This is a genomic window from Halomonas eurihalina (assembly GCF_008274785.1).
GTDB classification, from domain to species: domain Bacteria; phylum Pseudomonadota; class Gammaproteobacteria; order Pseudomonadales; family Halomonadaceae; genus Halomonas; species Halomonas eurihalina.
Genome location: NZ_VTPU01000006.1, coordinates 1 through 55,630 on the forward strand (window position 1 = coordinate 1; position 55,630 = coordinate 55,630).

Genomic DNA, 55,630 nt, shown 5'->3' on the forward strand with positions numbered 1-55,630 from the left:
GAGCGCCTGGTGGCCCAGGGCATCGCCGAGCCGGGCGACCATGTGATCCTGACCCGCGGCGATCACATGAATGCCCATGGTGGCACCAATACCCTGAAGATCCTCGATGTGGGCGATGGCCACGGTGCCGGCTGAATGACGGAAAACTGTATACAAAGTTGGGGGCGACTGTGGTCAGCAGGCGTGAAACATGCGAAGGTCTCGGCAGGCAATCCCGGGGAGACAATCCATGAATAACGCCTGGCACAAGGAGATGCTGGCCGAGGTCAAGGCCGGCGGTCGTATCAGCGACCAGGATATCGTCGAGAAGGTCAGACGCGCGGTGTTGATGCAGCGTCTGCCGCCGGATACCAAGTTGCCGGAGGTGACGCTGGGTGAGGTGTTCGGTGTCAGTCGCTCGGTCGTGCGCAAGGCATTGACGCGCCTGGCTTCCGAGCATGTCGTCGATCAACGGCCCAACCAGGTGGCTCGGGTGCGTGCGCCGAGCATCGAGGAAACCCGCGAGACCTTCGAAGCGCGCCGCCTGGTCGAAGGGGAAGTGGCCGCGCAACTGGCCGGGCAACTCGATGACGAGATCATGGCGACCCTGGAAACCCAGGCGCGACTGGAAACCGAGGCCTATGAACGCGGCGACGAGCCGGCGCGGATCGAGCACTCCCTGACGATCCATCACCTGCTGGCCGAACACTCGCCCAACCGGGTGCTGGGCGCGATGCTCACCGACCTGGTGCTGCGCACTTCCATCGTCATCGCACTCTACAAGCGTCCGAGCCTGGCATCCTGCTATCTGGAAAACGATCACCCACGCCTGCTCGACCGGCTCGGCAAGGGCGACGGCGAAGCCTCGCGCACCTGCATCCACGAGCATCTGCACAGCCTCGAGGCCTTGCTCGACCTGCGCCCCCGCGAGAACAGCATCGATTTGATGTCGATCCTGGGGCGTACTGCCGAACAGACTTGAGTATTGTCTAACCTTCGTTCGCCGACTTTTCAGAAGTATCTGGATCGTCTCTCCAGTCTCCAGTCGATATCCAAGCCGGCCTGATGTCTCTCAGGCCGGTTCTTCTTGCTCCGCGGTGTGCAAGGCCGGCGCGAGGTGAGCGATCAGTGCGTCCACATCGCGCTCCGCCGCGTCGATGGAGTCTGCCAGCAATTCTCCGCCTGTTTCCTGATGCTCGACGGCAATGCGGTGGATTCGGGTGATGCCGATGAATTCCAGTACCGTGGCCAGGTTGGGTTCCAGGTGATTCATGTGGGCCAGAGGCCCGCCTGGACCAAGACCGCTTTCCCCTCGGGACGATAGAATGATGGCGTGGCGAGGGCGTTCGGCCAGCAGCGGGATGAACGGATCTTCCGGCTGACTCGGGTCATAATCCACCGTACGGCCCAGGCGCACGACCTGATCCACCCAGGCCTTCAGTGTTGCCGGCATGCCGAAGTTATAGAGCGGCGCCCCGATGACCAGGATGTCGGCCGCGATCAATTCGTCCACCATCTGGTCGCTTTCGGCCAGCACCTCCGCCATCCAGGGTGAGCGGTGCGCCGCTGGGGTAAAGGCGGCTTGAATCCATGGCTGGTCGATGAAGGAGGGCGGGGCGGCGCCGATATCTCGGTAAGTGACGGTGTCGTGCGCGTGCCGGCTTTTCCAGCCGGTGACGAATCGGTGCGTCAGTCGGCGGCTGATGGAGCCGTGTTCGTCGGTGCCGGCACGGCCGGGGCGAGCGCTGGCGTCGAGGTGCAGAATATGAGTCATGGTTGTTGCCCCTTAGTGTGAGTTTGGTTCAGGTATCTTTCAGTGGCCAAGTCAGCCTAGAATCATGGCATGTGGGCAACAAACGATCTTTTCTTGCATGTTGAGATGAGCTGAGTTCAGTCATGAGTCCTCGTCGATTACCCTCGCTGTCCTCCTTGAGGGCATTTGAAGCGGCTGCCCGGCACGAGAGCGCCAAGCAGGCAGCACAGGAACTGTCCGTGACCGCCACGGCCATCAGCCACCATATCCGAGGGCTGGAAGAATCACTCGGCGTGACACTGTTCGTTCGCAAGCCCCGGCAACTGGTGCTTACCCGGCAAGGGGATGAGCTGTTCCGGGTTCTGGAGTCCGCTTTCGACGGTATCGGCGAGGTCGTCGAACGGCTGAAGACGGTGCCGGCTCGTCAGGCAGCGACGCTCTCCACGACGCCTGCGGTCGCGGCGCGCTGGCTGTTGCCTTGGGTATGCATGCTGCGCGATACGTATCCGGACATTGATCTGCGTATCCACGCCTCCCACGAGCCCGTCGCGCTGGACGGCGTGACGGCCGACCTGGCCATCCGCTACGGCGATGGCCACTGGCCGGGGCTGGTGGCGGAGAAACTCTTCGATAACATCTTCATTCCGGCCTGCAGTCCGCATCTAGCTCTGAACGATGTGGCGGAACTGCCGGCACAACCGCTGATCCATTTTCGCCCTCAGGGTGTCTCGATAGCGCCGCTGGACTGGGCCGGCTGGCAAAGGCAGGCCGGTGTGCCGGATCTCGATGTCGGCGCTGGCCTGGTATTTTCCGACGAAACCCACGCCATCTCCGCTGCGGTGGGGGGCGAGGGCGTCGCGCTGATGAGCCGTCCACTGATCGCCGACGAACTGGCGGAAGGGCGATTGGTGCAGCCCTTCGGGCCGGAACTGGAAGGCAAGCCGTTCTATCTGGTCTACCCCGAGAGCCGCCGTAATGACCCCATTATCCTTGCCATTCGCGACTGGGTGATGCAGGTGCCGGGTGGCCTGTGTTCAACGGGCGGGTAAGGAGCCCGGCGGGCCCGGCCGCCGTCCGGAGATAGCGTATCTTCCAGATAGCCGTACCGTCGGCTACAGTGATTCCTTCTGGAGCATTGCGTTACTTGATCCAATCGGAGCTGGTGGGCAAGGCATCGTGTCCTGCTCGAGCGTTCGTATTTCAGCCATCGTCAGTCATTGAGAGGACCGCCATGAACCCGACCCGTCGCCGACTGCTGCAGGGAATGGCGCTCTTGCCGCTGCTGGGCCTGTGGCAACCCGGTATCCAAGCCTCGGCGTTGCCCGCTACGACGTTGCCCACCACGACGCTGACGATTCACAGCGCACAGGGGCCGCACCGGTTGACGGTGGAACTGGCGCGCAATGCTGCCGACCGCAACCAGGGCTTGATGGAGCGCGATATGCTGGCAGAAGACGCCGGCATGCTGTTCCTCTATGACGATATCCAGCCTGCAGCGAACGGTTTCTGGATGTATCGCACGCGTATTGCCCTGGATATCGCCTTTCTCGATGCCGAGGGGCGTATCAACGACATCCATCACATGCAGCCCTGTCGCTCCACCTCGCCGAGTGCCTGCCCGGTGACGCGCCCCTCGCGGCCCTATCACGCTGCCCTGGAGGTCAATGCTGGTTACTTCGAGGCCAAGGGAATCGACGTCGGTGATTGCCTGAGTTGGCCTGAGCGCAACGGCGGAACCTGTCGTCAAGATTGAGCCGCTCCACGCCTGGCCAGCACCGGGGCGGCCAGGCATCCGGAATGGTCGAGCGACCTTTACATGGAGCCTGCATGATCATTCCGGGCATGGCGCCGCCATAGTGCGATCGCCACGGCGAGCACCAGCCAGGCATACAGGGCGGCCACGACATCATCCAGCATGATCCCCAGCCCGCCGCCGATGGCTTCGATGTGGCCGATGGGGGGGAGCTTGGTGATATCGAACAGTCGATACAGCGCGAATGCCGCCCCGATCATCCAGGGACGGCGTGCCCCTGCAAGGCCCAGCAGCACGATCGGAAAGGCCAGAATCTCATCGGCGACGATCGCCGAGGCATCGCCCCCGCCAAGCGATATCGAGGCCCAGTGGCAGAGCGGTACGCCAATGGCCAGCAGCAGGACGAGAGTGATGAACTGCAGGGGAAGTGGGCGGCCAAGCAGCCACCAGGCCAGGGGAATGCCGAGCAGCGAGCCAAACGTTCCCGGTGCCCAGGGCAGCCAACCCAGTCCGAGCCCGGTGGCGAGCAATAGCATCGTGCCTTCTATCATTAGTTCTTTGTCCTCGCTTTATCGGCCTGCAACATTTTCTTGATATCAATCATCTGCGTTTCTGTCGTCTGTGGAGTATCCCGTTGGGGATGCCATGGAGGCGGATGAACCGGTATTGCGGGATATGTTTTCTCCGATGATACGAAGATCCGCTATCGATTTTCGTGAACGATCATGGGCATGTTGACGGCCAGGGGCAGCGATCTGCCGTCGAGGCCGAGAGGCCTATCCGCGCCATGAACAGACACAGGAGCCCTTTCGATGTCGGATGCCTCACGTTCTGTCGAGCGTACCAAGGAAGTTTTCCTCGCCTTTCTGTTGCTGGGCCTGACGTCTTTCGGCGGCCCCATTGCCCATCTTGGCTATTTTCGCTCCGAATTCGTGGAACGTCGCCGCTGGCTCACCGAGCAGACCTATGCCGACCTGGTGGCGCTGTGCCAGTTTCTGCCGGGGCCGGCCAGCAGTCAGGTTGGCTTTACCCTTGGCCTGATGCGGGCCGGACCATGGGGAGCTGCGGCGGCCTGGACGGCTTTTACGCTGCCCTCGGCCATCGTACTTGTGTTGTTCGCCATGGGCGCCGCCAAGCTTGATGGGCCCGTCAGCCAGGGCATCATTCACGGTCTCAAGGTGACGGCCGTGGCCATCGTTGCCCACGCCGTTTGGGGCATGGCGCGTAGCCTGTGCCCCGACCGCCGGCGCGCTGGCATCGCCCTGGCCGCCGTGTTCACCGTGATGCTGGTCAACGGGCCGTTGGGGCAGGTCACGGCCATCGTGATCGGCGCTCTGGCAGGGATGGTGTTGTGTCGATCTCACGCCGAGACCGACGTGCGCGAACTGGTGTTACCCGTCTCGGCCCGTGCCGGGTATCTGGCGGGGGGCGTCTTCGTCATTTTGCTGCTCGGCTTGCCGCTGCTGGCCTGGGCCAGTCCCTCCGCGGCCCTGGCGGTCATGGATGCCTTCTATCGTGCCGGCGCCCTGGTATTCGGCGGCGGGCATGTGGTGTTGCCGCTGCTGGAGGCCGAAGTGGTGCAATCCGGCTGGGTCAGTGCGGACGAATTCCTGACAGGCTATGGCGCCGCCCAGGCCGTGCCGGGACCGCTGTTCACCTTTTCCTCCTATCTGGGAGCGGTGATGACGCCGCTCGGCGGCAGCCTGTTCGGTGCGGCCCTGGCGCTGGTGATGCTCTTCCTGCCCGGGATGCTGCTGTTGGTGGCGGTGCTGCCGCATTGGAATCGATTCCGTCGCTGGGACAGTGCTCAGGCGCTGATGCGCGGCGCCAATGCCGCCGTGGTGGGCGTCCTGGGGGCCGCCCTCTATCAACCGGTCTGGACCAGCGCCATTCTCGGCCCCCACGAGTTCGCCCTGGCGCTGAGCGGCTTTCTCCTGCTCGGCGTATGGAAACTGCCCGCCTGGGTGGTGGTGGTCATCCTCGCGGGTGGCGGTGTTCTCATTACCTTGTAGTGCTAATTTGAACGTCCAATGAAAATAAAATATGATCGTCTGGCCTTTTTTCGATAACAAAGCGTGATCGAGCTGCCCGGAGATTCAGGCAGCGTTGTTCGAGATCACCCAAGCAGGAGATGTTCATGATGCTGTTCGGCCGCAATACACTGCTCGCCGCTGCCCTGTTCGCCGGTGCGGCGCCAGTCGCCAGTGCCGCCTCCGACGAGGCAACCGATGGCGATGCCATCTGTGCCCAGGCTGCCTATTCCATGGGGCTTCGCTATCAGCAGCGTTCCGCCGAGGTTGCTGCCTTGCAGCGTCAGGGCTTTGCACTGGCCACTCTGCGTCTCGAGCGGGCCATCGCCGATCATGAAGAAGGCGCAAACCTGGCGATCATCACCGATCTGGACGAGACGGTGCTCGATAACAGCGTCCTGCTGGCTCGCGACATGCAGGCATGCCATGACTACACCACCTGGGATACCTGGAAGCATTGGGAACGTGAGGGCGAGCCGCGCCTGATTCCCGGTGCTGCGGACTTCCTCGAGTTCGCCGACGAGCAGGGCGTGGATATCTTCTATGTCTCCGACCGCTATCAGGAGAACGAGGCCGATACCATCGCGAGCCTCGAAGCCCTGGAGCTGCCCCAGGTATCGAAAGACAGCGTCATGCTGCTCGGACCGCCCAAGGCGGAGCGTCGGGCCAAGGTCGTCGAGAACCACACCCTGGTGATGCAGCTCGGCGACTCGTTGCATGATTTCTCCGGCGAATTCGCCGATGCGGATCTCGAAGGGCAGCGTCGCCTGGTCGAGGAAAACGCCGAGCGATTCGGCGACGACTGGATCGTCTTCCCCAACGCCGGCTATGGCGACTGGAGCGAAGCCGAGCTCGACGCCTGGGATGCGCCACTCGAAACTGAGTGATCACAGACCCGCCGGCTCGTAAGGCTGGTGTCTAGGGAAGCTGTTTCCCAAGATGCGCCTCATGTCTTGTCGTCATGAGGCGCATCGTCGTTTTCGGCTCTCGGGTCCGGTGTCTCTTCGTCCAGCCAGGTGCCGCAGTGCAGGCAGTAGCTGGCGCGCTTCTCGTGTCGATCGTGCCCGCAGCCGGGGCAGGCCTCGTCGGAGTAGCGGTCGGCGCGGATCGAGCGGATCACCTCGGCGGAGAATACCCCGGTGGGCACGGCGATGATCGAGTAGCCGATCAGCATCATCATCACCGAGATGGCTTGGCCGAGCGGCGTCACTGGCGAGATGTCGCCGTAGCCGACGGTGGTCAGGGTGACCGCCGCCCAGTAGATCGAGGTGGGTATGCTGGTGAAGCCGGCCTCGGCGGGTTCGATCAGGTAGACCAGCGAGGCGAAGATGGTGATCAGCATGCAGACGGTGAACAGGAACAGGAATATCTGCCGGGCGCTGCGCTTCATGGCGTCGAGCAGCAGACGCCCCTCGCCGACGAATTCCATCAAGCGCAGCACACGGAATATCCGCAGGGCGCGTAGCAAGCGGACCACCACCAGCGACTGAGCGCCCGGCAGCACCAGCGCCAGCCAGGTCGGCAGAATGGCCAGCAGGTCGATGATGCCGTAGAAGCTGCGCAGATATTGCCAGGGCCGCTCCAGGCAGTAGAGACGTACCGCCAGCTCGAAGGTGAAGAGTAGGGTAAAGCTCCACTCCAGCCAGTAGAACAAGCTGCCATGGCGTTCGCGCAGCGGCACGACGCTTTCCAGCATCACCACCAGCACGCTGCACAGAATCACCGCGATCAAGGCGATATCGAAGGCTTTGGCCGAGGGCGTGTCGGATTCGAAGATGATCTGGAAAATTCGTGTACGCAGACCTTCCGAGGCAGGCTTGAGGTGGCTCACGGCGGGCGTCGTCCTTGTCGTTGAGGTCAGCTGAGAGCGGCGTCCCCGGGTAGTTTGCGTGACAGGGACAGTGCATGGACGCCGAAGGCTTCGTTCAGCCAGGTATCGTCGTCCAGGGCCTTGGCCAGCCAGAGGGCGTCGCTCGCAGTATCATCGCCCAGTTCCGCCAGACATTGGAAGGCGGCTTGCGCTTCGCGGCGCCAGGCCGGGTCGCCAGTATCGCTCAGGGCATCCAGGGCGACGCTGGCGCGATGCAGCCAGGCAGCGGGGCTGCCGCCCTCGGGCAGCTGCCACTGCCCGAGGAGCAGGGCGCCGCCCCGGGCCGCCTTGCTGGTGTCTGAAGGGCGCAGGGGGACATGCTCGGCAAGGGTGGCGGCGAGTGCATGCAGGGCGTTCTCCGCTCCTTGCTTGAGCTCGAGTTCCAGCTCGCGGATCCAGGCCGTGCGTTCGCCGGCCTGGATCTCGCCGGTATCCAGCGCCACTTCGATGACGGCATCGTCGTCTTCCACCAACCAGGTCTCGCGGGTGAAGTCGGTGACAAAACGCGGCTCGAGTCGTGCCAGGACATCCTGACCGAATGCGGCCATGGGGGGAATCTCGGCGAGTCCTTCATGATCCAGTCCGGGGCCTTCCACCGGCCATTCCCATTCGCCCCGGTTCGAGAGGCCGCCTCCGCCCTGACCCCGGGTCTTCACGGTCTGCAGCAGCCGCTCGCCATCGCGGCGCAGGCGCAGGGCGCATCGTGTGGCTTCCAGATCGCCCTCGGGGGTGTCGAAGTAGGTGTTGCCCAATCGGCTGACCCGTGAGGGCAGGACCGTGAGCCGTGGATGGCGGCGCAGGGCATCCGGCCCCGACGCGCCGAGGGCCAGCTTGAGTTCGATTTCGCTTGCCATGACCTGCTTGCCTCGTATTGGAAAGGTGAAATGTAGATGAATTTTTCATGACTCATGGGTGGTCAGTCACTATACTAACGCCGCCATTTTCCAAGTGTTCAGATGCCCATGGTGACAACCAATCCTTTTTCCGCGATGTTTGGCCGTTCGCCATTCCAGCCGTTGCTGGCTCATATCGTCAAGGTCAACGATTGCGCGGAACAGTTGCTGCCGTTCTTCGAAGCCACGCTCCAGGGCGACTGGCAGGAAGCCGGCGTTCATCGCGAGACCATCACGCGTCTCGAGCACGAGGCCGATGAGCTCAAGACTGAGCTACGTCTCAACCTTCCCAATACCATGTTTCTGCCGGTATCGCGCTCCGATCTGCTGGACCTGATCAGCGTTCAGGACAAGATCGCCAACAAGGTTCGCGACATCACCGGCATCATGCTGGGTCGCAGCATGCAGATGCCGGAAGAACTCGCCGAGCCCATGCGCGGTTACATGCGGACCTCAGTGGCCTGCGTGGGCCAGGCGCGCCAAGCGCTGGAAGAGCTCAAGGACCTGCTCGAATCCGGCTTCGGTCGCAATGTCTCCGATGTCATGCAGAACCTGATTCGCGAGCTCCACACCCTGGAGCAGCAGGCCGACAGTCAGCAGATTGCCATCCGGCGCCAGTTGTTCACGCTGGAAGACAGCTTGCCGCCGGTGGACGTGATGTTCCTCTACAAGATCATCGACTGGGTCGGTGAGCTGTCCGATCGCGCCGAGCGCGTTGGCAGTCGCCTTCAGATCATGACGGCCAACTGATCGGGATTTCCCCGATCATCATCCGCCACTCTACTGACCGCAGAAGGGACCTCGTCCTATGTCGATCATCGCGCAACATAGCGACATCTTCATCATTCTTGCCTGTCTATTCGGCCTCTTCATGGCCTGGGGCGTCGGGGCCAACGACGTGGCCAACGCCATGGGGACCTCGGTGGGTTCCAAGGCGATCACCATCAAGCAGGCGATCATCATCGCCGTGATTTTCGAGTTCCTCGGCGCCTGGCTGGCCGGCGGCGAGGTCACCGATACGATCCGCAAGGGCATCATCGACCCGGCCATGCTGCAGGACGATCCCCAGTTGCTGGTCTACGGCATGCTGGCCGCCTTGCTGGCGGCGGCGACCTGGTTGATGATCGCTTCGATGCGTGGCTGGCCGGTTTCCACCACTCATTCCATCGTCGGTGCCATCGTCGGTTTTGCCATGGCCGGCTTGGGGCTGGACGCCATCGGCTGGGCCAAGGTCGGCCAGATCGCCGCCAGTTGGGTGGTCTCGCCGCTGATGTCCGGCTCCATTGCCTTCATGCTGTTCAGGTCCGTCCAGTACCTGATCTTCGAGAATAGCGACCCCTTCGCTGCCGCCAAGCGTTATGTGCCGATGTATGTCTTCCTGGTCGGCTTCATCGTCGCCATGGTGACCTTCACCAAGGGGCTCAAGCATATCGGCCTCGAGCTTGGCTTCGGTGCCAGCTTCCTGTACTCCGTGCTGATCGGTCTGGCCCTGACGGGGCTTGGGATCATGCGGGAACGCCGCGTGGGTGCCGGCAAGCGCCAGGATGATGCCTTCGGCTTCGGGGGCGTGGAGCGTGTCTTCGGCGTTTTGATGCTGTTCACTGCCTGCGCCATGGCGTTCGCCCACGGCTCCAATGATGTGGCCAACGCCGTCGGCCCCTTGGCCGCAGTGATCAGTGTCGTGGAGAGCGGCGGCAATGTCGGCGGCGAAGCCCTGGTGCCCTGGTGGGTCCTGATGCTCGGTGGCGGTGGTATCGTCGTTGGCCTGGTGACCTATGGCCACAAGGTCATTGCCACCGTCGGCACCGGCATCACCGAGCTGACACCGAGCCGCGGGTTCGCCGCGACCCTGGCCGCTGCCACCACCGTGGTGCTGGCCTCCGGTACTGGCCTGCCGATCTCCACCACTCACACCCTGGTCGGCGCGGTGCTCGGCGTGGGCCTGGCGCGCGGTATGGCAGCGCTCAACCTGCGAGTGATCGGCACCATTGTGATGTCCTGGTTGATCACGCTGCCGGCGGGCGCGGCGCTAGCGATCATGTTCTTCTTCATGTTCAAGGGGATGTTTGGTTAACCTCCGGTTTTGCCAGAGAGCGAAGAACGTCGCTTCGCGACTGGAAGAGGGAAGAAGAGCCTTGGCGTCCCAAGCCCCGGGGGCGCACCATTTCTTCCTTCTTCCTTCTTCCTTCTTCCTTCTTCCTTCTTAAAGGCGCGTAGCGCCGTTCTTATCTCTTCCCGCTCGCGTGTTTGATATAGTCAAGGTTCGCATTTTCTTTCACCTGCTGCCGGAGCGCGGCCTTGGATACTCGTTTCCCCTTCGTTGATTGGTTTCGCAATTCCTCGCCTTACATCAATGCGCATCGAGGACGAACCTTCGTCATCCTGATCGAGGGCGAGGCGGTGTCCGAGGGGCGTGGCGAACAGCTCATCCAGGATCTGGCGCTGTTGCACACTCTGGGAGTTCGCCTGGTGGTGGTGCTGGGGATTCGCCCTCAGGTCAATGCCGCCCTGGAGGCGGCATCGATCACGCCGCGCCGCCATCATGGGCGTTGGGTGGCGGATGAGGCGATCATGGAACGGGTCGAGCGGGTTGCCGCCGAGCAGCGGTTGTGGCTGGAGGCGCGGCTTTCCTTGGGGCTGCCCAATTCGCCGTTGCATGGCGTCGAGATGACCGCCGTTTCCGGCAACCTGGTGATGGCCAAGCCGCTGGGCGTGCGCGATGGGGTCGATTTCGTGCGTAGCGGCGAGGTGCGCCGGGTTCGCGAGACAGCGATCACCAGCTTGCTGGAGCACGGCTCGCTGGTGCTGTTGCCTCCGCTGGGTTACTCCAGTACCGGGGAGGTCTTCGATCTGGACGCCGCCGAAGTGGCTCAGAAAGTGGCCACGGCGTTGGCGGCCGACAAGCTGATTCTGCTCGGCGAGGCTACCGGTCTGTTCGATACCCAGGGACAGTTGCAGCGCCAGTTGACGCCGAATGAGGCGAGTGCGTGGTTCGATGAGGCTTCGCCCGGCGATGAAGCCCACCGCCACCTGGGCGCGGCCTGTGCCGCCGCCCGCCACGGTGTGGCGCGTACCCACCTGTTGTCGTGGCGCGATCACGATGCCCTGCTTGGGGAGCTGTTCACTCGTGACGGCGTGGGTACCATGATCTCCCGGCACCGCTACGAGCAGTTGCGCGCCGCCCAGATCGCGGACATTGGTGGCCTGCTGGAGCTGCTCGAGCCGCTGGAGCGGCGCGGTATGCTGGTGCCGCGCTCCCGGGAGCGGCTGGAATACGAGATCGACGATTATACCGTCATCGAGCGCGACGGCATGATCATCGGCTGCGCCGCCCTGCATCCCTTTCGCGAGGCCAGCATGGGCGAGCTCGCCTGCGTGGCAGTGCATGTCGATTATCGCGGTGGCTCGCGGGGAGATCTATTGCTGGGCGAGGTGGAGCGTCGTGCCCGTCGGCTGGGGCTGGACTCGCTGTTTGCCCTGACCACCCATACGGCGCACTGGTTCTTCGAGCACGGCTTCGGTACCGCCGACCTCGCCGATCTGCCGCCTCTCAAGCGTGATACCTACAACCACGCCAGGCAGTCGAAGGTGCTGATCAAGCCGCTCGTCTGAGGACAGCGGCATCCTTGCGTATTCTCCATGCTTTCAATGCGTTTATTTGTCGCCTCTAGGCGACACTTTAATTTGTTGTTATCAATGTACTTTTTCACATCCGTTCGATTAGCGTCGCGATACGGCGACGTTATTTGAGGGGCAGTGACGCAAATATCGCTGGGTGGCAGAGATGTTGCACTAGGCAGTGATTTTATCTTATTGATAATAAATGATTTTTGTCTTTGTGGCATGCATATGGCAATACATGGGATGAGCAAACGGAAAACGATTCATACGGCTCGAATCGTTCTCCGGTCGCCGCGAGGCATGTGACAACACTGCCCTGTGTGCTCGGCCTCAAAGCGGCCAACGTCTGCTCCAGCGATGTGTGACTTTAGGTTGCGATGAGACGGTACCGACAACGTCATGGACGTGTACCGAAAAGGGCAAGGATGCTCTGGCATGGACGCCTCCCCCGAGATGGGGGATGAATCGCGCATCGGCGCTCTTTGAAGCGGCGATGCCAGGATCGAAGCAGGGTGGTTCGCCACCTGACACTCGATGACCGGCCCCTGGTGGCAGACGGACTTCGGGTGGCTTCGAGGGCCTTCCCAGGCCCATGGAGAGTCGATCGGCGGACGGGATCAGGCCAGTCGATCGAGCGGCTTTCCAACCCTTCAGTTCCCTGCGTATTGGGCCGGCTCTGCCGGCCTTTTTTTTGCTGCGCGTGTTCATTCGCGATGAGGCGTAGGGGGATGTATTGCAGGCTGGCCGGCGAAACTCTGGTATTCTCGAGCAAGAGCGATGGTGCTTCCTTTCACTTTCTTCAACAGAACGCTGGCTATGACTTCAGCCGTTTCCCGTCGCTGGCGCCCACGCTCCTTGCTGCAGCTGGTGTTGCTGGCCTTTCTCATGGTGATGCTGCCGCTGGCCGTGCTGATGTTCCAGGCCGGTCAGGCGCTTTCTGAACTGTCGCGCCTGGCCGATGTCAGTGCTCGCCAAGCGGTGGAAGAAACCCGCCGTGCCCGTACTCTGGGCGCTCTGGCACTGGAGCTGGAACGTTCCGCCCGCCAGTATGCGGTGGTCGAGCAGGAGAGCCTGCTCGATATCTACGACGAACGCCTGGCGGAATTTCGTCGTCTGCTGGCCAGGCAGCGTGAGTTGCTACCCGATGATCCGGATGTCGCGGCACTCAGCGAGCAACTGGACGAGCTCGCCGAGCTGCCCGGCCTGCCTGTCGAGCAGTTTCAGGAGCGGCTCTCGGCTTTCCTGCCGTTCGCCGAGCATACCGAGGCGATGCGACAGGCCACCAACCAGCGCATCGATGAACGACTTGACGATATTCGCGCCCGGGCCGAGGCGGTACAGACGCGGCTGTGGTGGCAGACGGCGGCGCTGGTGTCGGCCAGCCTGCTGCTGATGCTGCTCTTCACGCGTCTGATCATCCGCCCGATCCGTCAGCTCGAGCGGCACATTCTGAGTATTAGCAGCGGTAGCCAGAATCAGCGCAAGACGCCCGTGCAGGGGCCCGCCGAACTTGTGCAACTGGATGAGCGGCTGGACTGGCTCTCTTCCCGGCTCGACGAGCTGGAGGAACAGAAACAGCAATTCCTGCGTCACATGTCTCATGAGCTGAAGACGCCCCTGGCAAGCGTGCGCGAAGGATCGGCGTTGCTTACTGATGGCGTGGCTGGCGAATTGACCCAACATCAGCGCGAGATACTCGAGCTGATCGATGCCAGCGGCAGCGAGCTGCAGCATCTCATCGAACAGTTGCTCGACTATAACCTGCTGCAGCACAACCGGCGCCTCGAACTCGAACGTCTTGATCTAGCAACGGTGGCCAAGGAGGTGCTGGCCAAGCATCGGCTGGCACTGCAGCAGAAGGAAATGCGGGTCGAGTGTTTCAATGGCCCCGTGACCTGGCGGATCGATCGCATCGCAATGGGGCGAATCCTCGATAACCTCATTTCCAACGCCGTGGCCTATGGCGAGGATGGAGGCGAACTGGAAATTCGCGCTCGTACCACCCAGTTCTCTCTGGTGCTCGAAGTTGCCAACAGTGGCGAGTCGATTCCCGACGAGGATCGTGCGCACCTCTTCGAGGCCTTCTATCAAGGGCGCATTCGCCGCAAGGGGGCATTGAAGGGCTCCGGGATTGGTCTTTCGGTGGCTGCCGACTGCGCGCGTCTGCAGCAGGGTACGCTGGAATTGGTCGAGGACAGGTTGTCGGTGTGTTTCCGTTTGACGCTGCCTGTCATGGATGAGAACGAGATAGAAACAGTACCCGCGCTGGCGGGAACGGACGCAAGGAACGGATGATATGAACGCACGAGCCTTGACCGTCTGCCTGGCTGCTGCCTGGTTGGCGGGGTGTCAGTGGTTACCCGAGCAGTCATCCCGGGATGATGTGCCGGGGCCCCCGACCGTAGCCCAGGACGAGACGCCGAGTTGCTACGCCGAAGTGCCCAGTTTCGTCGATGATGCTTGCCTGCTGCGGGACTGGGTGGCCTTCGGCCTGGCCTCTCAGCGTGGCGATGGCGAGTGGCGTGAACGTATGAGCGAGCGGCTCGTCGGCTCCCGGACCGAGACGCGCCTGGCCCGGGCCGTGGTGCTGTCCTGGGGGCCGCCATCGCAATGGAAGCAGGCATCCGAATTGTTCAAGGCCGATCTGCACGCGGCACCGCCGCGCTTGCAACCGCTGCTGCGCTACTGGCTCAACGAGATTGAAAGGCGTCGTGATCAACAGCATCGCCTGACCGACAGCGAACAGTCACGTACTGCCCTGGCGGAAGAAAAGGAGGCACTGACGCAAAAGCTCGATGCCTTGACCGATATTGAGCGAAACATCAATTCGCGACAGCGGACCGAATGACGCGGAGACACGACATGATCTCGACCGGACACTCTCAAGCCAATGCCGACCAGACGGCTCACATCCTGCTGGTGGATGATGACGTCAGCCTGCTGAAACTACTGGGGATGCGACTGGAGAGTCGTGGCTACCGAGTGACCACCGCCGAGAGTGGCCGGGAGGCCCTTAAGCACCTGGATACTGGGCGTCCTGACCTGGTGCTTTCCGACATGCGCATGGACGAGATGGACGGCTTGGCGTTGTTCCAGGAAATCCAGCGGCGCCTGCCCGGCTTGCCGGTGATCATCCTCACCGCCCATGGCTCGATTCCTGATGCCGTCAGCGCCACGCGCCAGGGCGTTTTCGGGTTTCTCACCAAGCCGGTCGATCGGAACGAGCTGTTCTCGACGATCGACGACGCCCTGGCCCACACCTCGGCGGCGTCCGGCGAGGACGACAGTTGGCGCGAAGCGATCATCACCCGCAGCCCGGAGATGGAACGCATCCTCGAGCAGGCCAGGATGGTGGCAAGCTCCGATGTCAGCGTGCTGGTCACCGGCCCCTCCGGCTCCGGCAAGGAACTGCTGGCTGGCGCTATCCACAAGGCCAGCCGGCGTGCCGACAAGCCTTTTATCGCCATCAACTGCGGCGCCTTGCCTGAGCAACTTCTCGAGAGCGAGTTATTCGGCCATTCCAAGGGGGCTTTCACCGGGGCGATCAGCGATCACCAGGGCCTGTTCCAGGCTGCCGACGGCGGCACCCTGTTTCTCGACGAGATCGGCGACATGCCGCTGGCTCTGCAGGTCAAGCTGCTGCGTGCCTTGCAGGAGCGCCAGATTCGTCCCCTCGGCTCGACCGCCTCGGTATCCGTGGACGTGCGCCTGATCTCGGCGACCCACCGTGACCTGGGTCAGGCTATGCACGACGGAGAGTTCCGTGAGGATCTCTTCTATCGTCTCAACGTGGTCAACCTGAAGTTGCCGCCGCTCAAGGAGCGCGCCGAGGATGTGCCGCTGCTCGCCAAGTACCTGGTGACCCAGGCTGCCGAACGCCACAAGCCCTTCGTCAAGGGCTTCTCCAAGGAGGCCATCAACCTGCTGGCCTCGAGCGCCTGGCCGGGCAATGTGCGTCAGTTGGTCAACGTGGTGGAGCAGTGCGTGGCCCTGACCAGCTCGCCGATCATCCCCGAAGCGCTGGTGGCCCAGGCGCTGGTGGCCGAGGAGAACGCCCTGCCGACCTTCAATGACGCCCGGGCCGGGTTCGAGCGCAGTTACCTGATCAAGGTGCTCAAGATCACCGAAGGCAATGTCACCCAGGCGGCGCGGATCGCCGGCCGCAACCGGACCGACTTCTACAAGTTGCTGGCCCGCCACGAACTCGAACCCTCGACCTTCAAGCCGAACGCCGACCACAGCCAGCGTGCATGAAGCCCGATGAGCGGGCTCGATGAAAACGGGCTCAAGGAAAGAGCCCGAACCATCTATCCTTGGCCGGCAGGTGACTCACTCGATGGTGGCAAGACCTCGAGTGTCAGTTGACCCTCGCCCAGCCTGGCCTCGAGCCGTGCGCCGGGGCGGGTATCCTCGGCCCGTTTGACCACTCGGCCGTCGGGCGTCTCGAGGATCGAGTAGCCCCGTCCCAATATCGCCAGGGGACTGACCGCCTGCAGCTCCCGTGATACGGCGGCGAGTCGCTCGCGGTGGCGCGCCAGTGCTCGGGGCATGCTTTGCTGGAGCCGCCGGGCAGCCTGCGTCAGGCGTTGTTCGGCCTGCTCCACCTGCCGTTGTGGCGAACGCAGCGTCAGGCGCTGACGCAGGTGGCGTTCGCGTTCCCGCCGTTCGGCCAGTCCAGCGTTCATGGCGCGGTGCAGGCGACCTTCCAGTTGCTCGAGCTGTCGGCGGCGATAGGCAAGCACTTCGCCGGGATGACGCAGCCTCGCCCTCAGGTGATCGAGCCGCTGGCCCTGGGTGTCCAGGCGGGCCCGCTGCGAGCGGATCAAGCGTTCCTCGAGCTGGACCAGACGCTGGCGCAGGGCGGCGGCATCCGGTACCAGCCGTTCGGCAGCCGCCGATGGCGTGGGCGCGCGACTGTCGGCGGCGAAATCCGCCAGGGTGACATCGACCTCATGGCCCACCGCCGACATGACCGGCAGACGAGAGTGGAAAATGGCTCGGGCCAAGTGCTCGTCGTTGAAGGCCCAGAGATCCTCGAGGCTGCCGCCGCCCCGGGTAATCAGGATGGCATCGCGCTCCGGGTCCAGAATCGACTGGCGATTGAGCAGCCCGAGGGCGGCGATCAGCGCCGGCGCTGCCTCGCGGCCCTGGACCGGTACGGGAATCAAGGTGACCTGAGACAGTGGCCAGCGCGCGGCGAGTACCGCAAGCACGTCGCGAATCGCCGCACCGGTGGGGGACGTGAGCACCAACAGATGCCGGGGCGGAAAGGGCAGGGGACGGGCATTGGCGAACACGCCCTCGGCATCCAGCTTGGCCTTGAGGCGTTCGAAGGCCGCCAGCAATTCCCCCTCGCCGGCCGGTTGCACGGCCTCGGCGATGAGCTGGAAATCGCCACGCGGCTCGAACAGCGAGACTCGCCCACGCACCTTGACCCGATCCCCGTCGCGCATCGGTGCGGTCACGAAGCGAGCCCGGGTGCGGAACAGCGCGCAGCGCAACTGGGCGCGTTCATCTTTGAGCGTGAAGTAGACATGCCCCGAAGCCGGCCGCGAGACACCGGACAGCTCGGCTTCCACCCAGACCTCACCGATCCCGCTTTCGAGAAGCTGGCGAGCGTTGCGGTTGAGCGCCTCGACCGAGAGCGGCTGTTCAGCGGTGGATGACATGGCCCGTCCTGACAATGGCTTGGGCTGCCTAGCCTATCATGCCCGCCCCGCCATCATCCTGAGCAACGCCGGCAGGAGCAGCACTAGCACGCTGATGCGCATCAGGTGATGAGTGGTCACAAAGGCCGGGTCGATGCCCAGTGTCAGCGCCACCAGGCTCAGCTCGGGCGCACCGCCGGGCATGTAGGCGAGCAGGGCGGCGGCGGCCGAATAGCCGGTCAGCAGGTGGCCGATCCAGGCAGCGAGAACGGCGATCACGAGCAGCACCAGTGCCTGGAGCGTGGCCATCACCAGCGTCTGGCCAAGCCGTGCCAGCGAGGTGCCGGCGAAGCGCACGCCCACCGAAACGCCGATGATCACCTGGGCAAGAGCGAGCAGCGTGGGCGGCACCGCCGCATGGGTGACGCCGGTGAGATGCAGCGCCGCCGAGGCCAGTGCCGGGCCGAACAGCAGGGCGTTGGGCAGGCGCAAGCGGCGCCCGAGCCACAGACCGCCGAGCCCGGCGACGGCGAGCCAGGCCGCATCGGCAGCACCGGGTAACCACAGCCACTGGGCCAGGTCCGGTGTGGCACCTGCCAGGTCGACATGGCCGATCGCCTGGAGTACCGGCGGGATGGCCAACAGCAGCACCAGGATGCGTACCGCATGGGTCATGCCCACGACCCGCAGGTCGGCCCCGGAGGCCATTGCCATCAGAGTGACCGTGGAAACGCCACCCGGCACGCCGGCATACAGCGCGGTTTCACGGGAGTGGCCGGCAACCCGCTGCGAGAACCACACCGAAAAGGCCATCATCACCGCCGTGGCCACCAGCATTACCGCCAGGCTCAGGCTCCACAGGCCCAAATCACCGGTCATGCCGGGGGTGAAGGCGGTGCCCAGCATCACGCCGATCACGACCAGTACGCCCTTGCGACCTCGCCCCGGCGAACGTAGCCGTACGCCGGAAAGGCTCGCCGCCGTGGTGGCGATCATGGCGCCGAGCAGCCAGGGCAGTGGCAGGTTCACGGCAAAGGCCAGAGCACCACCGACGATGCCTAACGCCAGGGTGGGCAGGAAGCGAAGCAGGGCAGGGAGCGCGGTGGGCAAGTCGGGGTCTCCAGTCGAGAGGGGGCGGGCCCGTCGGGCGGGCCCGGAGCGTACATCAGCCGGTACGGTTATGGCGAGTGCGGCCGGCGAGCAGCTTCGGCAGCAGCCAGGGCAATACCAGCAGCGCGGCGGCCGCTATCCACAGGCCCACCGAGATGCCGGATTGCCAGAGAATACCGACGTCGCCGCCGCTGATCGACAGGGCCCGGCGCAGATTCTGCTCCATCAGCCCCCCGAGGACATAGCCGAGAATCACCGGGGCCAGCGAGATACCGAGCTTGCGCAGCAGGTAGCCGAGAATGCCGATGATCAGCATCAGGTAGATGGCGGTGAGATCGGAATGCAACTGATAGACGCCGACGAAGGCGAGCAGGGCGATGCCCGGTACCAGCACCCAGCGCGGAATGGTCAACACCCGGGCGAACAGGCCGGCCAGCGGCAGGTTCAGGGCCAGCAGGACCACGTTGCCGATGTACAGCGAGGCGATCAGTCCGCCGGCCACCTCGGGACGTTCGGTGAACATCATCGGGCCGGGCGTGATGTTGTAGAGCATCAGGGCGCCGAGCAGTACCGCGGTGGTACCGGAGCCGGGGATGCCGAGCGTCAGCATGGGCACGAAGGAGCCCGCCGCCGAGGCGTTGTTGGCGGCCTCCGGTGCTGCCAGGCCGCGCATGTCGCCCTGGCCGAAGGTGTCGTCCTTGTCGGAGATGCGCTTCTCGGTGGTGTAGGCCACCGCGCTGGCCACCGAGGCGCCGGTGCCGGGCAGCACGCCGATGATGAAGCCCAGCAGGCCCGAGCGGCCCATGGCGCCCTTGCAGGCGAGGATTTCCTTGAGGCTGACGAAGACGCGACCCAGCGGCGGAATGCTGTCGTCCTGGCCATCGCGTCGGTTGCCATGTTCGAGCATCAGCAGGATCTCGCTGATGGCGAACAGCCCGATGATCATCACCACGAAGTCGATGCCGTCGTAGAGCTCGGCCATGCCGAAGCTGTAGCGCATCACGCCGGTACCCGAGTCGACGCCGACGGTGCCGATCAGGATGCCCAGTATCGCGCCGATGGCGGTCTTGAGCGGATCCTTGCCCATCATCACCGACATGGACGCGAAGGCGAACACCATCAGGGCGAAGAACTCGGCGGGGCCGAACATCACGGCCACTTCCGCCAGCAGCGGGGCGAACAGCGTGAGGCCGATGATGGCGATGGTGGCACCGACGAAGGAACTGACCGCCGAGAGGCCGAGTGCCGGCCCGGCCAGGCCTTTCTTGGCCAGCGGGTGGCCATCGAGGGTACTCATGACCGCACCGGCATCGCCCGGCACGTTGAGCAGAATGCTCGACATGCGGCCGCCGTATTCCGAGCCGGTGTAGATCCCGGCGAGCAGGATCAGCGCCGATTCCGCCGGCAGCCCCAGGGTGTAAGCCAGGGGCATCAGGATGGCGATGCCGTTGATGGGACCGATGCCCGGCAGGGAGCCGAACAGGGTGCCGAGCAGGGCACCGAGGAAGGCCAGCCCCAGGTTCATGGGGGTCAAGGCGACAGCGAAGCCATGAATCAGAAAGTCGAACATGCTGACGCTCCTCTAGACGATGCCCGCCAGATAGCCGTCGGGCAGCGAGATGCCCAGGCCACTGGTGAACAGGAAGTAACTGCCGATGGCCATCAGGACACCGGTGATCAATGCTTTGCCCCAGCTCGCGCCAAACAGTCGGGCCAGTACCGTTGCCGCCAGCAGCGAGGCGGGGATGTAGCCGATCTGCCTGAACAGCGCGGCGTAGATCATCAGCAGCGCGAGCACCATCAGCAGCTTCATTGCCAAGGCCCGATGCGGCCACTCACCATTGGTGCCGGGCCTGATCACCAGCACCAGGGCCAGAATGGACAGCAGCAGGGCCAGCCCCAGGGGAAACGCCCTGGGGCCCACGGGTTCATAGCTGAAGGGAATCTGCCACTGCAGGGCCCGGACGGCGACGAACGCCGCCAGGCCGAGCAGAACGAGACCCAACAGCCGGTCGGCTGTCACTCTCATTGGCTCAGTCCCACTTCCTGTGCCAGTGATGTGAAGTTGGCGATCTGTTGCTGGACGTACTGATCGAAGTCGTCACCGAAGCGGGACATCGGGAAGAGACCGCGTGCCTTGCGCAGTTCGGCGAACTTGGGGTCCTCGGAGAGCGCTTTCAGGCGCTCGACCCAGGCGGAATAGGTTTCTTCGCTGACATCGGGGCCCATGTAGTAGCCGCGCCAGATGGGCCACTGGACGTCATAGCCCTGTTCGGCGGCGGTGGGGATGTCGGCGAAGGGACCGCCCATGCGCTCCTCGGACAGCGAGGCCAGTACCCGGATCTTGCCGCTCTCGAGCTGTGACTTGAGCTCGGAAAGGTCGCCGGTGAAGACCTGGATATGGTTGCCGAGCAGCGCAGCGAGGGCCTCGCCGCCACCTTCGAAGGCGACGTAGCGCAGCTTCTGCGGGGAAACGTCGGCGGCCTTGGCGGTCAGTGCCGCCTTCATCCAGTCCTGGCTGCCCACGGTACCGCCGGCGCCGAAGGCGATCTCGCCCGGCTTGTCCTGGATGTCCGACATGAGGTCGTCGAGGTTCTCCCAGGGGGCGTCGGCATTGACCACGATGGCGCCATAGTCGACGCCCAGCGCACCCAGCCAGCGAACCTCGTCGCCGCTGTAATCGCCGAACTTTTTCAGGGCGAGGTTGACCGCCGCGCCGGTGCTGGCGGCGACGATCAGGTTGGAGTCGTCGGTGCGCACGCCGTTGAGATGGTTGTAGGCGACCGCACCGATGCCGCCGGGCATGTAGGTAACCATCATCGGCTGATCGATCAGGCCGGTTTCCTCCAGGCCGTTGGCGGCCAGGCGGCAGGTCAGGTCATAGCCGCCGCCCGGCTTGGCCGGGGCGATGCATTCGGTGTCTTCGGACTGGGCCTGCACGCTGCCGGCCAGCAGCAGGCTGCCCAGCATGGCGAGGCAGGATGCGTGGCGTAGAGCCGTGTTGATCTTCATGGCGAACTCCTGTTCTCTTGTTGTGGTCGAGGCCGTGGCCTCGGCGCCATCGGAGATGACCGGAGCGATCCTAGAGGCGTTACCTTTCATCAACCTGTCATGCCGTGAATCAGCCTGTGAGACTTTGGTCGCATGCGCTTGCTCGTCGTCGAGGATGACCTCCTGATCGCCAGGTCACTGGACAATGCCCTGACCCCGCTCGGCAACATCGTGGAGGCCTTCACGCATTGCGCCGAGGCGGGCGCTGCCTTGCACCAGGGTGGTTTCGATCTAGTGCTGCTGGACCTTGGGCTGCCCGATGGCGACGGCCTGACGCTGCTCGAGGCCATGCGCGAGCGTGGCGATACGACACCGGTGCTGATTCTCACCGCCCGGGATGGCGTGGAGGATCGCGTGCGAGGCCTCGACCTGGGCGCCGACGACTACCTGGCCAAGCCGTTCTCGATCGCCGAGCTCGAAGCGCGGGTGCGGGCACTGCTCCGGCGCAGCCAGCAGCGCAGCGACAACCAACTACGCCTGGGACCGCTGTGCTTCGACCTGGCCTCCGGTCGCGTGACCCTCGATGAAACGCCGCTGGAGCTGCCGCGTCGCGAGCTGCTGCTGCTCGAAGGCCTGCTTTCCCAGACAGGCGACATCGCCCCCCGCGAGATGCTGGAAAGCCGCCTGTTCGGCTTTGGCGAGGTGGGCTCGAATGCCCTGGAGGTATATGTCAGTCGGCTGCGCAAGCGGCTGCAGGGCAGTGGACTGCGCATTCGCACCTTTCGGGGGCTGGGCTATCGCCTCGAGGAAGAGCGAGCGTGATCGAGGTCGATGGTTCGCTGAAACGGCGGCTGGCGATATGGCTGCTGGTCACGGTGTCGGGGCTCGGCACTCTGTTGATGATCGAGGCGTATCTCGGCGCTCAGCGTGCGGCCCAGCGCGCCTACGACAGTCAACTGGAGGCCGCCGCCTTGACCATCGCCGAATCGGTGCAATGGCAGGAGGGCGAGCCGGTGCTGGAAATTCCGGCGGCCGCCTTGCAGATCCTCGCCACCCGGCACCAGGAGCGAGTGTTCTATGCGGTACTGGATGCCGATGGGCGCCGCATTTCCGCCAACCTGGTACTTGATATCGCCGAGGACGACCAGCGTCACGTCGCCCGCGAGCCGTTCTGGCGCGATGTGACCTGGCGCGGGGAAGACTGGCGCCTGTACGGTCGGGAATACGACTCGGCGGGCTGGGAGACCCAGGACCCGGTGCAGATCTGGGTGGGGCACACCATGGCCGGTCGCCGGGCACTGGCGGGCGAGCTCTTCGAGCGTGCGGTGACGCGCTTCCTGGCCATGGTGCTGCTGGCCGGCTTGTTGATGCTGCTGGCCATGCGGGTGGCGCTGACGCCGATGCGCCGGCTTCGGCAACTGCTGCGGCGCCGCGATGCCGATGACATGGGGCCGCTGGATGCCCGTGTGCCCGAGGAACTGCGCGAACTGGCCGAAACGCTCGACACCCTGTTTTCCCGCCAGCGCGACAGCCGCGATGCGCTGCTGCGCTTCACCGCCGATGCCAGCCATCAGCTCAAGACGCCGCTGGCCGGCCTGCAGAGCACCAGCGAGCTGGCGCTTGCTCAGGACGACCCCGAGACATGGCGGTCGGCCCTGGTCGACGTCAACGAGGGTGCCGCGCGTACCAGCCGCCTGGCCAGCCAGTTACTGAGCCTGGCTCGGCTGCGCCATGTCGGCGGTGATGGCGACATGGCGCGCCTCGATCTGGCCGCCATGCTGCGTGAGGTGACGCTCGAATGGGCCGGCCGGGATGCTGCCCGGGAGCACGACCTGGGACTCGCCGAACTGCCGGCCGCGCCGGTCGCCATTCTAGGGGCGTCCTGGGCGCTTCGCGAATTGCTGGGCAACCTGATCGACAATGCCCTGAGCTATACGCCGGCGGGCAGCGAGATCACCCTGGGCATCGAGATCGACACCCGGGTGGCGACCCTCTACATCGAGGATGACGGCCCCGGCGTGCCGGCCGACCTGCTCGAGCGCCTGCACCATCCCTTCGAGCGCGGAGGACGTCAGGACACCCAGGGCTCCGGGCTGGGGCTGGCGGTGGTGGACTCCATCGCCAAGCGACATGGCGCCGCTTGGCAGGTTAGCAATCGCGAGCCTCGAGGACTCCGTGTGACACTGCGCTTGACCCTGTCGAGCCCGGAGGAACGCTGATGCGGCCGTGGAGCCTTGTCGCCTGTATCGGTCTGCTGATGGTTTCGGTGAGCGAAGTCGTCGACGCCGAGCCCCTGGTCGTCGAGGCCGCGCTCGACCGCCGCGTGGTTGCGCCGTTGCTCGAGGCCTTCGAACAGTCGCACCCCGACATCGAGCTGGTGTTTCATGATCGCTCGACTCTTGAGGTCGACACCCTGGTCGAACGGGGCGACCCGGCCCCGGACGTGGTGATCAGCTCCGCGATGCCTTGGCAGATGGCGCGCGTCAACCAGGACTATGCGCGTCCTCTGCATTCCCGGGAGGCGCGGGCATGGCCGGATTGGGCCAAGTGGCGCGACGAGGTGTTCGGTTTCACCTTCGAGCCGATTGTCATGGCCTACCGGCTCGACTTGCCGCGACACATGATGCCGCCCTCGACCCATGCCGACCTGCATACGCTGCTGACCACTCGGCAGGACATGCTGCGCGGCAAGGTGACCACCTATTCGCCGGCCCGCAGCGGCGTGGGATATACCCTGTTCCAGCAGGACGCGCGCTACACGCCCCGCTTCTGGGATCTGGTCGCGGCCATGGGCAACGTCGATGCCCACCTCGAGGAAAATACCCGCGCCATGCTGCAGGGCATCACCGAGGGCCGCTATTGGCTGGGCTACAACCTGCTGGGATCCTACGCGATGGTCTGGGCCCAGCATCACCCCGAGGTAATCGTTCAGGTCCCTCAGGATTACTCGCTGGTGATGATGCGCATGGCGTTCATTCATCGTGATGCCCCGCATCCACGCCAGGCCGGCGAGTTCGTCGACTTCCTGCTCAGCCGGGACGGCCAGCGCGTGCTGGCCGGGCAGACGCCGCTGTTCAGCGTGCGGCCGGACGTGAGCGGGCCCTATACCGCGCAGCGGCTGCGCGATCAGGTCGGTGACCAGTTGTACCCCATCCCGATCAATGCCTCGTTACTGGCGTTCGTTGATCCGCAACGCCGCGACGCTTTCATGGCGCGCTGGCGTCGCGAGTTCCAGCGCAGTCGCTGAGGGGCAGGCAAGCGGGAGAAAACACCGCTACATTGCCTGAATTCGATAGCCCGCGTTATAATGGTTGATTAACTTCACTCCCTTCTCCCACCAGCGCACTGGGTGTTGCCGACTATGTTACGTATGGCCCAAGAAGCTCTTACGTTCGATGACGTATTACTCGTACCCGGCTACTCCGATGTCCTTCCCAAGGACGTCAGCCTCAGGACTCGCCTGACCCGCAACCTCTTCCTCAATATCCCGCTCGTTTCCGCCGCCATGGACACCGTTACCGAAGCTCGCCTGGCCATCGCCATGGCGCAGGAAGGCGGTATCGGTATCATCCACAAGAGCATGACCATCGCGCAGCAGGCTGCCGAGGTGCGCAAGGTCAAGAAGCACGAGAGCGTGATCGTCAAGGATCCGGTGACCGTCGGGCCCAAGGCCAAGCTGACCGATTTGCTGGCCATGGCCAAGGAATATGGCTTCTCGGGCTTCCCGGTGGTGGAAGGGGAAACCCTGGTGGGTATCGTGACCGAGCGTGACATGCGCTTCCAGCCCAATCACGGCGACAGCGTGGCCGATATCATGACGCCTCGCGAGAAGCTAGTCACCGTGGCCGAGGGCACCGAGCTGTCCGTCATCAAGGGCAAGATGCAGGAGCACCGCGTCGAGAAGATGCTGGTGGTGGATGATGACTTCCGCCTGCGTGGCCTGGTCACCTTCCAGGACATCGAGAAAGCGCGCACCTTCCCTCACGCCGCCAAGGACGCCGACGGCCGCCTGCTGGTCGGCGCCGCCGTGGGGACCGGCCCCGAGACGCCGGATCGTATTGCTGCACTGGCCGAGGCCGGCGTCGATGCGGTCATCATCGATACCGCCCACGGTCATTCCAAGGGCGTGATCGATCGCGTGGCCTGGGTGAAGGAGCATTACCCGCAGATTCAAGTGATCGGTGGCAACATTGCCACCGCCGAGGCCGCCAAGGCGCTGGCCGAGGCGGGCGCCGATGGCGTCAAGGTGGGCATTGGCCCGGGGTCGATCTGCACCACTCGCATTGTGGCCGGTGTTGGCGTGCCGCAGATCACCGCCGTTTCCAACGTGGCCGAGGCGCTCAAGCCCTACGACGTGCCGCTGATCGCCGATGGCGGCGTACGCTTCTCCGGCGACCTGGCCAAGGCCGTGGCCGCCGGCGCCAGTTGTGTGATGGTGGGTGGCCTGCTGGCCGGCACCGAGGAAGCGCCGGGCGAGGTCGAGCTCTACCAGGGCCGGACCTACAAGGCCTATCGCGGCATGGGCTCGATGGGCGCGATGTCGCAGACCCAGGGCTCCAGCGACCGTTACTTCCAGGACAAGAGCGAAGGCGTCGAGAAGCTCGTGCCGGAAGGTATCGAGGGTCGTGTGCCCTACAAGGGCGTGATGGGCGCCATCGTCCATCAGATGATGGGCGGGCTGCGTGCTTCCATGGGCTACACCGGCTGCCGCGACATCGAAGAGATGCGCACCAAGCCGGAGTTCGTGAAGATCACCGGTGCCGGCTTCAATGAATCTCACGTCCACGACGTGCAGATCACCAAGGAAGCCCCTAACTACCGAGCGGGCTAACGCCCGCTCGAGACGGAAGAGGGAAGGGAGAAGAAGGAAGAACATCTTCCCTCTTCGCTCTTTCCTCTTCACTCTTTTCCGGCAGTGCCTTTGTCCGGGCACTCGAATTCATTACGGCGGTGGCCCCCTCCATGACCGACATTCATGCCCACAAGATCCTGATCCTCGATTTCGGCTCCCAGTACACCCAGTTGATCGCCCGCCGGGTGCGCGAGATTGGCGTCTACTCCGAAGTGCGCGCCTTCGATATCACCGAGGACGAGATTCGCGCCTACAATCCCAACGGCATCATCCTCGCCGGTGGCCCGGAATCCGTTACCGAGCTCGAGTCCCCCCGTGCGCCGCAATGCGTCTTCGAGATGGGCCTGCCGGTGCTGGGTATCTGCTACGGCATGCAGACCATGGCCGAGCAGCTTGGCGGCGGCGTCGAAGGTTCGCAGAAGCGTGAATTCGGCTATGCGCAGATTCGCCTCGACGGCGAGAGTGCCCTGTTCGAGGACATCGCCGACCATATCGAGGACGAGAGCGGCAAGCGCCTGCTCGATGTGTGGATGAGCCACGGCGACAAGGTCGCCCGGGTGCCGGAGGCCTTCAGTGTGATCGCCTCCACCGAGAGCTGTCCGATTGCCGCCATGGCCTGGGAGGAGAAGCGCTTCTATGGCGTGCAGTTCCACCCCGAGGTGACGCATACCCTGCAGGGGCAGCGCATTCTCGAGCACTTCGTGCTGGGCATCTGCCAGGCGGAGCGTTGGTGGACGCCGGCACAGATCATCGAGGATCAGGTCGCCCGAGTGCGCGAACAGGTGGGCGATCGCCACGTGCTGCTGGGGCTTTCCGGTGGCGTCGATTCCTCGGTGGTGGCCGCGCTGCTGCACAAGGCCATCGGCGACCAGCTGACCTGCGTGTTCGTCGACAACGGCCTGCTGCGCAAGGACGAAGGCGATCAGGTGATGAAGACCTTCGCCAACCATATGGGCGTGCGGGTGATCCGCGTCGACGCCGAGGAGCAGTTCCTGTCGCGCCTCGAGGACGTGCAAGACCCCGAGGCCAAGCGCAAGATCATCGGCAACACCTTCATCGACGTGTTCGATGCCGAGGCAGCCAAGATCGAGGGCGTGGAATTCCTCGCCCAGGGCACCATCTACCCGGACGTGATCGAATCCGCCGCCGCCAAGACCGGCAAGGCGCATGTCATCAAGTCCCACCACAACGTGGGCGGCCTGCCCGAGACCATGAAGCTGCAGCTCGTCGAGCCCCTGCGCGAGCTGTTCAAGGACGAGGTGCGCAAGCTCGGCGTCGAGCTCGGCCTGCCCTACGACATGGTCTATCGCCACCCCTTCCCGGGGCCGGGGCTCGGCGTGCGCATCCTCGGCGAGGTGAAGAAGGAATACGCTGACATCCTGCGCGAGGCCGACGCCATCTTCATCGAGGAACTGCACAAGGCCGACTGGTACCACAAGACCAGCCAGGCCTTCGCCGTCTTCCTGCCGGTGAAATCGGTGGGCGTGGTCGGCGACGGCCGCCGCTACGAATGGGTCATCGCCCTGCGCGCCGTGGAGACCATCGACTTCATGACCGCCCGCTGGGCGCACCTGCCCTACGAGCTGCTGGAAACCGTCTCCAACCGCATCATCAACGAGCTGGAAGGCGTCTCCCGCGTCACCTACGACGTCTCCTCCAAGCCGCCCGCGACCATCGAGTGGGAATGAGTGATACTAAGTCTTACCGATATGTGTAACATTAAGGCCCCTTATGGGGCCTTTGCGTATGAATTATGTATCTTTGTTAGAGAGCTTTTGTTTCGAATGAATTTATAGGAAAGCTAGCAATTGGTAATGTCCTTATTGACTGAGGGCATGATAGAATTTGAGCGCTGCATGGATAGCTTTGGTATGTTGAAGGTAGGGTTTTTTATGAGAGGCTTATAAAAAAGAATAAATCATAAAAGATAAGGTGCTGGTGCTGAGTTTAGTTCAGCTTATTGGTTAAGGCTTTGTTTTTATGTTTTGGTTTTTCTTGTAAAAGGAAAGAAGATGGCTAGGTTTTTTAAAAAAGTGTTTCAATAATCAAGAGCATTATTTTTTGGTGAACATGTAACTGAAAATACTTATACGGAGAATGGGGTTATATGTATGGCTTTGGTCGTAATAAACCGACTTCTATTTTTGATTTAAAAGGATGGTTGGTGTTTTTTAATATAGAGTTGGATGGGGTTTTAAAGTTTTCGTATTCGCAGAACTTTAGCACCAGTTTAGCTCTTTCTGAAAATGCTTCCCTTATTGAATCGGCCGTTTTGGCACTTGAAGATCGCTACTTTTTTACCCATAAAGGCATTGACTTTAGGTGTTTTTTTAGAATCGCGTCTCAGTTTTTTAGGCGCAAAAGGCTAGGTGGAGTTAGTACTATTGAGCAACAGCTTGTTAGAACTGTATTAAATAGAAAGGAAAGGAGACTAGGTAGGAAGTTTAACGAAATGGTTGTTGCTAGGCTTCTATGGTATCACATGAATAAACGTGAAGTACTTGGAGCTTATGTTTCTTGTGCTTACTATGGGTATAAACTGAATGGGTGTGATGCAGCTTCCAACTTCCTTTTCGGTGTCAAGTCTCGTGAGTTGAATGTAGCACAAGCAGTATTTATAGCCAGTTTACTTGTTTACCCCCTGCCAAAGGCTGTAAGGAATAGTTTGCCTAAGCAGGCAGAAGTTGATCAAATTCTTCGTCATGCGAGAAGTATAGACTTATTATGGGCGAATAAGATGGAACGTAGGTTTAGATACGGGTTGGAGTTAATGTCGAATGTTGATTAACCGAAGAGCTAGGTAGATAGTAGTAAATTTCTCCCTGTTTTCGAAGTTTGTTGTGGGGTTTTTGTTTGTGAAGGTTGAAAACTCATTGCGCCTAACTTTTTTGAGCAAGGTGTCCACAAATTTGTTTAACTCCCAGTTGATCTCTTTTAATTCGCTATGAGCGCTAGTTAGATTAAGAGAACAGGAAGCACTGAAGATTTTTCGATTATTGTTCGCCAGTCGGTTTTGGAAGCGCTTCTCGTAATTGAGCATGACCTCATTGCTAAAAGAATATTTCAACCCCATGCATATCTTATAGTATTCTTCATTTATTTCTTTTACGCTGGATTCGTAGGGATCTCTATTGTAAGAGTCGTCATGTTTCTGGAGCGCTGTGATTAATGTGCTCTGATGGTATATTCTTTTACCAACCACCTCCGAAATCTGTTCAATTAAATCGTAAGCTTTTTTCTTTTCGCTGTCTAATGTTTTAATTTTTTCTTGATTTTCCCAGCCGCGGTGCTGAATCCATGCCGTGCCTGCCGCAATCATTAAGCCGATGAATAGGCTTTGGAGAAAACCAAGTATTTGAAATATTAAATAAGCGGAAATAACATAGAAACTAGTTGTAGTTAGTGAGTAGGTTTTGGTTTTAGCTTTGAGTTGCATAAAATTGCCCCTAAAAAACCTGAGGAGTTCGTTAATGGTGGCTACCAAAGTGCTTTTTATGCACTTGTAGCATCCTACTATATTCTAATGTGTGACCGAGGGCTAGCTTGCAACTATAGCTCAAGCTCAGAACGGCGGGAGGTAGGCTTTGCGGCACATACGGCCAGTTGCTTCGCCCACTCTGATTTACGTGAGCGGCCAGGTGGGCGGCAGAACGACAGCATTCGAATGTAATGACCCCTGGTTTCTGCACACCCTACGCGGCTAATGCCGGGTGTGCTCGGGGTGCCACATAGTCCAGAGACTGATGTGGCCGCTCTTCGTTGTAGTACCGGATCCAGCGATCGATCACGACCCTGGTTTGCCCCAGCGACTCGAAGCGATGGAGCCAGATGCACTCTTCCTTCAAGGAGCGGAAGAAGCGTTCCACGAGCCCGTTCTGTTCCGGTGTATACGGCGTCGTGAATTCCTGGGTCAGGCCATAGGCCTTCACCGTGCCCGTGTTGTAGTGCCGGCTGCTGAAGACCAGGCCGTTGTCGGAGCGTAATGCCAGCGGTTGCTGAACACGTCCCAGTGCCCCCAGTCGATAGATCAGCGCTTCCTCTAGTGCGGCCTCAGCCGTCTTGCTGCCATTGGCCGATAATCGCCAGCCGAGGATCTCACGCGTACAGCAGTCGATGATCACCGCTAGGCTGGCTCGCCGATCCTTTCCACACCACACGTGGGTGAGATCGGTCGCCCATCGCTCATCAGGCCTCGAGGCGACGGATGGCAGACTCTTGGCACGCGAGCGGAAGCCTGAGGCCGCTTGCGCACCTGCTAGCCCTTGAGCTGCAGGATGCGCTGGATCGGCTTGCGGCTCTCACCCAGGACGCACGCCAGTCGCCGATAGCCATAGGTGAGGGCCTGCTTCACCCTACTGGCTAGCTCAGTATTGATCGCTCACGGTAATACAACGTCCGGCGGGGAAGCTCCAGCCACCGACAGAGCTTGACGAGCGAGACCACATGGTCCTCCTGGGCCATTTCCGCCTGCAGCGACCTTACGAGTTCTCGTCCTCGTCGAGCAGGCGTTTGAGTTTTTTTAGCGCATAGATCTGCAGATAGGCCTCGCTCAGTGCCTCCTTGGTCTCCCGGAGCTCGGACTCGTACTGCTCACGGATGTTCTTGGGGCGGGCCTTGAGCCCGTTTCCATGCTGCGCTGGGCCTCATCGATCCAGCCCTCGACCTCGGAGACGGTGAGATCATACTGGCGAGCCACCTCAACAGCCGTGGTCTTACCCTTGAAGATGTCCATGACCACAGCGGCTTTGCGCTTCGCAGTCCATCGTTTGATGGCGGGCGTCGTTCATCCTGTCCTCCTGATGGCTGCACTATACCCTGTGCAGCTATGGAGGGGGGAGTTCAGTAATGTGTATTTCTTTAAATGACTTCTGTGGTATTTATGTCAAAGATTACCTCTAAAAGGAAGTTTGATATCTCATTTCTTGATCCATTGTTAAATAGTTGTGATAATCTTGTGCTTTTTGATATTTTAATAAGGCAGTCCCTTGCTAACTGATCACAGTGTTGTGAGATCTTTTTGAGTTCTTTTTGCTTGCTGTCCAACATGTCGCCGTGCACTGCTTTAGATCTTATTGAGTATGCTTTTTTTAGAAGTGTGTAGTGATGGATTCGTTCTGTAGGCTGTTTGCTTAAGAAAAAAGATACGCGCTGAGAAAGCTGGTGGGAAAGCTCCGAAGAGTCTGTGCTGAAAAGGGTTTCGAAAAAGCTGCAATAGTTCGCTATTTTAAATCCAATGTCGCGATTGTTTCTGGCTTCTCTAATGTGATGATTCGCGACCGTCAGCCTTCCTAGATGTTTTTTTAGGGCAGTGTCTTCAGGGAAGTTTTTCTCTTTTATAGCGGATATGCTAATACCGTACTTGTTTTTTAGTTCTTTTGCCTCTTTTAGCGTTATTTTTAGGGCCTTGTTCTCTCCAGATGCACTGGAGTTGAAGACAGGTAAGCAGTTGCTAGAGGTTAAGTCGAAGCCTGTCCCTAGAGCGAAAGCCAGCTGACAATTAGCGCTATTGTCTTTCCAGAGCCAGGTTTTGTAAAGAAAGCCTTGTACTTCCCTTAGGAAGTCGAGGAGTTCAGTATCCGGATTAAAAGGAGTGGAGAAGTTTTTGGTGCTAAAGATTACGGGTCTTCCAGACGTTAAATGTAAATACTCCAAGGATCCCAGGTTTTTAATATGTTTTTCAGTAAAAAAACTTGAGAAGTGTTTTTTGTTGTTTGTTAGAAAGAGGTTGTCGTTTATTTCTTCGGGTTCTTTTGATAGTTCTTTTATTTCAAAGAAGTCAAGAGCTGTTATGAATGCGACTTTTAGAGGGGTGAGGGCTGGCATGTCCTTCCTTTTTTAATGTCTTTTGATTTTGGTTTTTTATTTTATTTGGTTCGCTTTTTGGTGTCTAGGTGTAGGGTTTCGGATAATCAGGTGAACTGTAGAGTTTGTCCCTTTATAGATGGATTCCGGTGTCACATCGGATTCGCGCAGATCGCTGGGCTTAGCGATGTTGATCAGCATGTGATGTCTCCACTGGCGGTGGACGTTGACGCGACGATTCTCGGCATCGTGACGCGGGCGCCTCGTCAAACCGCTGACGGCAGGATGACAGCTTTGTCATATGGAACGAGGGACAGGCCCTGACGATTCCTGGCCGATGGCTGACTTTCAGACAACCATGAAAAGCATGGGCGGTGCGCCTGCTAAGCTACGCATTCAGTGTGCTTTCGATGGCGGAGAAGACGATGGCCTTCCACAATCCAGATCCGAAGATGCGGGCGGTGGAGCAGCGCAATGCCCGATTGCGGGCTGATCTTTTTGCTAAGCTGTTTGGCGGCGCTTGGCACAGGCTTCGCCAGGACGCCCGGCGACTGTCGAGGGGTCGATACCGCGACGTCACCATCAGCCGCGGCGCTGAGCAACGGCCAACTCCAGTGTGAAACGAGGGATAGTCTCTGGTTATCTCCAGAACCCGCCCAACGGCGGGTTCTTTTTTGCCTCGCGCCTGACCGTCCGGCTATTCTGCTCTATCAGATTCCGCTTATCTTGCTCAGGAGACCACCATGCCGACCCTTTCACGCCGCCAGGTCCTCGGGACCATGACCGCCGCCGGTGCCATGCTCGCCGCGGGCCAGCCAGCGTTCGCCGCCGCGCCCACCACGTCCGCTGATGCGACCGACCTCGGCCAGCGACTGGCGGAACTGGAGCGCGCGGAGGACGACCGCGTGGGCGTGGCGCTGATGAACGTGGCCACCGGTGTGGTGGCGAGCCACCGGGGGGACGAGCGGTTCCTGTTCAACAGCACCGGCAAGTTCTTCATCGCCGCGGCGGTGCTGGCCCGCGTGGACGAGGGTAGCGAGACGCTGGATCGCCGCATCGTGATCGAGGAGGGCGATCTCGTCGGCTGGACGCCGATCACTGAGAAGCGGCTGTGGGCGAGCCCGGCCTGACCATCGCCGAGCTTGGAGCGACAATGCGGCGGCGAACGCGCAAATTGAAAGCGTCGGCGGTCCCGAGGCGGTCACCGCCTTTCTACGCTCCATCGGCGACGACACCACCCGGATGGATCGCATCGAGCCCGACCTGAACACTCACGATCACGAGGGTCATGAGCGCGGCACCACGACCCCGCTGGCCATGATGATGACCCTGCTCAATCTGCTGCTTGGAGATGCCTTGACGCCATCCTAGCGACATCAGCTTGCAGCATGGATGAGCGAGGGCAAGACCGGCGATGCCAGGCTGCGCGCCGGTATGCCGTCGTCCTGGCTGGTCGGTGAGAAGACTGGTACCAACGGCGAGGGCAACGCCCACGATATCGGTATCGCCTGGCTGGGCGATCACGGCGCGGTGATCGCCGTCGCCTATACCCTGATGCCCAGTGTGACCGGCACGCAGCGCGACGAGACCAGCGCCGCCACTGGCCGGTTGGCCGCCGACGTATAATGTCGTTCCTCGGCAGTATCGGGCGTGGCCCGTTTTTCTCTCAAACTCTTATTAATGTTCATATATGAATGTAAAAGGCATTTAAATGTTCATATATGATATGTAAGATTGGTTGTGTACTTGACGTTAGCTTGCCCAAGTGCTCAAATTTGAATCCTGTGAGAAGATTATCGGTCATATTTGGATGGTGTAGACATGGAATCCTCAGGTTCCAAGCGTTCCGGTACTCAGGTGGCGATGCCGTCGCCCGTGGCGCGCGCCTTGGGTAATCTCGGTCATGATCTTTCGATGGCTCGTCGCATGCGCCGCATGACGCAGGAAGACTTGGCGCAGCGTATCGGCACATCGCTGAGTACGGTCAGGCGCATGGAAGACGGTTATCCCGGAACCGCGTTGCACACCTTCCTGCGTGCCTTGCACGTTCTGGGCCGCCTTGAGGATGTGGTCAGGGTCATGTCGCTGGAACAGGACACCTTGGGCCTGGAGCTGGCCCAGGAACAGTTGCCCCAACGGGTGCGGTCAGCCGGTGGGAAAAAGCCGCAGGCGAGGCCATCGGAGACGATGGTGAAAGAAGACGAGGCCGCGGGTGACGATGAGTTCGAGGGCTTCTGATGGCGACGAGGACACGGTATCGGATGCCTGATTCTCGATGGACCGTGGCCGTATTTCATGGACGGTAAGCCCGACGTCCGTTAGGGCAAGGCAGGGGGCAGGTGGATGAGATCCATTCGTGGAGTTTCGATCATAAGGGCGATGGGACGATCATGAGTCACACACCATTTCAGGCGCTGGCCTGCCCGCTGGATGGCGACCCGCTTCAGCGTCGCGACGGCGCCTGGCGCTGCCCGGCCGGCCACAGCTTCGATATCGCTCGCCAGGGCTACGTGCACCTGCTGCCGGTGCAGAACAAGCGCTCCCGCGATCCCGGCGACAGCAAGGAGATGGTGGCGGCGCGTCGGCGTTTCCTCGAGGCCGGCCATTACCAGCCCATCGCGGAGGCGGTGAGTCGGGCCGTACTGGCGGAGGCGCCTGCTGGCGACACCTTGAGCTGTCTCGATGCCGGCTGTGGCGAGGGCTATTACCTGCGCGAGTTGGCCAGGGCCTGCGAAGAAGCGGCCGGCGGCGACCGATCACTGGCCCTGCTGGGTATGGACATCTCCAAGTGGGCGATTCTCGCTGCCGCCAAGCAATGGAAAGGCGCGATCTGGGCGGTGGGCACCAATGCGCATCTGCCCGTGCAGGCAAACAGTCTGGATCGTGTACTTTGCCTGTTCGGCTTCCCTGTCTACCCGGAGTTCGCGCGCGTGCTGAAGCCGGGCGGTGAGCTGCTGCTGGTCGATGCCGGCCCGGACCATCTGCGCGAGCTTCGCGAGATCATCTATCCCACCCTCAAGCCGCCCCGCGATGGTGATGCTGCCGTGCCCGAGGGCTTCACGCGGCTGGGCAGCGAGACACTCCGCGAATCCATCGAACTGAGCGGTCCCGAGCCAATCGCCGACCTGCTGGCCATGACGCCGCACCTCCACCGCGCCAGCGCCGAGGGTCGGGCGAGGGCGGCGTCGCTGACGTCGCTTCGTCTCACCGTGGACGTTCGGCTGACACGTTGGAAACCTGAAGACGTGGCTTGATCGACCGCCTACTGGGCGCATTTGTTTTATCGACGGCACCGGCGTTCAGCAACGCTTTTCACACCATCAGGCACGAGCCCGATCGTGGCGATCCTTGAGCCAGCTTGCCATGCCTGTGACCACCAACGTGCCGACGATGATGGTCATCGACAGCCAGATCGGAATCTCGGGGATCGCTGCGATGGGGTGACCGCCGTTGATAAACGGCAGCGTGTTCTCGTGCAATGCCTCCAGCACCAGCTTGACGCCGATGAAGGCCAGAATTATCGACAATCCCAGCCCCAGGTAGACCAAGCGCGACAGCAAGTTGCCGAGCAGGAAGTACAGCTGTAGCAGCCCCAACAAGGCGAAGGCATTGGTTGTGAAGACGATATACGGCTCGCGCGTCAGCCCATAGATGGCGGGGATGGAGTCCAGCGCAAACAGGAGATCAGTAAAGCCAAGCGCCACAATGACCATGAAAAGCGGTGTCACCATGCGCTTGCCATCGACCTTCGCCAGCAACCGCTGGCCGTGATATTCATTGGTGACGGGTAGCCAGCGCTGCGCCAAGCGCTCCGCTGGATTGGGGCGGTATATCTCTTCTTCGTCGCTGTCCTCAAAGCTTTCCTTGCCCAGCTTGTAAGCCGTCCAGAGCAGGAAGGCACCGAAGATATAGAATACCCAACTGAACTGATGGATCGCCGCCGCGCCCACAGCAATGAAAACGCCACGCATCACCAAGGCAATGACGATGCCGATCAACAGGGCTTTCTGTTGATGAATACGCGGTACCGCGAACTTGCTCATGATGATCACGAACACGAACAGGTTGTCCACCGACAAACTCTTCTCGGTGATGAAGCCGGCGAAGTACTCAGCGCCGTGCTGCGCACCCCACACCCACCAGAGCCCACCACCGAACGCCATGGCGATGGCGATGAAGATGCACGACCACACCGCCGCTTCCTGGAAGCTCGGTTCGTGCGGCCTGCGGACGTGAAAGAAGAAATCGAAAAGGAACAGTACGATAATGCCGGCCACAGTGGCCAGCCATACCCACAAGGGGACGTGCATGGGTCTACCTCCGGTCAACGGTCAACGTTGCCGAAGGTCTCTCCCGCTCAGCATGCATGCCGAGTTGCTGTCACCGGGGCATTGCGCCCGTGCTGACGATGACCGCACGAAACGGGCCGTTCGACCCGCGTCGGGAATACTCCCCTTCCGCTATGGCGCCATTGTGGGGCGAGGCACACCGCAACACAACATTTATCGTTGCCATGCGGCTATTCTCGGGGAGTATCCACGCGAACCTCTGTTCCTGGTCCGTCCGCTCGAAGGTCATGTGCTGACCTGTAGCGCGGCGCCACTGAACGAGCGGATCGAGATCAATCTATGAAATAAACGCACCCATTGCACGATAGGCGCCGCGGACCTATGGTTCGCGACGCTTGTTCATCTCGAGGAGACTCCATGTTCGCCCCTCTGACATCTCTGTGGCGCGGCTATCGTGATTCGTCGCTGATCCTGCGGGTAACCCTCGCTCTGGTGCTGGGCGCCGTGGTCGGCCTGGTCGGTGGGCCGGCCGTCGGCGAGGCGCTGGCGCCGTTGGGTGAGCTGCTGATGCGGCTCTTGAAGTTCATCATCCTGCCTATCGTGCTGTTCACACTGATGGCGGGCATCAATCAGGGGCAGGCCGGCCGCCTGGGGCGGATCGGCCGCAAGGTCTTTCTTTATTATCTGGTGACCTCGGCGTTGGCGATCATCGTTGGCCTGACGGTGGCCAGCCTGCTGTCGCCGGGGGAGGGCATGTCGCTGGAGGGGGCGGCCTCGGTGTCGGTGCCCGAGAACCCCGGTATTCTCTCGGTGGTGCTGGGCATCGTGCCGACCAACATCATCGGCGCCTTCGCCGAGCAGGACCTGCTCGGCATCATCTTCACCGCCCTGGTGTTCGGCCTCGCCGTGGCTGGGTTGCGGCAATCGGAGACGCATGGCGAGCTGGGCGAGCGACTGGCAGGGCTGATCGAGGCGCTCAACGTCGTGACCCTCAAGGTGATGAGCGGCATCCTGCATGTGGTGCCGGTCGGGGTGTTCGCCATCGTCGCCGGTACCGTGGCCGAGCAGGGCATGGGGACCTTGCTGTCGCTCGGCGACATGGTTGTGGTGCTCTACGTGGCGCTGGGCGTGCACTTGCTGGTTTATATCGGTTTGCTGAAAGGCTTCGGCGTGCCGCTACGGGCCTTCTTCCGCGAGGCACGCACGCCCATGGCGACGGCGTTCGCCACCCAGAGCAGTTCCGGCACTTTGCCGCTGACCCTCGATGCCGCCCGCCGCCTGGGGCTGTCACGAGGCCTCTACGGCTTCAGTCTGCCGCTGGGTGCAACGTTGAACATGGACGGGGCGGCGATCCGCATCGCCATCTCGGCGGTGTTCGCCGCCAATGTGGCGGGGGCGCCGCTGGATTTCGTCAGCATGCTGCAGATCGTGGTCATCGGCACGCTGATCTCGGTGGGCACGGCCGGGGTGCCCGGTGCCGGCATCGTGATGATCGCCACGGTATTCTCCCAGGTGGGCCTGCCCATCGAGGCCGTCGCCTTGCTCACGGCCATCGACGCCCTGGTCGGCATGGGCTGCACTGCGCTCAACGTGACGGGCGATCTGGTTGGCACTGCCCTGATTGGCCGCAGTGAGGGAGAGCGTATCGACGAGTCGGGAAGTGTGGAGGCCGAGGTGGCCTCGCATCCTGAAGGGCCCTGAATCTGAGTATCCAGAATATGGTCGAGGGGTCGAAAGGTAACTTTTAACAGGCTATCTTTCCCCTGTCGGAGGCAGGCGGCGATGTGGAAATGCATCGTCGCGCCCACAACGCACTCGCACAGGAATTCCCATGAGCCAAGATACCGAGTACACCCCGCCGAAGGTCTGGACCTGGAGCCAGGCGAGCGGCGGCCAGTTCGCCAGCATCAATCGCCCCATTGCCGGGCCCACGCACGACAAGGAACTGCCGGTCGGCAAGCATCCGTTCCAGCTCTATTCGCTGGCCACGCCCAATGGCGTCAAGGTCACGGTGATGTTCGAGGAGCTGCTGGCGAAGGGCCACAAAGGGGCAGAATACGATGCCTGGCTGATCAAGATCGGCGATGGCGATCAGTTCGGCAGCGGCTTCGTCGAGGTCAATCCGAATTCCAAGATTCCGGCGTTGATGGATCACGGCACCGAGGAGCCGATCCGGGTCTTCGAGTCGGGCGCGATTCTGCTTTATCTGGCCGAAAAGTTCGGTGATTTCCTGCCGGCGGACTTCAAGGCCCGTACCGAGGCGCTCAACTGGCTGTTCTGGCAGATGGGCAGCGCGCCCTTTCTGGGGGGCGGTTTCGGTCACTTCTATGCCTATGCGCCGGTAAAGCTCGAGTATCCCATCGACCGCTATGCCATGGAGACCAAGCGTCAGCTCGATGTCCTCGATCGCCATCTGGCGGAGCATCGCTACCTGGCCGGCGACGAGTACAGCATTGCCGACATGGCCAACTGGGCCTGGTATGGCCAACTGGTGTTGGGCCGTCTCTACGACGCCGCCGAGTTCCTGCAGGTGGATACCTACGAGAACGTGGTGCGCTGGGCGCGGGAGATCGATGCGCGTCCGGCGGTACAGCGAGGGCGCATGGTCAACCGGACCTTCGGCGAGCCGGAGCTGCAGCTTCATGAGCGTCACGATGCCGGCGACTTCGAGGACAAGACGCAGGACGTTATCGGTTCCTGAACTGCCGGACGTGCACATCGAGTGCCTCGGGCCTATGGTCCGCGGCGCTTATCGTTCCACAGGGGGGGGCGGGGCTCACTCACCAGAACGACGACGCTTCCTCCGTGACGCTTGCGTATCGGGCGCGCGGATACAACGAAACGGGGCCCGCATGAGCGGGCCCCGTTCAACGAACCGCCAGGGTTCGCGTGCTCTCGTGATCTCTGGGATCAGCCGAGAGACTTGATGTTGGAGGCCTGGAGGCCCTTCTTGCCCTGGGTCACGTCGAAGGAGACGCTTTGACCTTCCTGGAGGGACTTGAAGCCTTCAGCCTGAATTTCGGAGAAGTGGGCGAACACGTCGTCACCGCCGTCGGCAGGAGAAATGAAGCCGAAACCCTTGGAATCGTTGAACCACTTGACGGTACCAGTCGTCATTTGAAAATCCTCTCGCGCTAAGCGCCTTGTAAAATTTCTGGTATTACCCAGGATCAGTAGCGGGTACAACAAGAAATACAATTACAGGCTGTCGAAAAGACTCGAATGCTTCTGGAACCATGCTGCTTGCTCACCAACTGGCGCCACGATGTCATGCCGTCCCGCTCAGGTCAAAGACTTTCGAATACTCATGTTGCCACTGGTGTCGGGCTGTTCAACGAGCGGGTGTATCGCGGGTTCGGCCGACCTGGGCGATGCAGGTTCTCTGGGGGCAACCTGGTTCGCCTGTCAGCTATCCGCTGGCGGCTCGTTGAGGGTGTCCTGGTTCCGAGTGCGTTCAGTGAATTCCGAGGGCGATTCGCCCAGCGTCCGGCGGAACATGGTGGCGAAGGCACTAGGGCTGGCGTAACCCAGCGTCAGGGCGATGCGGGTCACCGGCACGCCGGCCGAGAGCTGCGGCAGGGCTGCCAGCAGGCAGGCTTGCTGGCGCCAGGCACTGAACGACAAGCCGGTCTGCTGCTTGAAGAAGCGGGTGAAGGTGCGATGGCTACGGTTGAGGCGCTGGGCCCAGTGCGTCGGTGAACTGTGCAGGTCCGGGCATTGCAGGAAGGCAGTGCATAGCCGCGCCAGCTCAGGGTCGCGGGGCAGGGGAGCGAAGAGTGGCAGTGTCACGCTCTGGCGCAGTTCGTGCAGCATCAGCCGTACCAGGGCGCCGTCGCGACCTTCGACGTCGTAACGGGCGGGGAGCTCGGCCGAGGCAAGCAGTAGCTGGTGTAGCAGCGGGGTGACGAGCAGCACCTCGCATAGCGAGCCGGGCCGCGGCGCGACCGCCGGTTCGATGTACAGGCTACGCGTGCTGACCCCGAGCATCTTCACTTGGTGCGGCTTGCCGGCGGGGATCCAGACCCCGGTATAAGGGGGGACCACCCAGGTGCCATCCTCGGTGCCGACCTCCATCAGCCCCGTCATTCCGTAGAGGAACTGAGCGCGTCGGTGGCGGTGGGTGTCGAGCAGGGTACCGGGCAGATAGTCGGTGCCGATCGCCATGACGTCTCGGGGAATGCCGTCCACATCGTCCAGAGGAATGTTGCGCATGACGTATCTCGATTGGCCTGTACGCGAGCATTATTGACTGGCTGTCGAATGTTGGCCATTTCTTGGTGGCGTACTCTGCGCTCTTATCCTGTCGATGGAGCGCAGTCATGTATTTACTGCTGTTGGCATGTGGTGGCCTGGCCGGTGTCACTACGGTGCTGTTCGGATTCGGGGGCGGCTTCTTCATGGTGCCGCTGCTGTATGCGGTGCTGTCAGCCACTCATGGCGCGGACAGTGCCGTAGGCCAGGCGGCCATGCATATCGCCGTGGCTACCTCGACCAGCGTGATGATCGTCGGCGCCGGTCTGGCCACGCGCCGTCACCATCGGGCCGGCACGCTAGACTGGCGATGGATTCGCCCGTTGGTGGGGTATATCGCCATAGGGGCGATTGCGGGTGCCGCGACGGCGCTGGCGATGCGTGGAGACTGGGTACGCTGGGCCTTCATCGCCTACCTGGCCATCACCATCCTCGACGCACTACTGCGCCCGGGGTTCCTGGCGCGTACGGCGGCACTGCCTCGTACGCCGTCGAACGGTGCGATGGCTGTCTTCGGCCTGGGTACCGGAACGCTGGCGGCCCTGCTCGGGGTCGGTGGCAGCGTGATGACGGTGCCGCTGATGCGTCGTCGCGGTCTGTCGATGGCCCGGGCCACCGCGATGGCGACACCCTTGTCGCTGCCAATGGCGCTCGCTGGCACCGCCGCCTACATGCTGTTGGCTCGGGGAGAGCTCGCAGTGCAGGGACCCTGGCAGGCAGGCTACGTGGATCTTCGTGCCTTTGCGGCGCTGGCGGTTGGCTCCTGGATCGGTATTCGCCTGGCGTCTCCCTGGATAGGACGACTACCCGACGGGATTCACGCCAGGGCCTATCTTGCCCTGCTGGCCGGTGTACTGGCGACGATGGTGGCGCTCTGAGGTGAGAGGCCGGTGGTCGGCATCGTCTACGGGCGGCCCCGCAGGGTGGTATAGCGCTGGCAGGGCGCGGGCTAGCCGTCGATGGTGAGGCGCCTGTTGGCGATGCGGCCGGTGGCGCCGTAGCGCCAGGGGCGGTTGTGCAGGCCGTGGCCGCTCGGCAGGCCGGTGTAGAGCGGCAGCCCGAGCGGGGTCAGGGTCTCGGCGATGATGGCTTCCAGTGGCGTGTCATCAAAGGGCCGGCAGCCCTCGAAGGTGCCCAGGCACACCGCGGCGGCCCGGTCCAGGGCGCCGCCGTGTACCAGCTGCCACAGCGCGCGTTCCAGGCGATAGTAGGGCTCGCCCACGTCCTCGAGGATCACCAGCGAACCGGGCGGGGCGCGAAAGCCCGCCGGGGTGCCGACCAGGCTGGCGAGAGTGGCGAGATTGCCGCCCACGACTGGCCCTTCCAGGGTGGCCGGAGCGTCCGCGTAGGGTGTCAGGGGGTAGTCGAGAGATGTCGGCCCCTGAATCAGCGCCAGGGTCTCCTCGAACTGGCGCCGCACGATCTCCCGTTGATCGGCCTCGTCCTCGAGCACGCCGGCGGCGGCCTTGGCCACCGGACCGTGGATGGCCGGCACGCCGTGGCGGTGGCAGTGATCGAGCAGCACCGTCACGTCGGAGTAGCCGATCAGCGGCTTTTTTGAACGCGCGAGGCGCGACCAGTCGATGCCGTCGACCAGCTGGGCGGCGCCGTAGCCACCGCGCACCGCCCACACCGCCTGGGTTTCGGGGGTGTCGAAGGCGGCGTGAAGCTGGGCCAGGCGATGCTCGCGGCTGCCGGCCAGGTAGCGCCTCGGCGTCTGCAGCGGCTCATCGCAGCGCACCTTGGTGCCCAGTGCCTCCAGGCCGCGGATGCCGGCATCGATGGCCTCGGCAGCGGTGTAGGACGACGGGGCGATGAGGCTGACGGCAAGCAGCATGGAAGACTCCTCGTGAGGCAAGGGTGCAACTCGGCATTGTCGACGGGATGCGGTCGACTGTCACGGGATGATGGCCTGCTGGAGGAGGTCGTGAGCGCCACCTCGCCTGTCGCGGGGTGGCGGGGGGCAGTGGTCAGGGTTTGGGGCCAGTGGTGGCCTGCTCGAAGAGCTCCGCCTTGGCATCGCGCATGATGCCTTCGCAGGCGGCCTGCTGGGTGAGTTCGGTGAGCAGCTCCTGGGACATGACGAAGCCCTTGCCGAGACAGTCGTCGACGTCTTCTCGCGATATCCGAGGCTCGGTGTGACAGTCGAGCTTGATCGTCCTTCCACCGTCGTCCAGACGGTCGGCCAGCTGTCGCAGTCGCCAGGCGAGGCGAGTCTTCCAGCTATCCGATGCTTCCGCGCCTTCGGTCACGCTCAGAGTGCAACGCCATTCGGGCTTGTAGACCTTCATGCGAACCTCCTTATCGGCTTGGAAAGAATGATCGATCGTGGGGCAGGCGCCGTCCGAGGAAGAGCACCGCGGTCGGCTCGGGGTCTGACACCGTCTGCTCAGGTTAGTTGCACCGTGCGCAGTGTGCTCGTCAGCCGCTCCAGCAGGGTGCCGCTGTGTCGCCAGAAATGCCAGTAGAGAGGAACCTCCAGGGCATGGCCCGGCGCAAGGCTGGTCAATTCGCCCCGGGCGACCGGGCCCGGCACCTGCATCATGGGCATCATGCCATAGCCCATGCCGGCGCAGGCCAGGCGCACGAAGCCTTCCGATTCCGGGCAGAGGTGGTAGGGGAAGTGGCCGTGATAGCCGCACTGGGCGAGAAAGCGGTGCTGAAGCTGGTCATGGGGGCCATAGACGATGGCTGGGGCCCGACGGAAGGCCGCTTCGGTCGGGCCGTCGGGGAAATAGCGCTCGATATAGGCTGGCGTGGCCATCGGGTGATAGGTCATCTGGCCCAGCGGCACACAGCGGGCGCCGGCAATCGGCTGGTCGCTGGCGCACAGGCAGGCGGCCACGTCGCCATCGCGTAGCCGTTTCAGTCCTACGTCCTGATCCTCGACCACCAGGTCGAGCAGTACATCCTCACTCTGGCAGAAGTCGCTGACCACCGAGGCCCACCAGGTCACCAGACTGTCGGCGTTCAAGGCGATTCTCAGGCGCGGTGTGGCGACTTCGAGGGTCGGCAGGGTCTTGCCCAGCTCGCGCTCCAGCAGGCATACCTGCTGATAATGGTTGAGCAGCCGTTGCCCGGCCGGCGTTGCTGCCAGGTGCGGGTGGCGCACCAGCACGGGCTGGCCGAGTCGTACCTCCAGGGCCTTGATGCGTTGCGAGACCGCCGATTGCGAGAGCCCCAGCAGTTCCCCGGCGCGTTCGAATCCGCCGGATTCCATGACGGTGGCCAGGGCTTCGAGCAATTTGTAATCGAGCATAAGTATTATTAATACAGCATTAGGAGAATGATTTTTTAGTATATCGGCATGTCGTTAATCTGGCGTCATCTTAGGGAGCCAGTGGAGGACGATGTCGATGTTCGAGAGTTATCTGACCGGGCTGGCGGTGAGTGGTGGCATCATCATCGCTATCGGCGCCCAGAATGCGTACGTACTGGGCCTGGCCGTGCGCCGCGAGTACCACTGGTGGTCGGCCGGGTTGTGCATGAGTACCGACCTGCTGCTGGTGACCGCCGGCATGTTCGGCGTCAGTGCCATGCTGCTGGCGGTGCCCGAGGCCCTGGCGGTGATGCGCTGGTTGGGGGTGGCCTTTCTCGCCTGGCTGGCGGTGCAGGGGCTTTATCGTGCCGCGACCGGGCGTCAGGGGCTGGTGCGTGACGAGGCCGGGGAGCGTGGACTGGCCCCCGTGTTGCTGGCCACGCTGGGCGTGACGGTGCTCAACCCTCAGGTATACCTGGATACCCTGTTGCTGATTCCCTCGGTGGGCGCGCAGCAGGAGAACGCCGCCGCCTTCGTGGCCGGTGCCGGCAGTGCCTCGGTGCTGTGGTTCAGCCTGTTGGCCTGGGGCGGTTCCCTGTTGTCGCCCTGGCTGTCACGCCCCATGGCCTGGCGTCTGATCGATGGCGGCATCGCGGTCATGATGGCCGCCATTGCCCTGCAGTTGGCGGGAACCGGGGTGGATCGGTTCGTCTGAGCTGTGTTGCAGAGATACCGCCATCGCTGCGCAAGCCTCGTCATTACATCAATGACTTCTTATTTGTCGGTGTGTCGCTGCTACACTGGGAATGGCCCGGAGAGGTGGGGTCCGATCATCATGCCCGTCGGCGTTACGCCGCGACGGGCTCCAATGGAAGAGGAGATATCGCCATGCAACGCTTGATCACCATGATTGCTGTCTCACTGTTCGGTGGCGCCTTGATGGCATCGTCGGCCTTGGCCGAGATGGAAGCCACGGCACCGGCGGAGGACGCCGAAGTGTATTTCATCTCGCCGCAGGATGGTGACACCCTGTCGAGCCCCGTCACCGTACGTATGGGACTCGAGGGTATGGGAGTGGCACCGGCGGGCATCGAGGTCGAGAATACTGGCCATCACCATCTGTTGATCGACAAACCGCTGGATGAGGTGGACCTTTCCGCTCCGCTCCCTGCCACCGAGCAGACGCTGCACTTTGGCGGCGGCCAGACCCAGACCACGCTTGATCTGCCGCCCGGCGAGCACACTCTGCAATTGCTCTTCATGGACTACCGCCATATCAGTTTCGACCCGGCGGTGCATTCGGACACCATTACCATCACCGTCGAGTAAGGGACCGATGGTAAGCTCGCCGATACCGGGGCCGTATCGAACCTTTGGCGGCCCCGTGGTCCAAGGAGCATCTCACTGCCATTGCTAGGATGAACTGCCATGAAACGGATGTTTCTATTTTGCTATTTTTTGCTGGCCGCCGCGTTCCTGGTCGGTTGTGCCGCGGTGGAGCGTTCGGGGACAGAGAAGGCCGAGGCGGCACTCGGTGAACTGCCGGCCAGTTTCCGTGGCACGCTGCCATGCGCCGACTGTCCCGGCATTCGCTACCAGTTGTCGTTGTTCGCGGATGGTGTCTATACCCTGGAAACAGTCTACCTGGGCAGTGATGAGGCCAACCGTTTCCACGAGAAGGGCGAGTGGTCACTGGATGGCGCCGGCAAGACGCTGACGCTGACCGACGACGAAGGGGCGCGCCTGTGGCGGGTGCAGGATGCCTCCACTCTGGAGGCGCTGGATCTCGAGGGCAATGAGATCAACTCCTCCCTGGATTATATCCTGAAGCGCACCGATGGCTTCGTTTCCGAGACGCTGGAAGACAGCTACTGGAGGCTCATCGAGCTGAAGGGCGAGCCCGTCGAGGCGTCTCAGGGGCAGCGTGAGGCGCATCTGGTATTGCATTCCGAGGAGAACCGGGTAGCCGGGGCCACGGGCTGCAACCAGCTGTCGGGAAGCTACCGACTGGAGGGTGACCGGCTGAGCTTCGGCCCTCTGGCAACCACTCGCATGGCCTGCATGAACGAGGCCGATGTGGAGTCGCGCTTCCTGGCGGCACTGGAAGACACGACGTCCTACCGCGTGCTGGCTGACCGGCTGGAATTCTACGATGAAAACGGTGAGCTGCTGGCGCTGTTCGCGGTGCAACACCTCACCTGAACGCTAGCGGTTGCTCTCGACACTGACCTGGCCGGCCCCTAGGGCCGGCTTTTTTGCGCTGGCTTTCTGCGAGGCGCTCAAGGCAATTCGCCGCTGTGGAAAACGTTCTGCACATCGTCCAGGTCGTCGAGCATGTCGAGCAACTTCTCGAACAAGGCGACGTCGTCGCCTTCCACCGGGGTGGTGGTCTGGGGCACGAACTGAATCTCGTCGATCTCGAATTCCAGCTCGCCGAAGGCCTCGAGTAGTGCCTGCTTGGCCTTGGCGTATTCGGTGTGAGGGGCAAAGACGGTGATGTGTCCCGCTTCGTTCTCGATGTCGGTGACATCGACATCGGCTTCCATCAGTGCTTCGAGGGTGGCTTCCTCGTCCTCGCCGTTGAAGGCGAGAATCGCGCAGTGATCGAACATGTGGCTGACGCTGCCGGGCGTGCCGAGCTTGCCCTTGCACTTGGTGAAGCAGGTGCGAACATCGCCGATGGTGCGGTTGGGGTTGTCGGTCAGGCACTCGACGATGACCATGGCGTTGCCTGGGCCGAACCCCTCGTAACGGGCCGGGGAATAGTCTTCACCCCCGCCGCCGCTGGCCTTGTCCAGTGCCTTGTCGATAACGTGAGCGGGAACCTGGGCTTTCTTGGCTCGCTCAATCAGTCCCCTCAGGGCGAGATTGGCATGGGGATCGCTGCCCCCTTGCTTGGCGCATACATAGAGTTCACGACCATATTTACCGTATACCTTGGCCTTGGCATCCGACGTCTTGGCCATGGATTCCTTGCGGTTCTGGAAGGCCCTGCCCATTGCATTGTCCTGTTGCCTCTAATGTTGTGCAGGATTCTACGAAACCGCAGGAGGTGGGAACAGTCTTATTTCGGCTTCCCGAAACGACCACCTACACTGGAAACGTTGGTGCGTCGCCCAGCGCAGGCGTTCATGCCGGGAAATGTGCGCCAGGAAACACCCGCTGTTCAGGAGCACTGTCATGGATTATCAGGCCTATCGTCAGGCCCTCGCTGCCACTCAGCAGGGGAGCGAACAGCCGTTCACGCCGCAAGAATTCACGTCGCGCCGCCGCGAGGTGCGTCGTCGAATGCACCAGATGGGCATCGATGCCCTGTTGCTCACCGATCCGGCCGATCTTTACTACCTGACCGGTTATCACACCTTCGAGGTCTCGGTGCATGCCTGCCTGGTGGTGACCGCCGAACGCCTGGTGCTGCAGGTGCCGTCGATCGAGACCGGCCCTGCGGTGGTCACCGCCCTGGTCGACGAGATTCTCGGCTATCGTTGGGAGAGCATCGATGAGGTGGTCGAGCCGCTGGCCGAGACCCTGGCGCCGCATGGCGTCATCGGACTGGATGCCTTCAATGCTGGGTTACGTCACGGCGTGATCGGCGAGCTTCAATCCAGGCTCGGGGCGGCGCGGTTCCGCAACGATGGTGGTGAGCTGCTCGACGGCGTGCGGATCGTCAAGAGCGCGGCGGAACTCGAGTGTCTGCGCGAAAGCGCCCGCATCACGTCCCTGGGGCTAGGTGCGGCGGAGGCGATCATCGAGCCCGGCGTTACCGATAATCAGGTGGCGGCCGAGGGCGCCAGGGCGATGCTGGCGGCGGGCAGCGAGTTCATGAGCCTGCAGCCCATCGTGACCAGCGGGCATCGCAGCGGCACCATTCACGTCAATCACAAGCGCCGGACGATCGAGCAGGACGAGCCGGTGTTCCTGGAGTTCGGGGCGGCCTTCCAGCGTTATACCGCGCCGATGATGCGGACCGTCGTGGCGGGGGAGCCCAGCCGCGACATGCTGGTACTCGGTGAATTGTGTCGGGAAATCGGTGAAACGCTGTGCACGGCCATGCGGCCGGGCAATACCTTCGATGAGGCGGCGTGTGCCGCCGAGGCGGTGCTGGCAACTCAGGCCGAGCGAGTGTTCTTTTCCGGCGTCTTCGGTTATGCCGTGGGCGCCCAGTTCCCACCAAGCTGGGTCGAGGGGACGGGCTTCATCGCACGCGGGCAGATGCGGACGTTCGAGAGCGACATGGTCTTTCATCTGCCGCTCTGTCTGCGCCTGCCGGGTGAGTGGGGCATCGGCCTGAGTGATACCGTCAGAGTCACGCCGGAGGGCGGCGTGGCGTTGACCGACAATGACTGGCGGCTCGCGACTCCGGTCAACGTCAGCTGAGTGGGTGGAAGCGAGCGATTGGTAACGGAGTTGGGTGTTGCTCTTGACCTCAAGCTTACTTGAGGAATTATCTTGCAAGCTCGCATTGCCCGTATTTCTTTCGAGAGCGCCGCTATGTTCCGTTATTTCGAGAATCTGGTGAATCCGTACCCCGAGGGCGAACCTCGGGTACCACCGCGAGGGCTGTTGCCCTTCATCGTGCATTTCTCCCGACCGGTAGCCGGCCTGCTGGTGGCCATGTCGCTGGCTACCGCCCTGGTGTCGGCCACCGAGGTGGTGTTCTTCCACTACATGGGCGAGCTGGTCGACTGGCTGTCCAGCGCCGAGCGTGAAGGCTTTCTCGCCGAACACGGCTGGCGCCTGGCCGGCATGGGCGCGCTGATCATCGTGGGGCTGCCCTTGCTGGTGCTGTTGCAGTCGCTGCTGACCCACCAAGGCATCTTCGGCAATTACCCGATGCTTGGCCGCTGGCTTTCGCATCGCCACATGCTGCGCCAGAGCATGTCATTCTTCCAGGACGAGTTCGCCGGACGCGTATCTCAGAAGGTCATGCAGACGGCGCTGGCGATCCGCGAGACGGTCATGAAGCTGATGGACCTGCTGGTCTATGTGGCCGTCTACTTCACCGGGGCCATGCTGTTGCTGGGCAACGCCGAGCCGTGGCTCATGGCGCCGTTGGTGGTGTGGCTGGTGGGGTATGTCGGCATCATGTGGTTCTTCGTACCAAGGTTGCGCAACGTTTCCATGGCCCAGGCCGATGCCCGTGCGCGCATGACCGGTCGGGTGGTGGACAGCTACAGCAACATCCAGACCATCAAGCTGTTCGCCGACACGCGCCGCGAGCAGGACTATGCGCGTGATGCCATGGAGAAATTCATGGTCACCGTGCATCGCCAGATGCGATTGGCCACCCGGCTGTCGGTGAGCCTGACGCTGCTCAACTCGCTGCTGCTCGTCGGGGTTGCCACGATGGCGGTGGGTGCCTGGTATCTGGAAGCCGTGTCCCTAGGCGTGATCGCGGTCGCCATCGGGTTGGTGATGCGCATTCGCTTCATGTCCGACTGGATTCTGTGGGAGGTGGCTAGCCTGTTTGAGAACATCGGCACCGTGCAGGATGGCATCAATACTATCGCGCGGACGCCGGCGGTGCTGGATGCTCCTGATGCCGGTGAGCTCGAGGTGCCTCGTGGCGAGATTCGCTTCGAGGCGGTGCGGTTCGGCTATGACTTGCCCGACGGTGAGGCGCGGCGTGTTTTCGATGGCCTGGAGCTGAACATCGCACCTGGCGAGAAGGTCGGCATCATCGGCCGTTCCGGTGCCGGAAAGTCGACCCTGGCCAACCTGCTGCTGCGTTTCTATGACCTGGAAAGCGGGGCGATTCGTATCGATGATCAGAACATTGCCGCGGTGACCCAGGAGTCGCTACGTCGCCGCATCGGCATGGTGACTCAGGATACCTCTCTGTTGCATCGTTCGGTGCGTGACAACATCCGTTACGGTAGTCCCGACGCCAGCGAGGAGGATATCCAGCGGGCGGTACGCCAGGCCCATGCCGACAGCTTCCTCGATGACCTGATTGACCTACAGGGGCGCCGAGGGCTGGATGCGCATGTCGGGGAGCGTGGTGTGAAGCTCTCGGGCGGACAGCGGCAGCGGATCGCCATCGCGCGGGTACTGCTCAAGAATGCGCCTATCCTGGTGCTTGACGAGGCGACTTCGGCGCTGGATTCCGAAGTCGAGGCGGCCATTCAGGAGCAGCTCTATGCGCTGATGGAGGGCAAGACGGTCATCGCGATTGCGCATCGGCTGTCGACCATCGCCATGCTGGATCGCCTGGTGGTGATCGATGAAGGGCGTATCGTCGAGACCGGCAACCATGAGCAACTGCTGGCCCGGGATGGCATATACGCTGCGCTATGGCGGCGCCAGTCGGGCGGTTTCCTGGGGCTCGAGGCTTCCGCGGAGACAGCCGAACGAGGCAATCAGCGATCCATGGAGGAAATACCGTCCTGACCCGCGACTCGATCAATTCGTGCCCTGCTGCTGATATGCTCAAGTATGGCTTTCGTCAGGTGGTGGTCGTGTTGAGCTGGCTTGGGCCATCATCCGGGTCGTCAGGCAGGAAGGGTACAGGAAGGCAAAGGACAGCAAGCAGCAAGCAAAAGGAGATAGCGCAGTGAAGTCCTCCCATCTCGATGATCCTTTGACGCTGAGAGTCGGCCATGAGGAACTGATCATTCGTCGACGCTATGAAACACTCAGTATTGCCAATGATTTCCTCATCGCTATATGGTTTCTCGCCGGTAGTGTGCTCTTTCTCTACCCGAGCCAGGAAACATTGGCAGTCTGGATGTTCATCATTGGCAGTTTCCAGTTTCTGGTGCGTCCGGCCATTCGGCTGGCTAGTCACCTTCACTTGCAGCGTATTCCCGATAGTGAGTGGCAACAGTGAAAAACGATGATGGTTGTGGCGTGATCAGAAAAGTATCGCTTAGCGCTGTGCTTGCAATGGCGCTGATGTCCGGCGGTTGTTCGGTGACGGGAGGCGAGGATGGCTTTCCCGATCCGGATGATGCCTATATGCGGGAAGGAACCCTTGAATCCTCGCAGGCGATCAAGACGCTCCAGCCGGGCATGACCAAGGACCAGGTCCGGGATTTACTGGGAAACCCTCATTTTTCCGAAGGGTTGTTCAACGTTAGAACCTGGAACTACCTATTCGATCTTGGTGCTGATGGAGAGCATGAACCCATGATGTGCCAGTTCCAGCTAGCGTTTGATGAGAAGATGCGTGTCGCGGAAACGCGGTGGAGAACGGCTCGATGCGCCATACGGTTTTCGTCCATCCAGGTTGAGCCGATCGAAGGCTCTAGCATGGTTCACTACTACCGTCTGCCCATCGAAGGCATGTTCTCGACGGATGGCAGCCTGACCGATAAAGGACAACACTTGCTGGGCGATTTTGTGGATATTTTGCAGCATGAGCTCCACGACCCGGTGCTGTCCATTGGCAGCTACCCGGAGCCGGGACAATATCGAGCCCAGCGTCAGGCGGTGCAGCGCTTCCTGGAGACTCGGGGAGGAAACACCATCGAGGACGTTTCGCTTACATCGGCGGCTGTCTCGCTCTGCCAAGGCCAAGATAGCGCCAAATCCTGTCGGAGTACGCAGCAGATCGTCATCGAGATTCGCGAACCCTGAACGGCCGGCATACGGCTCACGTCGTTGCTGGGTCGTCTTACATTGTGTCGTCTTACATTGTGTCGTCGACATCTTCCGTGTCGGGAGATTCCGAGTAGCTCGGCAAGGTGAGTCGGAATCGGGTGCCAACATTTTCGGTACTCTGACAATCGATGGTCCCGCCATGTCGCTCCACTACCGATTTCACCAGCGATAAGCCCAGACCATGACCCATGGACAGATGCGCGCCTGAACTGCGCTGGTAGCTATCGAAGATATGGGGTAGATCCTGCTCGGGGATGCCGATGCCCTGGTCCTGGATGTCGAGGATAATGCCTGTCGTTGTCTCCCTGATCTCGAGCGATATGCAGGTGTCGGGCAGACTGTATTTGATGGCGTTATCCAGCAGGTTGAAGATCGCTCTCAACAGGTAGGAGCGGTCGCCTTCCATCGGGCACTCGTCCTCGATGTTGTGCTCGATGCGGATGTCACGTTGCTGAGCCGCTGGCCAGGCTTGATCGATGGCCTCCAGAATGACGTCGGAAAGCAGCACGAACTCCTTTTTCATGGCACCGAACTCGATCGTGGTCAGTTGCAGGAAGCTGTCCGTGAGTGTCAGAGCATTGCGTGCCTGCTGGGCGACACGGTCGAGCAACTCCTCTTCGGACAGGCGTGACGACGAGTTATGCTGGAGCTGAGTCAGGGCCAGGATGTTGGACTGAGGGGCCTTCAAATCATGGGACAGAAAGCGCAGTAGGCTGGCGCGTTGCTCTTCTGCCTGCCGTATGCTCGTCACATCCACCAGGCCGACCAGCCAGCCAACCTCGAAGGCATCGATGGCCGTCACCAGCGGTGACACCTTGAGACGATAGTGTCGTTCGTCATTCCCCTTGTATAGCTGGTCGTCGAGTGAGCCAAGGTCATCGGCCTCGAGCCGCCTGCCAGCGGTTTGGCCTTCCGGCGTCATGCTCACCAGCAGATCGTGTATCGATCCTCCGTCGGCGATTGCGTGGCGCCGGAGTAATTGCTTGGCCTGGGCGCTGGGCAGAATGATGCGTCCCTTCATGTCCACCACCAGGGTGGCGATGGGCATGGAATCCATCGCGTCGGCGATAAACTGGTGGGTATTGCGGAGTCGGGTGATGGCACGCTTGAGCGAGAACATGCGGCGATGCAGCACGAGCCCCCATTCCTTTGTCGGTACGGCGACGGGCGCCGGAATGATGCCGGGTTCGTTCTCCAGGTGGCCGATTTCCTGTTGGAACCAGGTCAGGGCCGTGGCCTGGCAGCGCCAACTGATGAGGATGCTGGCGGCGATAACCGCGCCAAAGCTGATCGTGGGCGGCCACCACCATCCGATGACCAACAGGCCCCAGGTACTTAGCGCGATGACGGTCAAAACGGCGAGGGTCATCTTGGCCATGTGTCGGAACTGAAGGACCCGGACGAGGCCCAGGAAGATCAGCAAGGGCAGGAGGGAGAAAATGGAGGTCAACCAGGTCGGCACGTCCTGGATGAGGTCGCCTTGCAGCAGTCCGTCCAGCAGGTTGGCTTGAATTTCGACACCGGGCATGCCGCCATCGGCGGCCCCGAAGGAAGTCGGGTGACGATCTCCCAGTCCCTTGGCAGTGGCACCGACCATGATGATGCGATCCTTCAGCAAGGAATGGGGCAGGCGTCCTTCGAGAACGTCGACGTAGGAGACGCGAGGGTAGTGGTATGTGGGGCCTCGATAGGGGATCAGGACCTCGAGATCGGTGCTGTTCTTGGCCAGAATGTCTTGAGTGGCATCCGGGGGCGTGACCCGGTTGCCCGTGACGAGGTCCTCGTAGAGCCGTAGCGTCAATTGAGGAACAGAGCCGCCCTGCAAATGGATGCGACGCACGGTGCCGTCATCGTCAGCTCGAATGTCGATGTGACCGAGGCCCCGGGCGGCCTGGCGGAGCGGTTCGGCGGGCAGCAAGTAACGGGGGATCGACGACCGCCCGCTCGTCTCGGGACGGATGATGGGTAGATAGGTATGTCCCTGGCGCCTGAGGGCACTGGCGAGGCGTTGGTCATGGCCTGGCAGACGCGCAGGTTCGATGAACACCACGTCGAACAGGACAGCACTGATATCAGTATCGGCCAGCCGGTCCAGCAGCGCCGCGTGCAGGCTGCGTGGCCATGGCCATTGGCCCAGTGCGTTCAGGCTGCGTTCGTCGATAGCTATGATCAGGATATCGTTATTCGGCGGCAGTATCCGGGTGGTCAGCAGGCGATCATACACATAGGCATCGGTGGGCCAGGAACGCTGTCCCGACCACCAGGTAAGTACTATCAGGCAGAGTCCAATCAGTAGCCCAGTTCTGGTCAGGCCATGTAACAGGTTACGGCTGGTGTGCGGCACCTTGCCTCCCGGAGGCCACGACAGGGGAGTCAACGAGCTTAACCTCTTCACTGGATACCTGCAGCCGCCAGAAGAACTCGTCCGTGGGCAGGTTTCGCAGTGTGACGCCTTGACTGTCCGAGAATGACCGGCTCATGAAGGGGGCGCTGAACGAACTGTCTTCGGACAACTGTAGGCGATATTCCAGTCCAGGGGTATCGGTCCAGCGGAAAGTGTAACCCTCGCCGGTGGTGTCCAGGCTTGTCTCGATCGGGCGATGGAGGACTAGCCGATGGCCATAGTGGCCCTCGATACCAAGTGCGTCGAAGGCTGATCCTCGCGCGTAGTAGAACCCACGGGGGATCGAATCGAAAGTCATGGAGCGTGTGTCGCTCCGCTGGTCGCGGAAGATGGTCTGGAAATCGGGGTCCCGCGCCAGTTGCACGCGATAGGTCTTGGCCCCCGGTACCTCTGATAGGCTGATCTGCAGGGGGTGGTCGAAGGATCGCTCGTCTGCTTTCAGGTCGGGCGGGGGGAGAAGGAACGCAACCTGGGGAAGCGAATCCGCACGCGCCAGCACTCCCTGGCCGGCAGGAATACTTGTGGAACGGTCGCCTTGGCTCAGGACCACGTTTCCTTCCAGAGTGCTGACACGGACGCCGTCCTCGGCGTGGAACACACGGAGCTGAGTACCACGTACCCCGATGACCCCGGTTGGCGTATCGATGTCGAGTACCTCATGAAAGTCACGTTGTTTCGGCACATGGGCTTCCAGTTCGCCGTGCTCGAGATACAGCCGGGCATGGCGGCGGTTCTGTTGCTTGAGCGCTACTCGGGAGTTGGAAGGCAACACAACGTCCTCGCCGTGAGGTAGACGTAGCGACACGAAGCTTCGGCTCGCGGTCTCCAGGGTATCGCCGGGAGCGATCTTCATGCCCTCGCGAAGCGGGATGCGCTCGCCGCCATCCTTGATTAGCCAGGCGCTGCCTTCGCAGTGACGGACCTCTGCGGTCAGCTCCGGCAGGGGCGGAAGATCGAGTTCATCGCCAGGCTGTAGCTGGCGGGGGTTCTCCACGCTATTGGTCTCGCGAAGTATCGGCCATTCCCTGGCGTCACCCCGATAGCGTTCGGTGATTTCCCACAGGGTATCGCCCGGTTGCACGCGGTAGCGTTCGGTTGAGGCCGGGTCATGGGCAGATGCCACCGAACTCAGAAGAAAGGCGGTGCAGCATAGGCCAGCCAGGCTATGTAGGTACCATCTATTCATCTTTTCACTCCCATGCGCAATATCGCGCGAAGACGGCAGGCCATTTGCTGCCTAGCATACGCGAAAGTATGCGATGACGCGGACCGTTATTAATATTTGTTCATATCTTGAAGTCGCCAAAAACACATGCTTATTTGTCTTTTATTCGGTGCGTTATCTTTAAGGGGTTGATGGTGGAGAAGCAATGGTGACGATGTTGATATATGACTATTTTGTTAAGTATTAGAAGAGGGTGAAGGGTTTGGTGTATGCAGTTCTTGGTTATTTTGTTGTTTGGTATGCTTTATATACTTTAGGTTCTTTTCGGGAATCCTCTTGTTTTTGATAATCTTGAAAA

At 61.7% G+C, this 55,630-nt stretch carries 54 protein-coding genes and 1 pseudogene; 32 read left to right on the forward strand and 23 right to left on the reverse strand.

Annotated elements, in window-relative coordinates:
• Positions 1–135 (forward strand): pyruvate kinase alpha/beta domain-containing protein (locus tag FZZ93_RS18665; protein ID WP_342780098.1); only part of this gene is annotated, 135 nt, incomplete at its 5' end.
• A gap of 94 nt (positions 136–229) precedes the next feature.
• Positions 230–961 (forward strand): GntR family transcriptional regulator, encoded by a 732-nt coding sequence (locus FZZ93_RS07305; RefSeq protein ID WP_149321670.1) that lies wholly within the window; start codon positions 230–232, stop codon positions 959–961.
• A 90-nt stretch (positions 962–1,051) separates the two neighbouring features.
• Here FZZ93_RS07305 and FZZ93_RS07310 read toward each other — a convergent pair whose 3' ends face one another.
• Positions 1,052–1,753, reverse strand: coding sequence for an FMN-dependent NADH-azoreductase (locus FZZ93_RS07310; protein WP_149321671.1), 702 nt, complete (start codon positions 1,751–1,753; stop codon positions 1,052–1,054).
• A 122-nt stretch (positions 1,754–1,875) separates the two neighbouring features.
• Here FZZ93_RS07310 and FZZ93_RS07315 point away from each other — a divergent pair, with 122 nt between their 5' ends.
• Together FZZ93_RS07315 and FZZ93_RS07320 are read left to right on the forward strand one after the other, a co-directional pair.
• Positions 1,876–2,781 (forward strand): LysR substrate-binding domain-containing protein, encoded by a 906-nt coding sequence (locus FZZ93_RS07315; protein WP_149321672.1) that lies wholly within the window; start codon positions 1,876–1,878, stop codon positions 2,779–2,781.
• A gap of 182 nt (positions 2,782–2,963) precedes the next feature.
• On the forward strand, positions 2,964–3,485 hold the full coding sequence (locus tag FZZ93_RS07320; RefSeq protein WP_149321673.1) for a DUF192 domain-containing protein: 522 nt from the start codon (positions 2,964–2,966) through the stop codon (positions 3,483–3,485).
• A 59-nt stretch (positions 3,486–3,544) separates the two neighbouring features.
• Here the strand turns inward: FZZ93_RS07320 and FZZ93_RS07325 are convergent, their stop codons facing one another.
• On the reverse strand, positions 3,545–4,036 hold the full coding sequence (locus FZZ93_RS07325; RefSeq protein WP_149321674.1) for a phosphatidylglycerophosphatase A family protein: 492 nt from the start codon (positions 4,034–4,036) through the stop codon (positions 3,545–3,547).
• A gap of 261 nt (positions 4,037–4,297) precedes the next feature.
• On the opposite strand from FZZ93_RS07325, the gene chrA reads away from it, so the two are divergent.
• Complete coding sequence (chrA, locus tag FZZ93_RS07330) at positions 4,298–5,497, forward strand: chromate efflux transporter (RefSeq protein ID WP_149321675.1); 1,200 nt, start codon at positions 4,298–4,300, stop codon at positions 5,495–5,497.
• A gap of 125 nt (positions 5,498–5,622) precedes the next feature.
• Positions 5,623–6,402: a 5'-nucleotidase, lipoprotein e(P4) family gene (locus FZZ93_RS07335; RefSeq protein ID WP_187774485.1), complete on the forward strand. Its 780-nt coding sequence runs from the start codon at positions 5,623–5,625 to the stop codon at positions 6,400–6,402.
• Positions 6,403–6,461: 59 nt separating this feature from the next.
• Here the strand turns inward: FZZ93_RS07335 and FZZ93_RS07340 are convergent, their stop codons facing one another.
• Together FZZ93_RS07340 and FZZ93_RS07345 are read right to left on the reverse strand one after the other, a co-directional pair.
• A complete protein-coding gene (locus tag FZZ93_RS07340) occupies positions 6,462–7,346 on the reverse strand; it encodes an ion transporter (protein WP_149321676.1) in 885 nt (294 codons plus the stop codon).
• A 26-nt stretch (positions 7,347–7,372) separates the two neighbouring features.
• A complete protein-coding gene (locus FZZ93_RS07345) occupies positions 7,373–8,239 on the reverse strand; it encodes a CYTH domain-containing protein (RefSeq protein ID WP_149321677.1) in 867 nt (288 codons plus the stop codon).
• A gap of 108 nt (positions 8,240–8,347) precedes the next feature.
• Here FZZ93_RS07345 and FZZ93_RS07350 point away from each other — a divergent pair, with 108 nt between their 5' ends.
• The 6 genes from FZZ93_RS07350 (at position 8,348) to glrR (ending at position 16,153) form a co-directional block, all read left to right on the forward strand.
• On the forward strand, positions 8,348–9,028 hold the full coding sequence (locus tag FZZ93_RS07350; RefSeq protein WP_149321853.1) for a TIGR00153 family protein: 681 nt from the start codon (positions 8,348–8,350) through the stop codon (positions 9,026–9,028).
• A gap of 58 nt (positions 9,029–9,086) precedes the next feature.
• The gene (locus FZZ93_RS07355) at positions 9,087–10,352 is read left to right on the forward strand and encodes an inorganic phosphate transporter (RefSeq protein ID WP_149321678.1); all 1,266 of its coding nucleotides are present in this window, start codon (positions 9,087–9,089) and stop codon (positions 10,350–10,352) included.
• Between the two features lie 224 nt (positions 10,353–10,576).
• Positions 10,577–11,890 carry an amino-acid N-acetyltransferase gene (gene argA, locus FZZ93_RS07360; RefSeq protein ID WP_149321679.1) on the forward strand — a complete coding sequence of 438 codons (1,314 nt, stop codon included), beginning with the start codon at positions 10,577–10,579 and terminating at the stop codon, positions 11,888–11,890.
• An 825-nt stretch (positions 11,891–12,715) separates the two neighbouring features.
• Positions 12,716–14,194 (forward strand): sensor histidine kinase, encoded by a 1,479-nt coding sequence (locus tag FZZ93_RS07365; RefSeq protein WP_149321680.1) that lies wholly within the window; start codon positions 12,716–12,718, stop codon positions 14,192–14,194.
• 1 nt (position 14,195) lies between these two features.
• On the forward strand, positions 14,196–14,747 hold the full coding sequence (locus FZZ93_RS07370; RefSeq protein ID WP_149321681.1) for a hypothetical protein: 552 nt from the start codon (positions 14,196–14,198) through the stop codon (positions 14,745–14,747).
• A 14-nt stretch (positions 14,748–14,761) separates the two neighbouring features.
• Positions 14,762–16,153, forward strand: coding sequence for a two-component system response regulator GlrR (gene glrR / locus FZZ93_RS07375; protein WP_149321682.1), 1,392 nt, complete (start codon positions 14,762–14,764; stop codon positions 16,151–16,153).
• Positions 16,154–16,206: 53 nt separating this feature from the next.
• Here glrR and xseA read toward each other — a convergent pair whose 3' ends face one another.
• Genes xseA through FZZ93_RS07400 form a run of 5 tightly spaced genes read right to left on the reverse strand, consistent with a single transcriptional unit; the run spans position 16,207 to position 21,669 of the window.
• Positions 16,207–17,568 carry an exodeoxyribonuclease VII large subunit gene (gene xseA, locus FZZ93_RS07380; protein ID WP_149321683.1) on the reverse strand — a complete coding sequence of 454 codons (1,362 nt, stop codon included), beginning with the start codon at positions 17,566–17,568 and terminating at the stop codon, positions 16,207–16,209.
• A 36-nt stretch (positions 17,569–17,604) separates the two neighbouring features.
• Complete coding sequence (locus tag FZZ93_RS07385; protein WP_149321684.1) at positions 17,605–18,657, reverse strand: AbrB family transcriptional regulator; 1,053 nt, start codon at positions 18,655–18,657, stop codon at positions 17,605–17,607.
• A 55-nt stretch (positions 18,658–18,712) separates the two neighbouring features.
• A complete protein-coding gene (locus tag FZZ93_RS07390) occupies positions 18,713–20,227 on the reverse strand; it encodes a tripartite tricarboxylate transporter permease (RefSeq protein ID WP_149321685.1) in 1,515 nt (504 codons plus the stop codon).
• 12 nt (positions 20,228–20,239) lie between these two features.
• Positions 20,240–20,686 (reverse strand): tripartite tricarboxylate transporter TctB family protein, encoded by a 447-nt coding sequence (locus FZZ93_RS07395; protein ID WP_149321686.1) that lies wholly within the window; start codon positions 20,684–20,686, stop codon positions 20,240–20,242.
• On the reverse strand, positions 20,683–21,669 hold the full coding sequence (locus tag FZZ93_RS07400; RefSeq protein WP_149321687.1) for a Bug family tripartite tricarboxylate transporter substrate binding protein: 987 nt from the start codon (positions 21,667–21,669) through the stop codon (positions 20,683–20,685). The genes FZZ93_RS07395 and FZZ93_RS07400 overlap by 4 nt, the downstream gene beginning before the upstream one ends.
• 132 nt (positions 21,670–21,801) lie before the next feature.
• Here FZZ93_RS07400 and FZZ93_RS07405 point away from each other — a divergent pair, with 132 nt between their 5' ends.
• The 6 genes from FZZ93_RS07405 to FZZ93_RS07430 all read left to right on the forward strand — a co-directional run bounded on the left by FZZ93_RS07405 (position 21,802) and on the right by FZZ93_RS07430 (position 29,288).
• Positions 21,802–22,470: a response regulator gene (locus tag FZZ93_RS07405; RefSeq protein ID WP_149321688.1), complete on the forward strand. Its 669-nt coding sequence runs from the start codon at positions 21,802–21,804 to the stop codon at positions 22,468–22,470.
• The gene (locus tag FZZ93_RS07410) at positions 22,467–23,867 is read left to right on the forward strand and encodes a sensor histidine kinase (RefSeq protein WP_149321689.1); all 1,401 of its coding nucleotides are present in this window, start codon (positions 22,467–22,469) and stop codon (positions 23,865–23,867) included. The genes FZZ93_RS07405 and FZZ93_RS07410 overlap by 4 nt, the downstream gene beginning before the upstream one ends.
• Positions 23,867–24,895, forward strand: a complete 1,029-nt coding sequence (locus FZZ93_RS07415) for an ABC transporter substrate-binding protein (protein ID WP_149321690.1) — start codon at positions 23,867–23,869, stop codon at positions 24,893–24,895. Before FZZ93_RS07410 ends, FZZ93_RS07415 begins: the two co-directional genes overlap by 1 nt.
• 114 nt (positions 24,896–25,009) lie before the next feature.
• On the forward strand, positions 25,010–26,479 hold the full coding sequence (gene guaB, locus FZZ93_RS07420; protein WP_149321691.1) for an IMP dehydrogenase: 1,470 nt from the start codon (positions 25,010–25,012) through the stop codon (positions 26,477–26,479).
• Between the two features lie 131 nt (positions 26,480–26,610).
• Entirely contained in the window at positions 26,611–28,188 is a 1,578-nt protein-coding gene (gene guaA / locus FZZ93_RS07425) for a glutamine-hydrolyzing GMP synthase (protein ID WP_149321692.1), read from the forward strand.
• A gap of 419 nt (positions 28,189–28,607) precedes the next feature.
• The gene (locus FZZ93_RS07430) at positions 28,608–29,288 is read left to right on the forward strand and encodes a biosynthetic peptidoglycan transglycosylase (protein ID WP_149321693.1); all 681 of its coding nucleotides are present in this window, start codon (positions 28,608–28,610) and stop codon (positions 29,286–29,288) included.
• Here FZZ93_RS07430 and FZZ93_RS07435 read toward each other — a convergent pair.
• From FZZ93_RS07435 to FZZ93_RS18320, 5 genes are all read right to left on the reverse strand, one after another.
• The gene (locus FZZ93_RS07435; RefSeq protein ID WP_149321694.1) at positions 29,268–29,936 is read right to left on the reverse strand and encodes a hypothetical protein; all 669 of its coding nucleotides are present in this window, start codon (positions 29,934–29,936) and stop codon (positions 29,268–29,270) included. The two genes, FZZ93_RS07430 and FZZ93_RS07435, sit on opposite strands and share 21 nt — an antisense overlap.
• Positions 29,937–30,192: 256 nt before the next feature.
• A complete protein-coding gene (locus FZZ93_RS18410) occupies positions 30,193–30,711 on the reverse strand; it encodes an integrase core domain-containing protein (protein ID WP_425460618.1) in 519 nt (172 codons plus the stop codon).
• A 338-nt stretch (positions 30,712–31,049) separates the two neighbouring features.
• Positions 31,050–31,271, reverse strand: coding sequence for a DUF1153 domain-containing protein (locus tag FZZ93_RS18770; RefSeq protein ID WP_407650248.1), 222 nt, complete (start codon positions 31,269–31,271; stop codon positions 31,050–31,052).
• Between the two features lie 86 nt (positions 31,272–31,357).
• Positions 31,358–32,323, reverse strand: coding sequence for a HEPN domain-containing protein (locus FZZ93_RS07450; RefSeq protein ID WP_149321695.1), 966 nt, complete (start codon positions 32,321–32,323; stop codon positions 31,358–31,360).
• Between the two features lie 36 nt (positions 32,324–32,359).
• Complete coding sequence (locus tag FZZ93_RS18320; RefSeq protein ID WP_187774492.1) at positions 32,360–32,503, reverse strand: hypothetical protein; 144 nt, start codon at positions 32,501–32,503, stop codon at positions 32,360–32,362.
• A gap of 542 nt (positions 32,504–33,045) precedes the next feature.
• On the opposite strand from FZZ93_RS18320, the gene FZZ93_RS18610 reads away from it, so the two are divergent.
• The 4 genes and pseudogenes from FZZ93_RS18610 to FZZ93_RS07475 all read left to right on the forward strand — a co-directional run bounded on the left by FZZ93_RS18610 (position 33,046) and on the right by FZZ93_RS07475 (position 35,556).
• On the forward strand, positions 33,046–33,432 hold the full coding sequence (locus FZZ93_RS18610; RefSeq protein ID WP_149321696.1) for a serine hydrolase: 387 nt from the start codon (positions 33,046–33,048) through the stop codon (positions 33,430–33,432).
• A 43-nt stretch (positions 33,433–33,475) separates the two neighbouring features.
• Positions 33,476–33,928, forward strand: a pseudogene (locus tag FZZ93_RS18530) (serine hydrolase).
• Positions 33,929–34,123: 195 nt separating this feature from the next.
• Complete coding sequence (locus FZZ93_RS07470; RefSeq protein ID WP_149321699.1) at positions 34,124–34,540, forward strand: helix-turn-helix domain-containing protein; 417 nt, start codon at positions 34,124–34,126, stop codon at positions 34,538–34,540.
• 152 nt (positions 34,541–34,692) lie between these two features.
• Entirely contained in the window at positions 34,693–35,556 is an 864-nt protein-coding gene (locus FZZ93_RS07475; protein ID WP_149321700.1) for a putative RNA methyltransferase, read from the forward strand.
• Between the two features lie 66 nt (positions 35,557–35,622).
• Here the strand turns inward: FZZ93_RS07475 and FZZ93_RS07480 are convergent, their stop codons facing one another.
• A complete protein-coding gene (locus FZZ93_RS07480; RefSeq protein ID WP_149321701.1) occupies positions 35,623–36,612 on the reverse strand; it encodes a TerC/Alx family metal homeostasis membrane protein in 990 nt (329 codons plus the stop codon).
• A gap of 396 nt (positions 36,613–37,008) precedes the next feature.
• Between FZZ93_RS07480 and FZZ93_RS07485 the strand changes: the two genes are divergently transcribed.
• Positions 37,009–38,292, forward strand: coding sequence for a dicarboxylate/amino acid:cation symporter (locus FZZ93_RS07485; RefSeq protein ID WP_149321702.1), 1,284 nt, complete (start codon positions 37,009–37,011; stop codon positions 38,290–38,292).
• Positions 38,293–38,422: 130 nt separating this feature from the next.
• Positions 38,423–39,292: a glutathione-dependent disulfide-bond oxidoreductase gene (gene yghU, locus FZZ93_RS07490; RefSeq protein WP_149321703.1), complete on the forward strand. Its 870-nt coding sequence runs from the start codon at positions 38,423–38,425 to the stop codon at positions 39,290–39,292.
• A 209-nt stretch (positions 39,293–39,501) separates the two neighbouring features.
• On the opposite strand, the gene FZZ93_RS07495 is transcribed toward yghU, so the two are convergent.
• Positions 39,502–39,708, reverse strand: coding sequence for a cold-shock protein (locus tag FZZ93_RS07495; protein ID WP_149321704.1), 207 nt, complete (start codon positions 39,706–39,708; stop codon positions 39,502–39,504).
• A 288-nt stretch (positions 39,709–39,996) separates the two neighbouring features.
• Entirely contained in the window at positions 39,997–40,803 is an 807-nt protein-coding gene (locus tag FZZ93_RS07500) for an AraC family transcriptional regulator (protein WP_149321705.1), read from the reverse strand.
• A 107-nt stretch (positions 40,804–40,910) separates the two neighbouring features.
• Here FZZ93_RS07500 and FZZ93_RS07505 point away from each other — a divergent pair, with 107 nt between their 5' ends.
• Entirely contained in the window at positions 40,911–41,720 is an 810-nt protein-coding gene (locus FZZ93_RS07505) for a sulfite exporter TauE/SafE family protein (protein ID WP_149321706.1), read from the forward strand.
• Between the two features lie 71 nt (positions 41,721–41,791).
• Here FZZ93_RS07505 and FZZ93_RS07510 read toward each other — a convergent pair whose 3' ends face one another.
• The 3 genes from FZZ93_RS07510 to FZZ93_RS07520 form a co-directional block, all read right to left on the reverse strand.
• Positions 41,792–42,679, reverse strand: a complete 888-nt coding sequence (locus FZZ93_RS07510) for a S66 peptidase family protein (RefSeq protein WP_149321707.1) — start codon at positions 42,677–42,679, stop codon at positions 41,792–41,794.
• A gap of 133 nt (positions 42,680–42,812) precedes the next feature.
• Positions 42,813–43,133, reverse strand: coding sequence for a hypothetical protein (locus tag FZZ93_RS07515; RefSeq protein WP_149321708.1), 321 nt, complete (start codon positions 43,131–43,133; stop codon positions 42,813–42,815).
• Between the two features lie 98 nt (positions 43,134–43,231).
• On the reverse strand, positions 43,232–44,101 hold the full coding sequence (locus tag FZZ93_RS07520; RefSeq protein ID WP_149321709.1) for a LysR family transcriptional regulator ArgP: 870 nt from the start codon (positions 44,099–44,101) through the stop codon (positions 43,232–43,234).
• Between the two features lie 97 nt (positions 44,102–44,198).
• On the opposite strand from FZZ93_RS07520, the gene FZZ93_RS07525 reads away from it, so the two are divergent.
• From FZZ93_RS07525 to FZZ93_RS07535, 3 genes are all read left to right on the forward strand, one after another.
• Positions 44,199–44,816 (forward strand): LysE/ArgO family amino acid transporter, encoded by a 618-nt coding sequence (locus FZZ93_RS07525; protein ID WP_149321710.1) that lies wholly within the window; start codon positions 44,199–44,201, stop codon positions 44,814–44,816.
• Positions 44,817–44,989: 173 nt separating this feature from the next.
• A complete protein-coding gene (locus tag FZZ93_RS07530; protein WP_149321711.1) occupies positions 44,990–45,430 on the forward strand; it encodes a DUF4399 domain-containing protein in 441 nt (146 codons plus the stop codon).
• A gap of 99 nt (positions 45,431–45,529) precedes the next feature.
• The gene (locus FZZ93_RS07535; protein WP_149321712.1) at positions 45,530–46,303 is read left to right on the forward strand and encodes an META domain-containing protein; all 774 of its coding nucleotides are present in this window, start codon (positions 45,530–45,532) and stop codon (positions 46,301–46,303) included.
• 77 nt (positions 46,304–46,380) lie between these two features.
• On the opposite strand, the gene FZZ93_RS07540 is transcribed toward FZZ93_RS07535, so the two are convergent.
• Positions 46,381–47,100 (reverse strand): YebC/PmpR family DNA-binding transcriptional regulator, encoded by a 720-nt coding sequence (locus FZZ93_RS07540; RefSeq protein ID WP_149321713.1) that lies wholly within the window; start codon positions 47,098–47,100, stop codon positions 46,381–46,383.
• 181 nt (positions 47,101–47,281) lie between these two features.
• Between FZZ93_RS07540 and FZZ93_RS07545 the strand changes: the two genes are divergently transcribed.
• From FZZ93_RS07545 to FZZ93_RS07560, 4 genes are all read left to right on the forward strand, one after another.
• Entirely contained in the window at positions 47,282–48,478 is a 1,197-nt protein-coding gene (locus FZZ93_RS07545) for a M24 family metallopeptidase (RefSeq protein ID WP_149321714.1), read from the forward strand.
• A 114-nt stretch (positions 48,479–48,592) separates the two neighbouring features.
• Positions 48,593–50,491 carry an ABC transporter ATP-binding protein gene (locus FZZ93_RS07550; RefSeq protein ID WP_149321854.1) on the forward strand — a complete coding sequence of 633 codons (1,899 nt, stop codon included), beginning with the start codon at positions 48,593–48,595 and terminating at the stop codon, positions 50,489–50,491.
• Positions 50,492–50,654: 163 nt separating this feature from the next.
• Positions 50,655–50,930 carry a YrhK family protein gene (locus FZZ93_RS07555; RefSeq protein WP_149321715.1) on the forward strand — a complete coding sequence of 92 codons (276 nt, stop codon included), beginning with the start codon at positions 50,655–50,657 and terminating at the stop codon, positions 50,928–50,930.
• On the forward strand, positions 50,927–51,679 hold the full coding sequence (locus FZZ93_RS07560) for an outer membrane protein assembly factor BamE (RefSeq protein WP_149321716.1): 753 nt from the start codon (positions 50,927–50,929) through the stop codon (positions 51,677–51,679). The genes FZZ93_RS07555 and FZZ93_RS07560 overlap by 4 nt, the downstream gene beginning before the upstream one ends.
• A 52-nt stretch (positions 51,680–51,731) precedes the next feature.
• On the opposite strand, the gene FZZ93_RS07565 is transcribed toward FZZ93_RS07560, so the two are convergent.
• Together FZZ93_RS07565 and FZZ93_RS07570 are read right to left on the reverse strand one after the other, a co-directional pair.
• Positions 51,732–54,047 (reverse strand): CHASE2 domain-containing protein, encoded by a 2,316-nt coding sequence (locus FZZ93_RS07565; protein WP_187774486.1) that lies wholly within the window; start codon positions 54,045–54,047, stop codon positions 51,732–51,734.
• Positions 54,028–55,293 (reverse strand): FecR family protein, encoded by a 1,266-nt coding sequence (locus tag FZZ93_RS07570; RefSeq protein ID WP_149321718.1) that lies wholly within the window; start codon positions 55,291–55,293, stop codon positions 54,028–54,030. Before FZZ93_RS07570 ends, FZZ93_RS07565 begins: the two co-directional genes overlap by 20 nt.
• Positions 55,294–55,630 lie beyond the last annotated feature (337 nt).

Excerpts from the sequence above, each read along its gene's own strand:
- FZZ93_RS07395 (WP_149321686.1), bottom strand. The coding sequence starts at position 20,686 with ATGAGAGTGACAGCCGACCGGCTGTTGGGTCTCGTTCTGCTCGGCCTG.
- FZZ93_RS07435 (WP_149321694.1), bottom strand. The coding sequence starts at position 29,936 with ATGCAACTCAAAGCTAAAACCAAAACCTACTCACTAACTACAACTAGT.
- FZZ93_RS07515 (WP_149321708.1), bottom strand. The coding sequence starts at position 43,133 with ATGAAGGTCTACAAGCCCGAATGGCGTTGCACTCTGAGCGTGACCGAA.
- FZZ93_RS07570 (WP_149321718.1), bottom strand. The coding sequence starts at position 55,293 with ATGAATAGATGGTACCTACATAGCCTGGCTGGCCTATGCTGCACCGCC.
- guaB (WP_149321691.1), top strand. The coding sequence starts at position 25,010 with ATGTTACGTATGGCCCAAGAAGCTCTTACGTTCGATGACGTATTACTC.
- FZZ93_RS07500 (WP_149321705.1), bottom strand. The coding sequence starts at position 40,803 with ATGCGCAACATTCCTCTGGACGATGTGGACGGCATTCCCCGAGACGTC.
- FZZ93_RS07540 (WP_149321713.1), bottom strand. The coding sequence starts at position 47,100 with ATGGGCAGGGCCTTCCAGAACCGCAAGGAATCCATGGCCAAGACGTCG.
- FZZ93_RS07325 (WP_149321674.1), bottom strand. The coding sequence starts at position 4,036 with ATGATAGAAGGCACGATGCTATTGCTCGCCACCGGGCTCGGACTGGGT.
- FZZ93_RS07310 (WP_149321671.1), bottom strand. The coding sequence starts at position 1,753 with ATGACTCATATTCTGCACCTCGACGCCAGCGCTCGCCCCGGCCGTGCC.
- xseA (WP_149321683.1), bottom strand. The coding sequence starts at position 17,568 with ATGTCATCCACCGCTGAACAGCCGCTCTCGGTCGAGGCGCTCAACCGC.
- FZZ93_RS07335 (WP_187774485.1), top strand. The coding sequence starts at position 5,623 with ATGATGCTGTTCGGCCGCAATACACTGCTCGCCGCTGCCCTGTTCGCC.
- FZZ93_RS07405 (WP_149321688.1), top strand. The coding sequence starts at position 21,802 with ATGCGCTTGCTCGTCGTCGAGGATGACCTCCTGATCGCCAGGTCACTG.
- FZZ93_RS07350 (WP_149321853.1), top strand. The coding sequence starts at position 8,348 with ATGGTGACAACCAATCCTTTTTCCGCGATGTTTGGCCGTTCGCCATTC.
- FZZ93_RS07320 (WP_149321673.1), top strand. The coding sequence starts at position 2,964 with ATGAACCCGACCCGTCGCCGACTGCTGCAGGGAATGGCGCTCTTGCCG.
- FZZ93_RS07355 (WP_149321678.1), top strand. The coding sequence starts at position 9,087 with ATGTCGATCATCGCGCAACATAGCGACATCTTCATCATTCTTGCCTGT.
- FZZ93_RS07370 (WP_149321681.1), top strand. The coding sequence starts at position 14,196 with ATGAACGCACGAGCCTTGACCGTCTGCCTGGCTGCTGCCTGGTTGGCG.
- FZZ93_RS07550 (WP_149321854.1), top strand. The coding sequence starts at position 48,593 with ATGTTCCGTTATTTCGAGAATCTGGTGAATCCGTACCCCGAGGGCGAA.
- FZZ93_RS18320 (WP_187774492.1), bottom strand. The coding sequence starts at position 32,503 with ATGCTGATCAACATCGCTAAGCCCAGCGATCTGCGCGAATCCGATGTG.
- FZZ93_RS07530 (WP_149321711.1), top strand. The coding sequence starts at position 44,990 with ATGCAACGCTTGATCACCATGATTGCTGTCTCACTGTTCGGTGGCGCC.
- FZZ93_RS07305 (WP_149321670.1), top strand. The coding sequence starts at position 230 with ATGAATAACGCCTGGCACAAGGAGATGCTGGCCGAGGTCAAGGCCGGC.
- FZZ93_RS07520 (WP_149321709.1), bottom strand. The coding sequence starts at position 44,101 with ATGCTCGATTACAAATTGCTCGAAGCCCTGGCCACCGTCATGGAATCC.
- FZZ93_RS07480 (WP_149321701.1), bottom strand. The coding sequence starts at position 36,612 with ATGCACGTCCCCTTGTGGGTATGGCTGGCCACTGTGGCCGGCATTATC.
- chrA (WP_149321675.1), top strand. The coding sequence starts at position 4,298 with ATGTCGGATGCCTCACGTTCTGTCGAGCGTACCAAGGAAGTTTTCCTC.
- glrR (WP_149321682.1), top strand. The coding sequence starts at position 14,762 with ATGATCTCGACCGGACACTCTCAAGCCAATGCCGACCAGACGGCTCAC.
- FZZ93_RS07415 (WP_149321690.1), top strand. The coding sequence starts at position 23,867 with ATGCGGCCGTGGAGCCTTGTCGCCTGTATCGGTCTGCTGATGGTTTCG.
- FZZ93_RS07430 (WP_149321693.1), top strand. The coding sequence starts at position 28,608 with ATGTATGGCTTTGGTCGTAATAAACCGACTTCTATTTTTGATTTAAAA.
- FZZ93_RS07495 (WP_149321704.1), bottom strand. The coding sequence starts at position 39,708 with ATGACGACTGGTACCGTCAAGTGGTTCAACGATTCCAAGGGTTTCGGC.
- yghU (WP_149321703.1), top strand. The coding sequence starts at position 38,423 with ATGAGCCAAGATACCGAGTACACCCCGCCGAAGGTCTGGACCTGGAGC.
- FZZ93_RS07545 (WP_149321714.1), top strand. The coding sequence starts at position 47,282 with ATGGATTATCAGGCCTATCGTCAGGCCCTCGCTGCCACTCAGCAGGGG.
- FZZ93_RS07485 (WP_149321702.1), top strand. The coding sequence starts at position 37,009 with ATGTTCGCCCCTCTGACATCTCTGTGGCGCGGCTATCGTGATTCGTCG.
- FZZ93_RS07505 (WP_149321706.1), top strand. The coding sequence starts at position 40,911 with ATGTATTTACTGCTGTTGGCATGTGGTGGCCTGGCCGGTGTCACTACG.
- FZZ93_RS18610 (WP_149321696.1), top strand. The coding sequence starts at position 33,046 with ATGCCGACCCTTTCACGCCGCCAGGTCCTCGGGACCATGACCGCCGCC.
- FZZ93_RS07510 (WP_149321707.1), bottom strand. The coding sequence starts at position 42,679 with ATGCTGCTTGCCGTCAGCCTCATCGCCCCGTCGTCCTACACCGCTGCC.
- FZZ93_RS07345 (WP_149321677.1), bottom strand. The coding sequence starts at position 8,239 with ATGGCAAGCGAAATCGAACTCAAGCTGGCCCTCGGCGCGTCGGGGCCG.
- FZZ93_RS07315 (WP_149321672.1), top strand. The coding sequence starts at position 1,876 with ATGAGTCCTCGTCGATTACCCTCGCTGTCCTCCTTGAGGGCATTTGAA.
- FZZ93_RS07535 (WP_149321712.1), top strand. The coding sequence starts at position 45,530 with ATGAAACGGATGTTTCTATTTTGCTATTTTTTGCTGGCCGCCGCGTTC.
- FZZ93_RS07390 (WP_149321685.1), bottom strand. The coding sequence starts at position 20,227 with ATGTTCGACTTTCTGATTCATGGCTTCGCTGTCGCCTTGACCCCCATG.
- FZZ93_RS07450 (WP_149321695.1), bottom strand. The coding sequence starts at position 32,323 with ATGCCAGCCCTCACCCCTCTAAAAGTCGCATTCATAACAGCTCTTGAC.
- FZZ93_RS07470 (WP_149321699.1), top strand. The coding sequence starts at position 34,124 with ATGGAATCCTCAGGTTCCAAGCGTTCCGGTACTCAGGTGGCGATGCCG.
- FZZ93_RS07365 (WP_149321680.1), top strand. The coding sequence starts at position 12,716 with ATGACTTCAGCCGTTTCCCGTCGCTGGCGCCCACGCTCCTTGCTGCAG.
- FZZ93_RS07525 (WP_149321710.1), top strand. The coding sequence starts at position 44,199 with ATGTTCGAGAGTTATCTGACCGGGCTGGCGGTGAGTGGTGGCATCATC.
- FZZ93_RS07400 (WP_149321687.1), bottom strand. The coding sequence starts at position 21,669 with ATGAAGATCAACACGGCTCTACGCCACGCATCCTGCCTCGCCATGCTG.
- guaA (WP_149321692.1), top strand. The coding sequence starts at position 26,611 with ATGACCGACATTCATGCCCACAAGATCCTGATCCTCGATTTCGGCTCC.
- FZZ93_RS07475 (WP_149321700.1), top strand. The coding sequence starts at position 34,693 with ATGAGTCACACACCATTTCAGGCGCTGGCCTGCCCGCTGGATGGCGAC.